The organism is Embleya sp. NPDC050493 (assembly GCF_044458105.1).
Lineage (GTDB): Bacteria > Actinomycetota > Actinomycetes > Streptomycetales > Streptomycetaceae > Embleya.
Genome location: NZ_JBITHP010000026.1, coordinates 52,159 through 109,829, shown reverse-complemented (window position 1 = coordinate 109,829; position 57,671 = coordinate 52,159). Strand labels below are relative to the sequence as shown.

Sequence of the window (57,671 nt, the reverse complement as noted above, 5' to 3'; positions counted from 1 at the left end):
CCTGAATGCCGAAGGCGGCCTACCGATCCACGGCAGCCGTGTGCACATCAACCCCGACGGCGTCTGCCACTTCCCGCGCGGCAAGCGGTCCGCCGCCTACGACTGACGCACACGGCAACCCCATGGGCTCAGGACACGATGTCCTTGCGGCCGAAGTGGCGGAAGGCCAGGGCCAGGAAGACGACCGCGTAGGAGACCGAGACCGCCGCGCCCTTGATCATGCCGTCCCATTGGGGGTCGGTCTGGAGGACGTCGACCCAGGCGAACTGCCAGTGGGTGGGCAGGTAGTTCCGCCACGAACCGAGCGCCGTGACCGCGTCGACGATGTTGGAGACCACCACCAGGCCGACCGCGCCGCCCACCGCGCCCAGTGGTGCGTCGGTGACCGTGGACAGCCAGAACGCCATGCCCATCACCACCAGTTGCGCCACCACGCCGTAGACGACCACGACCGACATGCGCCCGAGCGCCTCGCCGGTGGGCAGCGACGCCCCCACCGGCAGGTCCAACGGGCCCCAGCCGAACGCGATCGTGCCCGCGATCATCGCCATCAGCGGCAGCAGCACCAGGGCCAGCACGCTGTAGCCGAGCGCGACCACGAGCTTGACCCACAGCAGCCGCGCCCGCGGCACCGGCGCCGCCAGCAGATAGCGCAGCGAGGACCAACTCGCCTCGCCGGCAACGGTGTCGCCGCAGAACAGCGCCACCGCCACGACCAGCAGGAAGCCGGTCGAGACGAACAGCGTGAACGCGGTGAAGTTCAGCGCGCTCTTGGTCGCCACGTCCACCAGTGTCGGTACCGCGTCCGCCGACGGATCGCCGCCGATCTTGAACGCGGCGACCAGGATCCACGGCAGCGCGAGCAGCAGGCCGATCATGAACAGGGTGCGTCGGCGCCGGAATTGGCGCACGGTCTCGACCCACATCGGCAGCGTGTGCCGGGGCCGATAGCCGTGCGCGTGTGCCGCACCCGGGATCGGGTGCGCACCCTCGTCGGTCGGCAGATCGGGGAGCGTACGGGTCATCGGAACTCCCCAATGAGCGTGCGGGTCGTCCGGGACGTCCCCAAGAGCGTATGAGCCATCCCGGACTCCCCAGTGAGCGTGCGAGCCATCCCGGACTCCCCAATGAGCGTGCGGGTCATCAGGACTCCCCGATGAGCGTCAGGAACGCGTCTTCCAGGCGGCGGCGCGCGGTCACCCGGTCGACCGCGACGCCCGCGCCGACGAGTTCGGCCACCAGGGCGGAGGTCCGCGCACCCGCGAGGTGCACGAGTACGCCGCCCTCCTCGGGCTCCACCGAGCCCACGCCCGGCAGATCCTTCAGGGTTGCGATCGCCAGGTCCGGCACGGGAGTTCCGATCACCAGCGTGTTGCCGTTGCCGACGATCTCGGCGACCGGGCCGGAGGCGATCAGCCGGCCGCGGTGCATCACCACGACGTGCGTACAGGTCTGTTCGACCTCGGCCAGCAGGTGGCTGGAGACCACCACGGTGCGGCCGGTGGCCGCGTAGCCGATCAGCACATCGCGCATCGCCCGGATCTGCGGCGGGTCGAGCCCGTTGGTCGGCTCGTCCAGCACGAGCAGGTCCGGCAGGCCGAGCATCGCCTGCGCGATGGCGAGCCGCTGCCGCATGCCCTGCGAGTAGGTGCGCACGTTGCGGTCCAGCGCCTCGCCCAACCCGGCGATCTCCAACGCCTCGTCGAAGTGCGCGTCGGCGTGCGGGCGGCCGGTGGCGCGCCAGTACAGCGACAGGTTCTCCCGCCCGGACAGGTGCGGCAGGAAGCCGGGACCCTCGACGAACGAGCCGAGCCGGGACAACACCGGCGCACCGGGCCCGACCATCCGGCCGAAGATTCTTATCCCGCCGCCGTCCGGGTGGATCAGCCCCATCAGCATCCGCAGCGTCGTGGTCTTGCCCGCGCCGTTGGGGCCGAGCAGGCCGAGCACCTGGCCCGCCTCCACCTGGAAGGACAGGTCGTCGACGGCGAGCTTGCCGCCCTTGTAGCGCTTGGTCAGGTTCCGGATCTGCAGCGGCACCTCGGCCAGGGCCGGATCCGGTGCGGCCGCCGCCGCGCGGCGCCGCCCGGTGAGCAGCAGCGCGAGCGCGACGAGCACCGCGATCAGCGGCAGGCCCCACGTCCACCACGGGTAGCCGGTCGAGGCCACGTGCAACTGCGGCACCGACGGCACGGTCAACGGGCCGGCGAGCGCGACCCGATAGCTCGCGGGCACGTTCGGCGACGCGAAGCCCAGGTCGGTCGCGGTGAGCACGAGCCGCAGCCGGTGGCCCGAGTCGACCTGATGGTCGATCGCCGGCAACCGGATCTCCACGTCCCGCCCGGCCGCCGCACCGGTCACCCGGATCGGCGCCGCGAGCTGGTGCGGCAACACGGTGCCGCCACCCGGTGCGACGTCGTACAGCTTCGCGAACAGCACGACGTCGTCGGCGCCGGAGACCCGCACCCGTGCGGTCGGCGAGCCGGTGATCCAGGTGCTCTGGTCGAAGCGCTCGCTCTGGAAGAACGCGCTCTGCCCCGGCAGGTCGAACGCGATCCCGCCCAGGTCGCCCGCCCCCGACGCGAGCGCGCCCAGGCTGCCGGCGCCGGCCAGCAGGCCCAGCCCGGGCAGCCCGGACACCGAGGTCGGCGCACCCCCCGGCGGATTGGCCACCGTCTGCTCCGGCCCGGCCAGCGCGACCGCACGCTGCCGGGTGCCGTCGAGGCCGGGATAGCGGGCGGCGTCGGCGACCCGCAGCCGCTGCTCACGCGTGGCGCTGTCCACCCCGCCCGAGCGGGTCACCCGAAACTCCCCGGCGGCGGTCGGCGCGCCCGCCTTCGGCGCGGTCTCGACCGGCTTCAGCCACCGGTCGAACCACCCGGTGACCCGATCGCGCACCATCGCGCTCTGCGGCCGGCCGCCGTCGTGCCCGCCCGCCGTCCACACCACTTCCACCGGCGCGCCGTTGTGCGCGATCGCGGCGGCATTGCGGTCGGCTTGGTCGAGCGGGAACAGCGAGTCGTTCTGGCCCTGGATCAACAGCGTGGGCACCGCGATCCGGTCCGCGACCGACGCCGGACTGGCCCGCCGAAGCAGGTCGACCGCCTGTGGCGTGGACTTGCCCCCGACGGCCACCTCGCGGTAGATCGTGCACACCTGCTCGGCGAACCGGCCGCAGCCGGTGTTCGCGTCTATCGGGGCGAGCGCGCCCAGCGGAGCGGTGCCGGAGGAGAAGAACAGCCCGGCCCACATCTTCTTGAACACCCCGTCGGCGGGCCCGCCGCCCGCCGCGTTCGGCAGCAGCGCGCCGGCGAGGTCGTGCCAGGTGATCTGCGGAGCGATCGTGTCCACCCGCGGGTCGTAGGCCGCGGTCAGCAGCGCGAGCGCACCGCCGTAGGAGGCGCCCGCGACACCCACGCGCGGGTCGCCCGGCCCGTCCAGACGCACCTCGGGCCGGGCCGCCAGCCAGTCGATCAGCGCCCGCGCGTCGGCCACCTCGTAGTCCGGCTGGTCCAGCATGATCTGCCCGGCCGAGCCGCCGAAGCCGCGTGCCGAGTAGGTCAGCACCACATACCCCGAACGGGCCAGCGCCTCCGCGTCCCGGCGCAACTCGGCCTTGCTGCCGCCGAATCCGTGCGCGAGCAGTACGGCGGGCGCCCGCTCGCGCACTCCCGGCGGCAGGAACAGCGTGGTGTCGATGCCGATCCGGGCCGGATCGCCCGGCCCGGCGGCGACGTCGATGCGCTGCTCGGTGGCCGATACCGGCGGCGCCGGGTGGTCCCGAACCAGAGCGCCGATCCCCAGTACCGCGACGATCACCACCACGAGGGCCAGGACGGCGGCCAGGACACGTGATCGACGCGTGGTCAACCGCGAACGCGCAACGGCAAAGGGGCGGCCGAGTGCCGTCCGGAGGCTCATGGGCCGACCCTACGTGGTGCAAAGCCGCAGACACGCCCAGGCCCCCGCCGGGCCGTCCCGCCCGATCCCCCGCCGACCCGGCGTCACACGACCGGACGCGTGCGGCAGGTTTGGCCGGGCGCCCGCCGGAGGACATCCGTACAGTCGATCGAGGAGGTCAATTGTGCGCCTTGCCCTTTTCATCACGTGCTTCAACGACACGCTCTTCCCGGAGACCGGCAAGTCCGTGGTTCGGGTGTTGCGGCGCCTCGGACACGAGGTGGAGTTCCCGTACGGCCAGGTGTGCTGCGGGCAGATGCACTTCAACTCCGGCTACCGCGAGGACGCGGTGCCGCTGGTGCGCTCCTTCGTCGACGCCTTCGAGGGCTACGACGCGGTGGTCGTGCCGTCCGGGTCGTGCACCGCGATGGTGCGCGAGTACCACGCGAGCGTTGCCCGACAGGCGGGCGGCACGCTGCCGGCCGGCGTCGCCCGGGTCGCGCCGAAGGTGTTCGAGTTCGGCGAGTTCCTGGTCGACGTGCTCGGCGTCACCGACGTGGGCGCCTACTTCCCGCACAGCGTCGCCTACCACCCCACCTGCCACTCGCTGCGGCTGCTGCGGGTGGGCGATCGGCCGACCCGGCTGCTGCGCGCGGTCCGCGGCCTCACCCTGGTGGACCTGTCGCGCGCGGACGAATGTTGCGGATTCGGCGGCACGTTCGCGGTCAAGAACGTGGACACCTCGGTGGCGATGGGCGCCGACAAGGTGAGCGCCGCGCTGGAATCGGGCGCGCAGGTGTTGTGCGCGGGGGACAACTCGTGCCTGACCCACATCGGCGGACTGATCTCGCGACAACAGGCGGGCATCCGGGTGCTGCACCTCGCGGACATCCTGGCCTGCACCGAGGCGCTGCCGGACGTGCCGCCGTACGGGCCGGGCCCGGACACCGGCGCGGGGTTCCTCGCCGCGCAGACCCCGGGACCGGAGGTGGCGCGATGACCGCGTCCGTACGCAGGGAACCCACCTTCGTCGGCATGCCGCCGTTCCCGGAGGCCGCGCACGCGGAGCTGGCGAACGACGTACAGCGGGCCAACCTGCGCGCGGCCACGCACACCATCCGGGCCAGGCGCGACGAGGTGGTCGCCGAGCTGCCCGACTGGGAGCTGCTGCGGCGCGCAGGCGCGGCGATCAAGGACGACGTGCTGGCCCGACTGCCCGACCACCTCGAACGCCTGGAGGTCGCGGTGCGCGCGGCCGGCGGCGTCGTGCACTGGGCCCGGGACGCGGCCGAGGCGAACGCGATCGTGGTCGCGATCGCCCGGGCCGCGGGCGTGGACGAGGTGGTCAAGGTCAAGTCGATGGTCACCGAGGAGATCGAGCTGAACAACGCGCTGGCCGAGGCGGGCATCCACGCGTGGGAGACCGACCTGGCACAGCTGATCGTGCAGCTCGGCGAGGATCTGCCGTCGCACATCCTGGTGCCCGCGATCCACCGCAACCGGGCCGAGATCCGGGACATCTTCGTCCGCGAGATGGGCCGGGTCGGCCGACCGGCGCCCAAGCACCTGAGCGACGACCCGGCCGCACTGGCCGCCGCCGCCCGCCGGCATCTGCGGGAGAAGTTCCTGCGCGCCAGGGTCGCGGTCTCCGGCGGCAACTTCGCGATCGCCGACACCGGCACGGTGTGCGTGGTCGAGTCCGAGGGCAACGGGCGGATGTGCCTGACCCTGCCCGAGACGCTGATCACCGTGCTCGGCGTGGAGAAGCTGCTGCCCACGTGGGGCGATTTGGAGGTGTTCCTGCAACTGCTCCCGCGCAGTGCGACCGGCGAGCGGATGAACCCGTACACCTCGATGTGGACCGGAGTCACCCCCGGCGACGGCCCGCAGGAGTTCCACCTGATCCTGCTCGACAACGGCCGCTCGGACGTGTTGGCCGACCCGGTGGGCCGGCAGGCGCTGCGCTGCATCCGCTGCTCGGCCTGCCTGAACGTGTGTCCGGTGTACGAGCGCACCGGCGGCCACGCGTACGGGTCGGTGTATCCCGGGCCGATCGGCGCGATCCTCACCCCGCAGCTGCGCGGTATCGCGGCACACCGGGTGGACGCGCAGACCGCGTCGTTGCCGTTCGCGTCCTCGCTGTGCGGCGCGTGCTTCGACGCGTGCCCGGTGCGGATCGACATCCCCGAGGTGCTCCTCCACCTTCGTGCACAGGTTGTGGACGGCGGGCGGGGACCGCACGACCGGGCCGAGGAAGCCGGCATGACGGCCGTGCGGTGGGCCTTCGAGAAACCGTGGCGGATCGGCTTCGCGCAGCACGTGGCCGGGGTCGGCGCGCGGTTCGTCCGGCACGGGGTGATCGGCCGGGTCCCGCTGCCGAAGCGGTTCACCGGTCCGGTCGGCGCGTGGTTCGGCGACCGGGACGCGCCCGCGCCGCCGGCCGAGTCGTTCCGCTCCTGGTTCAAGCGCACCGACGGCGGTCTGGAGGAATGACGGTGGAGCGATACGAGGCGGACCGCGACGCTCGTACGGTGATCCTCGACCGGCTGCGCACGGCCCTGGACGACCGGCCCAAGCCGCCGCCGGTGCGTCGGACGTACCGGCGCGAACGCCCGGCGGGCCTGGACGTGGCCGGCCGGTTCGCCGAACGGGTCGCCGACTACGAGGCCACCGTGCTGCGCGTGCACGACACCCGGGATTTGCTGCCGGCCGCGAGCGACCTGCTGCGCGAAGCCGGCGTGACCCGCATGGTGGTGCCGTCCGGGAAGAAGCTCGCCTGGCTGGCCCGGCTCGGCGTCGAACTGGTGGCGGACTCGCCCGCGCTGGACCACGACACGCTCGGCGAGATCGACGCGGTGGCCACCGGATGTGCGCTGGCCATCGCCGAGACCGGCACGATCGTCCTGGACACCGGCCCGGACCAGGGTCGTCGGGTGCTCACCCTGCTGCCCGACTACCACCTGTGCGTGGTGCGCGCCGACCAGATCGTGGGCACCGTGCCGGAGGCGGTCGCCCTGCTGGATCCGCGCCGTCCGCAGACCTGGATCTCCGGCCCGTCGGCGACCAGCGACATCGAACTGGCGCGGGTGGAGGGCGTACACGGGCCGCGCACGTTGCACGTCCTGCTGATCGGGTAGCCGAGTGTGCGGGGCATCCCTCAGGAACAGGCCGGGCCGGCGGGCCGTTGTGGCCTTGGAACGCTCATCCAGGAGGCGACAGCGATGTCCGAGGCAGCACCGTCCGCAGATTCGACCGCCGAGTTCCGCATCGAGCACGACTCGATGGGCGAGGTGCGGGTGCCCGTCGCCGCCAAGTGGCGGGCGCAGACCCAGCGCGCCGTCGAGAACTTCCCGATCTCCGGGCAGCGCCTGGAGCCCGCGCACGTGGAGGCGCTGGCCCGGATCAAGGGCGCGGCAGCGCGGGTGAACGCCGAACTGGGCGTGCTGGACAAGGACACCGCGGAGGCGATCGAGCAGGCCGCGATGGAGGTCGTGACCGGCCGATGGGCCGACCAGTTCCCGGTGGACGTGTTCCAGACCGGCTCGGGCACCTCCTCGAACATGAACATGAACGAGGTGCTCGCCACCCTGGCCACCGAGCGCCTGGGCCGGGACGTGCACCCCAACGACCACGTCAACGCGTCCCAGTCGTCCAACGACGTGTTCCCGTCCTCGATCCACATCGCGGCGGCGCTCGCGGTCACCCACCGGCTGATCCCCTCGCTCGACCACCTCGCCTCCACCCTGGAATCGAAGGCGGTCGAGTTCGCCGACGTGGTCAAGTCCGGGCGCACCCACCTGATGGACGCCACGCCGGTGACCCTGGGTCAGGAGTTCGGCGGCTATGCGGCGCAGGTGCGTTACGGCGTCGAGCGGTTGCAGGCGAGCCTGCCCCGTGTGGTCGAACTGCCGCTGGGCGGCACCGCGGTGGGCACCGGCATCAATACCCCGCCGGGTTTCTCGGCGCGGGTGATCGCGGAGATCGCGGCCTCCACCGGGCTGGGCTTCACCGAGGCGCGCGACCACTTCGAGGCGCAGGGCGCGCGGGACGGACTGGTCGAGTTGTCCGGCCAGTTGCGCACCATCGCGGTCGGCCTGAACAAGATCGTCAACGACCTGCGCTGGATGGGCTCGGGGCCGCGCACCGGGCTGGCCGAGATCCGGCTGCCGGATCTGCAACCGGGTAGCTCGATCATGCCGGGCAAGGTCAATCCGGTGATCCCCGAGGCGGTCGGCCAGGTGGTCGCGCAGGTGATCGGCAACGACGCGGCGGTGGCCTTCGGCGGCGCGGCGGGCAACTTCGAACTCAACGTGATGTTGCCGGTGATCGCCCGCAACCTGCTCGAATCGATCCGGCTGCTCGGCAACGTGACGCGGGTGCTGGCCGACCGCACGGTGGCCGGCATCGAGGCGGACGTGGAACGCATGCGCGAGTACGCCGAATCGTCCCCCTCGGTGGTCACCCCGCTGAACCGCTTCCTGGGCTACGAGGAGGCGGCGAGGATCGCCAAGCAGTCGCTGGCCGAGCGCAAGACGATCCGGCAGGTGGTGATCGAGCGCGGACACGTGTCGGCGGGCCGGCTGACCGAGGCCGAACTCGACGCGGCGTTGGACGTGCTCGGGATGACCCACCCGTGACACGGCGCGTCGGCCGGCGGGCGGTGGGCGGTGGGCGCACTGCGGCGTGTGCGCGGCGGTGGGAGTGGGGCGGGTGCACGGCGGTCGGCGCGTACGCAGGGTCACGGGTGCGTACGCACACACCCGTGATGTTCTTCGCATGATGACCCACCCGTAACATGACTCACGGTCAGGTGTTACGGGCGCTGGGTAAATCAACGTCATGTCTAACATCCTGCGCATGCACGAGCACTTCGAGGATCCCCGCTCCGCGCCCGGCGCCTGGTCTCCCGGCGACCAGGTGTTGTGGCGCTATCTGCGCGGCGACCAGGTCCTGGACTGCCGTCCGGTGACCGTCGTTCGCGACGACCCGGACCAACTCGCGGTCTGGCTGGCCGGGGGCACGTCCCGGGTCAAGCCGATGTTGCCGGACGGGTCCGACATCCGAACGGCGCCGATCGAACGCAGATTTCGGCTCGGCCGGATCCCCTCGATCGTCGAGTGGACCGGGACCGGGGTGCTGATGCTGGCCCGACCCGGCGAACCGTGGTCGGTCTGGCTGTTCTGGCAGGCCGACTGGCGCTTCTCCGGCTGGTACGTCAACCTCGAACGCCCGCGCACCCGGTGGTCCGGCGGTGTGGACACCGAGGACCACGTGCTGGACGTGTGGGTCACCCCGGACCGGCGCTGGGAGTACAAGGACCAGGACGAACTGGCCGCCTCCCGGGAGGCGGGCCGGCTCACCGACGAGCAGGTCGAGGCGATCGAGGCCGAGGGGCGGGCCGCGGTCGAGGCCATCCGGGCCTGGGGCGCGCCGTTCGACCAGGGCTGGGAGAACTGGCGCCCGGACCCGGCCTGGCCGCTGCCGCAACTCCCGGACGACTGGGCGGACAACGTCCGGATCGCGTAGCCGCTTCCGCGGGAACTCGGGCCCGACCTCGGTCGGGCCCGACGTGTTTTCGCGCTCCGCCGGAACTCGGGTGCAACCCTTTCGACTCTCGGTCGCTCTGAACGGGGTGACAACGAGGGGGTCGAGATGCCGACAACCGGCCGGCGAGATTTCGAGGAGTACGCGCGGGCACGCCAACATCAGCTCTATCGCACCGCGTACCTGCTGTGCGGGGACGCCGATCGGGCCCAGGACCTGGCTCAGACCACGCTGGCCAAGCTGTTCCGGCATTGGAAGCGGGCGAGCCGCGCGGAGAACCTGGACGCGTATGCCAAGACCGTGCTCAGCCGCACCTTCCTGAGCGAGCAGCGCGGCCGGCGACGCGAACACGCGGCGCACGAACTCGGTTCGAGAGCACCCGAGTCGGGACAACACCCGGACCTGCGGCTGACCCTGCTCGCCGCGCTGGACATGCTGCCGCCCAAGCCGCGCGTGATGGTCATCCTGCGCTACTGGGAGGACCTGAGCGTGGAGAGCGTCGCCACCCTGTTGCGCTGCAGCACCGGCAACGTCAAGAGCCAGTGCGCTCGTTCGATGGCCAAGCTGCGGGCCGAACTCGGAGACCTCCACCTGTACTCGACGGAAAGCTGAGGGGTCGTCATGCTGCGCGAAGACAGTGGTGATCGGGAGTTTCGGATGGTGTTGGATCGGGCCACGGCCGAACTGCCCCCGCTGCCCGACCTGGTCCCCGGCGCGGTGCGCCAGGGGCGTCGGCGGCGGCTTCGGTCCCGGGCGATGATCGGTGTGGTGGGCGCCGCTTCGGTCGCGGCGATCGCCGCGCCGACCCTGCTGCTCGCGCCATGGGCGGGCGGCGACACGGGCCGGGCGGGCAGTTCACGGCCCGGCGAGCTGCCGCTGAATCCGGCGAACTGGCCGACCGACCAGCCGCTCGCCGCGCCGACGACGGCATATCCGACGGTGCACGTGACGCCGACCAGGGAGGGCAGGACCGGGGAGCCGACCCGAGCCGAGGTCGAACTGCGGTACGCCTTCAAGCAGAAGGTCGCGGATGTGATCACGAAGCTGTTGCCCCCGGACGCGGGCCGCATCGTGATTCCGGACAACAGCGTGAACGCGTTCCGCCTGGTCGCCGGTGACAGGACGTACAACTTCACGGTCCGGGTCGACCCGCCGACGCCTGCCGCCGACGAAACCGGTCTCGCGAACGGCCCGGCGGGCAGCAACGCGGTAGCGGGGAACAAGCCCTGTTCCGCGCGGCTGCCCCAGAACCCGCCGGTGCCGTGCGCCGACGGGCGGTTGCCGGACGGGAGTGCGATCTCGGTCGGCCACATCTCGGCGGCGAAGGGCGCCGGGCCGAGCGGCATCAAGGAGGGTCCGCCGCCCCCGTCCACGCCGATCGCGCATTTCGCCTATCACGGGGCCGAGGTGATGTTCACCCTGTTCCGGGACGAGCGGACCGACTCGGCGCCGCCGGTGAGCAACGAGCAGGTGCTCCGGGTGGTCACCGACCCGACCTTCCTGGAGGTCGTCGACTTCTGGCGCACGCAGCCGATCAACGGCTGACCGTTCGGGCCCGTTCGGCTCTCCCGGACGGGGTGGAGGGCGACCGGAAGCCGGCGAGAAAGCGGTCGGGGCGCGGGTGTGACCCGCGCCCGACGCCGGGGCGGGGCCGGGGCGGTTGCTCCGACCGGGTCGGTCGTTCCGGTCCGGCAGGAGGCCGGGGTGGCGCGGTCCCCAGGATCCGCCGGACACGGCCTAACGCACCACTCGCACCGGCAGGGCGTCGACCGCGCGGCGCAGGGCTATCGCCAGGTCGGCGAACTCCTCGCTTCGTCCCGTGCTGGAGCGCATCACCAGGCCGATGCGCCGGTACGGGGCGGGTGCGGCGAAGCGGGACACCGCCAGTTGTGAGCCCGGTCGGGTCTCCACGTCGATCGCGGTCTGCGGCAGCAGGGTGACGCCCAGGCCGCCCGCGACCAGTTGCACCAGGGTGGGCAGGCTCGCCGCGCGGGTCGCCCCCGCCTCGCCCGCACCCACCTCGCGGCACACGTCCAGGGCCTGGTCGCGCAGGCAGTGGCCCTCGTCCAGGAGTAGTACGTCCAGGCCGCGCAGCGCGGAGCGCGGCACGTCGGAGCGGTCCGCCAGCTCGTGTCCCTCGGGCACGACCAGGGTGAAGTCCTCCTCGTAGAGCGGGATCTCCTCGACGCCCGAGATGCCGGAGGGCAGCGCGAGCAGCAGCAGGTCCAGCCGACCGCTGGTGAGACCGTCCAGCAGCGAGCCGGTCTGCTCCTCGTGCACGTACAGCCGCAGCTCCGGATACTCCTCGCGGACCAGCCGCAGCAGCGCCGGCAGCACGTACGGGGCGACCGTGGGGATCACCCCCAGGTGCAGCGGGCCGGTGAACGGGCGGCGGGCGGATTCCGCCTCGTCGACCAGGTCGGCGAGCGCGTCGAGCACGCGGCGCGCGTGCCGGGCGACCCGCTCGCCGGCCGGGGTGAGCAGGACCCGGCGCGTGGTGCGCTCCACCAACCGGGTGCCCAGCGCCTCCTCCAGCGCGGCGATCGCTCCGGAGAGTGCGGGCTGGCTGGTGCCCACCGCGGCGGCCGCGTCGCGGAAATGCAGGTGGTCGGCGACCGCGGAAAAGGCCCTGAGCTGCGACAACGTCGGCGTGCGAGTGCTGATGTACATCACCTGTCGAATGCGTGCGGACGGTCCATCCCACCGTTCTTCCACGATAGGGCAACCGGTTCGATCGGTTCGGATGCGCGCTCGCGTCCTGTCGGTGCGGCCAGGGTTGTCGGGTAAATGCCTTCATTTCCCGTCTACCCACCGGTAGCTTTCATTCGCTTCACAGTGCCCAAGTCCCCTTTGGGCGGCTCGTGCGTGTTCCTTCCATGCCACGAAGGCGAGGGTGCATGTCCACATTCGAGCGTGTGCGCGACAAGGTCCTACCGGTGGCGCTGATGGCGACCCTGATCGGCCTCACCGGCGGCCTGCCGGGCCGGGCGGCGGGCACCACCGCGGCCGGCTCCGCGGCCACCGCGCTGTCCCCGCAACTGGAGGCGATCCGGCAGAGCGAGGCCCAGGCGCTGTACGGGAGCACCGGGGTCAAGCCGTTGGCCGAGCGCAAGACCTCGCTGATCTCGCTCGGCGACAGCGAGATCGCCGGTGAGGGCGTCGGCGTGTACGAACCCGGCACGGACGGCCCGGACAACTGGTGTCACCGGTCGCCCGACGCGGCCATCCACCGGACCGGGATCCCGGCCGACGTGACGTACAACGTCGCGTGCTCCGGGGCGTCCACCGTGAACATCCGGATCGGCGGCAGCAAGCAGTACGCCGACGAACTCGTGCAATCGGACAACCTGGCGATCAAGGCGCGCAACACGCGCGTGCAACTGATCCTGCTGGTGGCGGGCGCCAACGACGACATCCGGTTCGGCCCGACCATGACCGACTGCGTGACCAGGCGGGTGCTCTTCCAGGGCGAGTGCTACGGCACCTACCAGCCCGGCTGGCAGGCGCGCGCGGACGCGATGCGACCCAAGGTCGAGCAGACCGTTCGCGATCTGAAGACCACGATGGCGGACGCGGGCTACCGAAGCGGCGACTACAAGCTCGTGGTGATGGGCTACCCGTCGCCGATCGCCCCGGACGTCGAGGACAACCCCGACTTCCCCGGCTGGTACGCGGGCGGGTGCCTCGGCTACCTGCGTGACGCGGCGTGGGGACGCAACGAGGCGGTGCCGATCTTCGAGCGGGCGGAGCGGCAGGCCGCGGCGAACACCGGCGCGATCTACCTGGACAACTCGCGGCTGTTCCACGGCCACGAGGTCTGTACCGACAACACCTGGGCGCGCGGGTTGTGGTTCGCCGGGCCGGACATCCTCGACCCGAACACCACCCGGCAGAGCTTCCACCCCAACGCCCGCGGCCACCTGGCCTTCGCGTCCTGCCTGACCCAGCTGTACAACTCCGGCTGGAACCAAGCCGGTTGTGCGGACTCGGCAAGCACGGGAGCGGTCACGCTGTACCGCGGCGTGCCCAGCGCCGACTTCAGGCAACTGCGCAACGAGGGCACCGGGTTGTGCGCCGACGCGTACGGCTTCTCCTCGCGCAACCGAACCCCGGTGGACCTGTGGCCCTGCCACGGCGGACGCAACCAGGGCTTCTGGTACGACGCCGCGAACCAGTCGCTGCACACCGAGCTGAGCCAGGATCGATGTGTGGATCCGCAGGGCGGCGGGCGCGGTCCGGGCACCGCGCTGGTGTTGTGGAACTGCGACGGCGGCGGCAACCAGCGCTTCGTCGAGGTCGCGGGCACGCTGCGACCGGCCGACACGCAGTCCCTGTGCGTCGCGCCGGCGGCGGTGGATTCGACCCTGGGGGCCAGGCTCGTGCTCGCCGGATGCGACGGATCGACGGCGCAGCGCTGGGTGAAGGAGACCGGGCAGGCGGTGCGGTTCGCCGAGCTGAAGTCCGGGGGCACCGCCAAGTGCCTGGACGTGGACGGCGGCACGATGACCTCCGGGCGCGGCGTGCTGGCCTGGGACTGCACCGGCAACGACAACCAGAAGTGGTGGCGCAACGCCGCCACGGGCCAGGTGCACAGCCTCAGGGACCCGGCGTTCTGCCTCGACAACCGCGGTGCCACGGCGGCGGGCAGCGCCATGGGCATCTGGCGCTGTGACGACGCGCACGGCGCGTACCTGAACAACCTGCGCTTCGACGTGGGCGCGGACGGCCGACTGATCAGCCGGGTCTCCGGGCTGGTCGCGACCGCGCCGACCGCGGGCAACGGGGCGATCACCCAGCAGCCGGCCGGAGCCTCGGCCACGCAGCAGTGGACGGCGGGCGCCTCGGTGCCGCTGCCGTACTCGGTGATTCCGTACGACGCCTACTGATCCGCAGGTCGCATACCCGGCCCCCGCCCCGAGCACGGGCGGGGGCCGCGGTGCGCCGGGTTCGGTCCGAGGGAGCCCCCGTCATCGCGGCGCACATCGCGAACGGGCAGGAACGGGCCGCCGGTTCGGGCCGCAGGAGTGCGGAAGCCGCCGCGTACGGGTCAGTCCGAGTCCTTGCGGAAGCGGTCGTACTCCGGCTGCTCCGGGGCCTTGCGGAAGCGGTCGCCCTCCGGTCGGTCCGCGCCCGAGCGGAAGCGGGGATCGTCGCCGAACTCGCGGCGGCGCTGCTCCTTGCGGCGCTTCGCCTTGACCACCACGCCACCCATGATCGCCAGACCCTTGACCACCACGACGGGTGCGCGCGGATCGTCGGTGTACTGCTCGTGCACCTCGAAGCCGCCCATGAAGCCGAACCCGTGATCGCGGACGGTGACCCCCTCCGGGATCCGGATGTCGATGCCACCCCAGATCGTGAACACGTTGATCACCAACTCGGGTTCGTCGAACACCGCGTCGGTGAGGTCGATCTCCACGCCGCCCATCACCGCGACCGCGTTCAGCTTCGAACCCGCACGCCAGCGACCCTTGCGGACGGAACTGCTCCAGAACGCGAACATGTTCGACCGGGCGGGGCGGGGCGGCACCGCGTTGGCCGCCGCGGGCTCGTAGCCGATCGGCCCCGGCGCCGGGAGGTCGGCGATCAGCGGTTCGAGTTGGCGGAGCGTCTTCGCGGCCAGCGCCGCGTCCACCCGCTCCGCGTGTTCGTCGGCGGTCAGCCGGCCCTCCGCGAGCGCGTCCCGCAGCACGTTCACGTAGCGGTCGCGGTCGGCGTCGGAGGCGCGCAGCTCGGGGGTGGGCGGCTGGGCTCGACGCTCTGGGCTGTTGTCCACGAGGTAAATCTAGTGCCGGGGTGCAACGGCCGGGAGTACGGACCGGGCGAGCAGCCGGACCGCTTCGCGCAGCCGGTCGGGCGAGAGTCCGGCGTAACCGATGATCACCGCGGGCGGGCCGGTCGCGAACGCGCGCATCCCGGCCATCGGCTCGACCCGTACGCCGTGCTCGCGGGCCCGTCGCACGGTGGCCGATTCGTCGGAGCCGGGCGGGAGTTCGACGTAGAGGTGGATGCCCGCGGCGATGCCGTGCACGCGGGCCGCCGGCAGGTGCTCGGCGAGGGCCTCGGCCACCGCGTCGCGGCGGGTCCGGTAGTGCGCGCGCATGGTGCGCAGGTGGCGCTCGTACGCCCCGGTGGCCAGCATCCGCACCAGGGTCAGTTGGGGGAGGGTGGCCGAGCCGAGGTCGGCGTTGGTCTTGAGATCGTGGATTCGCTCGATCAGTTCGGCGGGCAGCACGGCCCAGCCCAGCCGCATCCCCGGTGCCAGCGCCTTGCTGGTCGAACCCAGGTGCACCACCCGGTCCGGGGCCAGACCCTGGAGGCAGCCGACCGGGTCGCGGTCGTAGCGGAACTCGGCGTCGTAGTCGTCCTCCACGATCAGCCCGTCGTGCGTGCGGGCCCAGTCGACCAGGGCCGCGCGGCGGCGGGGCGACAGGACCACGCCGGTGGGGTACTGGTGGGCCGGGGTGACCAGCACGGCGCGGGCGCCGGTGCGGGCGAGGGCATCGACGTCGATGCCCTCGGCGTCGGTGGGGGCGTAGGCGACGGTGAGGCCGTGGGTGGTGAAGATGCCGCGTTGGCGATCGCTGGAGGGGTCCTCCACCGCGAGTACGTCCAGGCCGAGTCGGCGCAGCGCCTGGGAGACCAGGGACAGGCCCTGGGCCACGCCGTTGACCACCACGATGTGTTCGGGGCGGGCCTGCGCGGCGCGGACCCGGCCCAGGTAGTCGGTCAGTGCGACGCGCAGTTCGCTCGTGCCGGACGGGCCGGGGTAGTCGAACGCGGCGTGCGGGGCGGTGCGCAGCACGTACCGGGTCGCGGTCGACCACGCGGCGCGGGGGAACGCGGACAGGTCGGGCACGCCGGGCTTGAGGTCGTGGGTGATCGGGATCGTCGGATCGCAGCCGGCCGGGTCGGCGGGCCGCGGCGCCGTGCACGCCGCGGTGACCCGGGTGCCGGAGCCGTGCCGGGAGGACAGATACCCCTCGGCGACCAGTTGCTCGTACGCGTCGACGACCATGCCGCGGGAGACGCCCAGGTCTTCCGCGAGCGCCCGGGTGGACGGCATCCGGAAGCCGGCCGGGAGTCGGCCGGAGCGGATCGCGGCACGCAGGCCGGCCTGCACCTGGGCGCCGAGCCGGCCCGCCGATCGGTCGAGGTGGACGAGGAGTTCGCGCACTCGGGACACCTGCCTTCGGGCTTCGTCGGGGCCGGGTGGGTCGTCGGCGGTCGGGCCGTGATCGTTCGGTGGCCGTCGGCGATCCGTCGGCGATCCGGAATTGGTCCGGTTTTTCGGCCCGGAAGTGGCTCTGCCGGGGACTCCACCGGCTTCCTAACGTTACGTCACATGAAGTCCTCCTCGATGTCTCCCCGCTCGATCGGCCTGGTGTGTGCGGCGTCCGCGCAGGGGCTGATCGGTGCCGCCGCCGGGGTCTCCGCGGTGTTGTCGGACTATCCGGTGACCGGTGGCCAGATGCTGCGCTACGCGGTGGCCGCGCTCGTGCTGTTCGGGGTGCTGCGGCTGCGCCGGATCCCGTTGCTGCGGCCGACCCGGCGGGAACTGGTCCGGTTGGGGTTGCTCGCGTTGTGCGGCCAGACCCTGTTCAACCTGTTCCTGTTCGCCGCGCTGGACCGGGCGGATCCGGCCACGGTGGGCAGCATCCTGGGTGCCACGCCGCTGCTGCTGGTGCTGGCCGCGCCGGTGCTGGGCGGGCGGCGGCCGAGCCGGTCGGTGCTGCTCGCCTCGCTCGTGGTGGTCGCGGGGGCGGCGGTGGTGCAGGGGCTCGGTGGCGGTACGGCGCTCGGGTTGCTCTTCGCATGCGGGGTGGCGCTGTGCGAGATGGGCTTCACGCTGATCGCGGTGCCGCTGCTGCCGCGGCTGGGGGCCTGGCGGATCGCCGCGTACGCGACCGCGATGGCGATCCCGCAGATGTTGGTGGTCGGGGCGTTCACCGACGGCACCGAGCTGATCCGGATGCCGTCCGGGACGGAGCTCGCCGCGCTGCTCTACCTGGCGTTGCCGCTCACCGCCGGGGCGTTCCTGCTGTGGTACTCGGCGCTGGCCCGGATCGAGCCGGAGCGGGCCGGGCTGTTCATGGGCCTGGTGCCGGTGACCGCGGCGCTGTCCGGTCTGGTCCTGGGCACCGGTGCGCCGACCGCGGGGCAGTTCGGCGGCGCGCTCCTGGTCGGCGTGGGCGTCGTCCTGGGCATGCGGGCCGAGCGGGAGGACCCGGCGGAGCCGGTGGCACCGGCGGCATCCGCGGGATCGGTGATCCCGCCGGTACCGCTGCCACCGGGAACGGAGCGATTGCGGGGGTCGGCCGAGGAAATCTCCGCGCGGCCCGCGACAATCGTGGGCCCGCCGCCCACGAACCGCTACTCGCCGACCCCGCCGGCGACCTCGGCGCGGTGATCGGTTCGGGCCGCTCTACCCTGGACCAGGCCCCGTTACCGCATGAATGAGGATCACGATGCCCGCCCCTGAGAACACCTTCAGCGCCTACACGGATCTGCTGCCGCTGGGGGAGGACACCACGCCGTACCGGCTGCTGACCGCCGACGGCGTGTCCACGTTCGAGGCGGGCGGGCGCCGGTTCCTCAACGTCGAACCCGAGGCGATGACGCTGCTCGCGCGGACCGCGATGCGCGACATCTCGCACCTGCTGCGGCCCGGCCACCTGGCCCAGGTGGCGCGGATCCTGGAGGACCCCGAGGCCTCGGCCAACGACCGCTTCGTCGCGCTCGACCTGCTCAAGAACGCCAACATCGCGGCCGGCGGCGTGCTGCCGATGTGCCAGGACACCGGCACCGCGATCGTGATGGGCAAGCGCGGCCAGCACGTGCTCACCGACGGGCGGGACGAGGAGCACCTGTCCCGCGGCATCTCCAACGCGTACACCGAGCTGAACCTGCGCTACTCGCAGATGGCCCCGCTGACCATGTGGGACGAGAAGAACACCGGCAACAACCTGCCCGCCCAGATCGAGCTGTACGCGACCCCCGGCGAGGCGTACAAGTTCCTGTTCATGGCCAAGGGCGGCGGCAGCGCCAACAAGTCGTACCTGTACCAGGAGACCAAGGCCGTCCTGAACCCGCAGAGCATGCTGCGCTTCCTGGACGAGAAGATCCGCTCGCTGGGCACCGCGGCCTGTCCGCCGTACCACCTGGCCATCGTGGTCGGCGGCACCAGCGCCGAGCACGCGCTCAAGACCGCGAAGTACGCCTCCACCCGTTACCTGGACACGCTGCCCGGCCAGGGCTCGCCGCTGGGCCACGGCTTCCGCGACGTCGAGTTCGAGGCCGAGGTGCTGGCGCTGACCCAGCAGATGGGCATCGGCGCGCAGTTCGGCGGCAAGTACTTCTGCCACGACGTGCGGGTGATCCGACTGCCCCGGCACGGCGCGTCCTGCCCGGTGGCGATCGCGGTGTCCTGCTCGGCCGACCGCCAGGCGCTGGCCAAGATCACCGCCGAGGGCGTGTTCCTGGAGGAGCTGGAGACCGACCCGGCCACGTACCTCCCGGACACCACCCACGAGGACCTGGACGACTCCGTCGTGCAGATCGACCTCAACCGGCCGATGAGCGAGATCCGCGCCGAGTTGTCCAAGTACCCGGTGAAGACCCGGCTGTCGCTGACCGGACCGGTCGTCGTCGCCCGCGACATCGCGCACGCGAAGATCAAGGAACTGCTCGACGCGGGTCGGCCGATGCCGCAATACCTGCGCGACCACGCGGTCTACTACGCGGGCCCGGCCAAGACCCCCGAGGGCTACGCGTCCGGCTCGTTCGGCCCGACCACCGCGGGCAGGATGGACTCCTACGTCGAGCAGTTCCAGGCCGCGGGCGGCTCGTTCGTGATGCTGGCCAAGGGCAACCGCAGCAAGCAGGTCACCGACGCGTGCAAGACGCACGGCGGCTTCTACCTCGGCTCGATCGGCGGCCCGGCGGCGCGGCTGGCCCAGGACTGCATCAAGAAGGTCGAGGTGCTGGAGTACCCGGAGCTGGGCATGGAGGCGGTCTGGAAGATCGAGGTCGAGGACTTCCCGGCCTTCATCGTGGTCGACGACAAGGGCCAGGACTTCTTCGCCGACGTGACCACGCCGACGTTGCGGATCAACCGGCGCGCGTGAGCCCGACCGGCTCGGGGATCCCCTCTCTCCGGGCCGGCACCCGGCTCGGATCGCCCGGCTGTCGGCGGCGTCCCGGGCGCGCTCGATCACGCCCGCGCTCTCCGGGCGCCGGGCCGGCTTGGTGCCGGGTGCGTCACTCGATCGTGCGGGCCGCGCGGATCGCCTCGTCGCGGGTCAAAGCCGTGCCTCGGTGGTAGTGCTCGGTGAACTCGGGTCCGGCCACCGCGGCCCGGATCGCGGACTCGGTCGCGGTGACGTCCGTGTCGACCCGGTTGCCGCCGCGCAGTACGGCGGCGGCGCCGAGCAGCAGCGCGGCCCGCCGTTCGTCCCCGGCGTGTGCGGCCGACTCGGCCAGGCCCAGGACGGCCGCCGCGGCGCCCACCGCGCTGACCGGCGGGGTGAGCGCGGCGTCCAGGGCCGCGCCGTAGTGCTCGTGCGCGGTCGTGCGGTCGCCCTCCGCGGCGGCGATCCGGCCCAGGCCGACCCGGGCGAGCGCCCGCGTCTCCAGGTACCACAACGCGACTTCCGGGTCGCTGTGGATCGCCTGGCGGTACAGCCGGTTCGCCGTGACCGGGTCGCCCGTCAGCCGGGCCACGTCGCCCAGGCCGCGCAGCGCCACGCGGACCTTCATGGGCGCGCCGGTGCGGCGGGCGAGCTCCTCGGCCCGGGCGAATCCGAATCGGGCGGGCGCGGTCCGACCGGCCCGCAGATCCAGGTCGGCGCGGCAGTTGAGGAAGTCGACCAGGTCCTCGATCGAGCCGAGTTCCGAGGCCAGGGCGATCGCCTCGTCGATCAGTTCGGCCGATCCGGCGGAGTCGCCGCGCCAGTCGGCGAGTTGCGCGAGCGGTTCGAGCACGTTGGCCAGCCCCCAGCGGTCGCCCAGCGTCCGGAACCCGTCGGCCGCCGTCGACAGCGGGCCGGCCGCGGCCTCGGTGTTGCCGGTGAACAGGGCGAGATAGCCGGTCCCGAGCAGTCCGACCGCACGCGCCCACGGGTCGTCGGCGGCCTGCGCGGCGTGCGTTTGCAAATCGGTTCGGTCGGGGCCGCCGACCAGGGCCCACTGCACCATCAGCGCGGGATGCCGCAGCGGACGGCGGATGCCGCCCATGATCGCCGCGGCCCGATCCAGCGCCGCGTCCAGCAGCCGGCCACCCGCCCCGGGAGCGGCGGCAGCGTTCACCACGCACAACACGTACTCCTCGGCCAGCTCGCTGTCCGCCGAGAAGTCTCCGTCCGCCGCGCTGCCGTCCGCCGCGCTGCCGCCTGTCACCGCCGTGAAGAGTTCGGCCGAGCGGGCCGAGTTGGCGCCCCGGGTGCCGCCGAGCCACCACGACCAGGTCAGGACGGCATGCAGGCGCAGGGCGAGTTCGGGGTCCGCGCCGATGGCCCAGCGCAGCGCGGCGTCGGTATTGCCGTGTTCGGCGGTGAGCCGGCGCAGCAGGGTGAGTTGGTTCGGGCCGCGCAGGCCCGCGTCCGCCTCGCCGGCCAGAGTCAGGAAGTATTCGGCGTGCGCGCGCCGTAGCCGCTCCTCCTCGCCGGCCTCGGCGAGCCGGGCCACGCCGAAGGCACGTATCGTCTCCAGCATCCGGAACCGGCCGCCGTCCCCGTCCGCCACGGTGACCAGCGACTTCTCGGCCAGCCCGGCGAGCAGGTCGTCGGCCTCGTCCGCGGAGAAACCGCACACCGCGGCGATCGCGGCCAACGTCGCACCGCCGGCGAACACGGTGAGCCGGCGGGCGAGCGCGCGTTCGTCGCGATCGAGCAGGTCCCAGCTCCACTCGACGACCGCGTGCAGCGTGCGATGCCGAGGGGCCGCGGTCCGGCTCCCGCGCGAGAGCAGTCGGAACCGGTCGTCCAACCGCGCGGCGACCTCCGCCAACGGCAGTGTGCGCAGCCGCGCGGCGGCGAGTTCGATGGCCAGCGGCAGTCCGTCGAGCGCGGCGCAGATCCGCGCCACGTCCGGCGCGTTGTCGGCGGTGACCACGAAGTCGGGCCGCACCGCCGCGGCGCGTGCGGCGAACAGCTCGACCGCGGGCGCCGCACGCAGCATGTCCAGGTCGGCGTCGGCGGCGGGCAGCGCCAGTTGCGGCACCGGGCACAACACCTCGCCGGTGATGCCCAGCGGTTCGCGGCTCGTGGCCAGGATCCGCACTCCCGGGCAGCCGTCCAGGACCCGGTGCGCGAGCACGGCCGCACCCTCCACCACGTGCTCGCAGTTGTCCAGGATCAGCAGCAGTCGATGCTCGGCGAGCACCGCGACGATCCGCGCACCGGGATCGCTCTCCGCGGTCCGCGCACTCACGCCGCCCGGCTCGCGGATGCCCAGCGCCGCCGCCACCACATGCGGCAGCGCCGCGTCGTCGGCGGCCCGGGTGAGGTCGACGAAGCACACCTGCTCGACGGTGCGCGCGGCGGTCTCCACGGCGAGCCGGGTCTTCCCGGTGCCGCCGGGCCCGGTCAGCGTGACCAGCCGCGCGCCGGCCGACGCGGTCAGCCGGGCCAGTTCGTGTTCGCGGCCGACGAAGCCGGTGAGCCGACCGGGCGGCGCGGCGAATTCGGGGACCGGCAGCGGAGCCTCGGCCAGCGGCGCGCGCGGCGTCGGCAGCATCGGCGCAGGCGGCCCGCCGAGTTCGCCGCGCAGCACCGCGACGTGCACGGCGGCCAGTTCGGGGGAGGGGTCGGCGCCGAGTTCCTCGGCCAGCACCCGGCGCAGGTCCTCGTACACCTCCAGCGCCTCGGCCTGCCGGCCGCTGCCGCTCAGCGCCCGCATCAGCAGCCCGCGCGCACGCTCGCGCAGCGGGTGCGCGTCGACCAGGACGCGCAGCTCCGGGATCGCCGCGCGCAGTCCGCCGAGCGCGATCTCGGCCTCGATCCGGTCCTCGGCCGCGGTCACCCGCAGCTCCTCCAGGCGGGTGGCCCGTGCCCGCGCGTACGGCACGTCCGCCAGCGCAGGCCCGCGCCACAACGCGACCGCCTCGCCGAGCAACGCGGCGGCGTCCGCCTGTTCGCCCGCCGCGAGCGCCTGCCGACCGGTTTGGACCAGTCGCTCGAACCGATGCGCGTCCACCGCCTCCGGATCCACCGCGAGCCGGTAGCCGGTCGTGTGGAACTCGATCGGCTCGACATCGCCGGTATGCGGTCGGAGTCCGCGGCGCAGCCGGGACACGTGCGACTGCAACGCGTTCGCCGCGCCTGCCGGCGGGTCCTCGCCGTACAGCCCGTCGATCAGTCGCTCGGTGGGCACGACGTGTCCCGCGTCCAGCAACAACAGCGCGAGCAGCGCCCGCGCTCCGGGTCCGCCGACGGCAACCGGGCTGCCGTCGGGCAGTCGAACGTCCACCGGTCCCAGGATGCCGAAGATCATTGGGCGATTATCCCGGTTCCGAGCGGAAATCGACCGAGCGTCGGTGCGGCGGGTGCGGCGGGTGTCGGTCACCCGGGCACGCCGAGTGTCGGCGGAACAGGTACGCCGGAGCATCCGCGGACCGCGCGCGGTGTGCCGGCGAAGGGCGGGCGGCCGACCTTGGCGTGTGCCGGATGTCCACCACATTTCCTTGGGGTTACTTGTCGTCGCCTTGTCGTGATGTGCGCATGTGTCGGTTCGACCCGGGTAGGCGACTGGCACAGCCGACCCGAGGAGAGCAGCGTGACGGAACCGATCGACATAGTCCGCGGAACCCGCACCGCGACCTGGACGCCCCCGGTGGCCGGCGCGTGTGCGACCGCGGATCGGCAGTTGTTTCTCGGTTATCCCGGTGAACCCGTCGTCGCCCGTCTCGCGCGTGAGGAGGACGCCAAGCGCGTCTGCGCGCGCTGTTCCGTCCTGCTCGAATGCCGTGCGAGCGCCCTGGCCGAGACCACCCCGGTTGGCGTCCGCGGCGGCCTGACCCCGAACGAGCGGGGCGCCGTGCGTCGACGCCGCGCCCACCACTGAGTCGGGGTCGAATCGCCTGCCGGTCACCGAGCCGGCGTCAACCCGCGTGCCGGTCGGCCTCGCCGACGATGTGGTCGCGCGGGGTGTCCGTGGTCAGCCGGGCCAGCTTGCGCAACAGCGCGGTCAGTTCCTCGGATTGCTCCGGTGACCAGTCCGCCATCACCTCGGTGAGGATCTGCCGACGGGCCTCGACCAGCGCCTCCAGCGCCACGTGACCCTTGGCGGTGAGCTGCATCGTGCCCTCGCCGAGGCGCTCGATGTAGCCGGCGAAGGTCAGCTCGTCGGCGTATCGGCGCACCCGGTCCTCCGACTCGTGGAGCCGGGCCGCGAGGTCGGGGATCGAGATCGGGCTCAACCGGTCGAGCTGCACGAGCCCGTACGCGCACGGGACCGACAGGTCCACGCCGGAGCGCTGGATCATGCGTTCGTAGCGGGACCAGCCGTTCTCCCGGCGCACCATCTGCGACATCGCGCGCTCGATCTCGTCCACCGAACTGCGCGCGGTCGGCGACATCGGCGGGGTGCGCTCGGTCTCGCGGGTGGCCTCGCGCAGCGGGACCTCCTTGAGCAGGAAGGACAGTACGAACGCGACCAGCACGATGCAGGAGGCGGCCAGGAACACCGTCTGCAACGACTGGGCGTAGGCGTGGATGAAGCCGGACTTGGACGCGGGCGGCAGCTTGTTCAGGTCGGCCGGGTTGATCGCGGACGACGACCCGGCGGTCGTGCCGGGCGGCATGCCCTCGCCGCGCGCCGCGGCCTCCCGCAGGTGCACCGTGAGCCGGTTGTTGAAGATCGTGCCGAAGATCGCCGCGCCGAACGAGCCGCCGATGGACCGGAAGAAGGTCGCGCCCGCGGTGGCCACACCCAGGTCCGCGTAGGGCACCGAGTTCTGCACGGCGAGCACGATCACCTGCATGACCAGACCCAGGCCGATGCCGAAGACCAGCATGTACAGCGAGGACGCGGCCGTGGTGGTGAACTCGTCCATCCGCGACATGAGGAACATGCCGACGGCCATCACGGCGGTGCCCAGGATCGGGTAGATCTTGTACCTGCCGGTCCGGGTGATCAGTTGCCCGCTGAGGATCGAGGTGATCAGCAGGCCGCCCATCATCGGCAGCAGGCGCAGGCCCGATTCGGTGGGCGTGGTGCCGTTGACGACCTGCATGAACAGCGGCAGGAAGCTCAGCCCGCCCATCATCGCGAAGCCGACGATGAAGCCGATGCCCGCGGTCACCGAGAAGATCCGGTTGTGGAACAGCTTCAGCGGCAGCACCGGCTCCGGCGCGCGCCGCTCGACCGCGACGAACCCGGCGAGCAACACCACCGCGGCGACGCCCAGTCCGACGATCTGTGCGGAGGCCCACGGGTAGGTGGTGCCGCCGAAGGTGCTGAGCAGGACCAGGCAGGTGGTGCCGCCGGCGAGCAGCGTGATGCCGAGATAGTCGATGCTCGGCCGGGTGTGCATCTCCTTGGTGTGCAGCGCGGCGGCGATCACCACCAGTGCGATCACGCCGATCGGCAGGTTGATGTAGAAGACCCAGCGCCAGCTGAGATGGTCCACGAAGAACCCGCCGAGCAGCGGCCCGGCCACCGAGGTGACCCCGAACACCGCGCCGAACAGGCCCTGGTAGCGCCCGCGCTCCCGTGGCGGCACCACGTCGCCGATGATCGCCTGGGACAACACCATCAGGCCGCCGCCACCGAGCCCCTGGATCGCCCGGAACGCGATCAGCTCGAACATGCCCTGGGCGATGCCGCACAACACCGAGCCGATCAGGAAGATCACGATCGACGCCTGGTAGAGCTTCTTGCGCCCGAACAGGTCGCCGAGCTTGCCCCACAGCGGCGTGCTCACGGTCGACGCGAGCAGGTACGCGGTGACCACCCAGGACAGGTGGTTGAGCCCGCCGAGGTCGCCGACGATGGTCGGCAACGCGGTGGAGACGATGGTCTGGTCGAGCGCGGCCACCAGCAACCCGAGCATCAGCCCGGTCAGGATCAGCCCGAGCCGGGGCGCCGGCTCGGCCTTCGCCGGGCTGCTGCCAGGTCTGCCGTGCCGCGCGGTCATCCGGTGGCCTCCTTGATCGATGCTCAAGGAGGGTCCCCACAAACAGGTACAAAATCCGCGCCTATTAGTGGGACACGCACCGCAGGCAGCCTGGGGACCGACCACCGGCCGAGCCGAAATCGGCCCGGCCGGCGGTCACGGTCGGCTCGGCCGAAGGCCGGGTCGGCTCACCCCCGGCCGCACGGCCGACACGCACGCCCGACGTGCACGGTCAACGAGCGTGGTCGAAGTCGATCGCGCTGTACGCCCGCAGCTTCGCGAGCCGGTGCTGGCTGTCGATCTGCCGGATCGTGCCGCTCTTGGAGCGCATCACCAGCGACGAGGTGAGCGCCGTGCTGGAGCGGTACCGCACCCCGCGCAGGAGTTCGCCGTCGGTGATGCCGGTCGCGACGAAGAAGACGTTGTCGCCGCGGACCAGGTCGTCGGTCAGCAGCACCCGGGACAGGTCGTGCCCGGCGTCGATCGCCTTCGCCCGCTCGGCCTCGTCCTTGGGCCACAGCCGGCCCTGGATCACGCCGCCCATGCACTTGATCGCGGCGGCGGCGATGATGCCCTCCGGTGTGCCGCCGATGCCGAGCAGCAGGTCGACGCCGGTGCCGTCCTTGGCCGCCATGATCGCGCCGGCCACGTCGCCGTCGGTGATGAACTTGATGCGGGCGCCTGCCTCGCGGATCTCCTTGACCATCGAGTCGTGCCGGGGCCGGTCCAGGATGCAGACCGTGACGTCCTCGACGGCACTGTGCTTGGCCTTGGCCACCCGGCGGATGTTCTCCGCGATCGGCGCGGTCAGGTCCACCACGTCGGCCGCCTCGGGGCCGGTGACCAGCTTCTCCATGTAGAACACGGCCGAGGGGTCGTACATGCTGCCGCGCTCGGACACGGCCATCACCGCGACCGCGTTGTTCATCCCCTTGGCGGTCAGCGTGGTGCCGTCCACCGGGTCGACCGCGACGTCGCACTCGGGTCCGGAGCCGTCGCCGACCCGTTCGCCGTTGAACAACATCGGGGCGTCGTCCTTCTCGCCCTCGCCGATCACGACGACACCGTTCATCGACACGGTGTGGATCAGGCTGCGCATCGCCTTCACGGCGGCGCCGTCCGCGCCGTTCTTGTCACCTCGACCGACCCAGCGGCCGGCCGCCATCGCGGCGGCCTCGGTGACCCGGACGAGTTCGAGTGCGAGGTTGCGGTCCGGGGCTTCCGGCGCGACTTCGAGCTGCGGAGGTACAGATTGGTCCGTCATCTGGGCGGGCCTTCCTGTAGGGGAACCGGTCCGTAACCGCGAGGGGTGCCCTGATCCCCCGGAGCCGTGCGTCATCGCTGCGGGTGGCACGGCGATTGCGCGGCCCCGAGTCCGGACTGGTTCCAACGGGATTGCCCCGATGTTATCGGTGAGCGGTGGTATCGGTGCAGGTAGCCCGTGCACAACGAGACAGCGTGCAATGCGACCATGTACGGGTGGCGAGGAAGTCGGGTCGAGAGACCGTTCGGGACATGGTTCTTTCCCTGGGAGCGTGCGGCCTGGTGGTCGGTGCGCTGTTTCTGGTGGCACCGCACAGCGGCGGGGATCCGGTGAAGCGGGTGCCCTACGAACTCTCCTTCCGGCAGGCGGCCCGGGTCTCGCCGTATCCGCTGCTCGCCCCGCAGGGGCTGAGCGAGCGGTGGCGGGCCACGTCGGTGAACTTCGAGGGGGCCGACCGCAACCGGACCACGTGGCACATCGGCTTCATCAACCCGAACGACACCTACGCCGCGGTCGAGCAGACCAACGGCTTCACCGACGAACTCGTCCGGGACAAGGGCAAGCGCGGGCAGCCGATCGGCAACCGGGACGTGGCCGGCGAGCAGTGGAAGGCGTACGACGGCCCCAAGTACCGCTCGCTGGTCCGGGTCCGCGACGGCGTGACCACGATGGTCACCGGCAATGCGACTTTCGAGGATTTGACCGTTCTCGCCGCATCCCTGCGAACTGCCGTCGGCTGAGCCGAAAGCCGGCGGATCCGCCGGACCTATCCGGGTGATTCGGGCACCCGGCTGCACAGGATGTACAGGGGCTTGTAAAGACTCTGTAAAGACCACACGCCTTCCTCTGCCCCGCGCGTTACTCCCGCCCCTAGGGTCCGGAAGCCCGGTCGAACGTGTGTCGGCATCGTCGTGACCCGATGGTTGCCGCCATGTGTCCGTCGGGCTTTCCGAGTCGGCCCGACGTCGTGTGCGCTTGATCAGATCCCACGCGACGTCGCTTTGCGTCCGGGGATCGTTCCCCGGTCGGAAAGGGGAGCACGTTGAGTCCAGCGATACCCGGGAGGGGCCCGACGCCTGCGAACGGCGTCCGGCGGGTGAAACGCCGTGTGGCACTGCTGTCCGTATCCGCGCTAGCGATCACCGGACTTGCCGCCACGACCGCCCCCTCGACCTCGGCCGCGCCTACGCGCGTCGACACGACCCGCGCGGTGTGGAATCCGGGCCCCGAGGACCACTACGTCAACTCCGTCGACGCGGCGATCGACACCAGTGCGCTGCCCGGCGACCCGGCCGTGGCCGCGTCGCTGAAGGCGAAGAACGCCGCGGCCGACCGCAAGAACTCCGACGGCAACCCCCGCGCCGCCGCGCAGATCAAGGCACTGGAGGCCGAGGCCGGACGTACCGGCAAGAGCCCGGCCGAGATCAAGGCCGAGCGCAGCGGCAAGCCCGTCGACGCCAAGCAGACCGCGAAGTTGCTGACCGTCCTGGTCGAGTTCAACGACCAGGCCAACGACGACTTCTCCGGCTTCAAGCGCCCGACCAGCGTTTCGGACCCGACCTGTGTCACCGAGCCCCCCGGCACCATCAAGAACGGGCCGCTGCACAACCGGATCCCGAACCCGGCGCTGAACCCGAACGACAACAACTCGCAGTGGGTGCCGAACTTCGACCAGACCCACTTCAACAAGATGCTCTACTCCAAGGAGGGCATCACCGAGCGCATGCGCACCGACCTCACGGGGCCGGACGGCAAGCCGGGCATCAGCCTCGCGGGCCAGACCATGCGCAACATGTACGAGGAGATGTCCGCCGGAAAGTACTCGGTTTCCGGTGAGGCGACGCCGTGGGTCAAGGCGCCGCACTCCGAGGCCTGGTACGGCGCGGGCGCCTGCGGCAACGCGCGCCAGGACAACAGCGGCAGCCCGGACAACCCGCTCGGCGCGCAGAAGCTGGCCATCGACGCGGTCGACGAGCTGGCCAAGCAGCAGCCGAACTTCCCGTGGGCCGACTACGACAAGGAAGACCCGGGCGACGCCGACCACGACGGCAACACCCAGGAGCCCGACGGCGTGGTGGACCACCTGGTCCTGGTGCACGCGGGCAAGGACAAGTCCGCCGGCGGCGGCGCCGAGGGCACCTATGCGATCTGGGCGCACGCGAGCACCGTGCTCTTCGGCCACCAGGTGCCCGGCAGCAACATCAAGATCGCGAACTACATCGTGCAGCCCGAGGACTCCGGAGTGGGCGTGTTCGCCCACGAGTTCGGCCACGACCTGGGCCTGCCCGACCTGTACGACAACTTCAGCGCCGGCGAGACGGACCTGAACTTCTGGGACCTGATGTCCTCCGGTTCGCACTCCGGGCCGCTGTTCCAGTCGCAGCCCGCGCACATGGGCATCTGGGACAAGTACGCGCTCGGTTGGCTGACCCCGGACCTGGTCAAGGTCGGTGACCGCGCCAAGGTCGCCACCCTGGGCCAGGCCGCCAAGACGCCCAAGGGCACCTCGCGGGGCATCCGGGTGAACCTGCCGAACAAGCAGGTCCAGGTCGGTACGCCGCACGGCGGCCAGAACATGTGGTACTCCGGCCAGGACCAGGCCTGGTCCGACATCCGGATCGAGCGGAACATCGCGGTGCCCGCCGGCTCGGACGTGAAGTTCTGGATGTGGAACGACTACGTCATCGAGCAGGACTGGGACTTCGGCTTCGTCGAGGTGTCCACCGACAACGGTGCCACCTGGAAGCAGCTGGCGGTCAAGGACGAGTCCGGCAAGCTGGTCAGCACGCCGCCGGACTACCCGGACCCGACGAAGAACCTGGCCACGTTCCGCAAGACCAGCGGTCTGACCGGTGACAGCGGCGGATGGCGGCACGACAACGTCGACCTCACCCCGTACGCGGGTCAGAACATCAAGCTGCGGCTGGACCTGAACACCGACGCCGCGTTCATGGAGAAGGGTTGGTTCGCCGACGACTTCTCGCTCACCAACGGCACCACCACGGTGTGGTCGGACGACGTGGAGAGCGGCGACAACGGCTGGACCGCGATCAAGGGCACCAACGCGATCACCAGCGGCGCGGGCTGGGGCCGGACCAGCGGCACCTTCGAGCGGGAGCAGTACTACCTGCTGGAGTGGCGCAACCTGTCCGGCTTCGACGAGGGCCTGAAGTACGCGTACACCTCCGGTCCCAACGGCAAGACCAACCGGGTCCCGTACAACGCCCCGGGCATGCTGGTCTGGCTGCGCGACAACCAGTACCAGAACAACGGCGTCAACTTCAACATCGACAACGGGCCCTCGTGGGGCCCCAAGGGCGAGCTGTTGATCGTCGACTCGCACCCGGACCCGCTGCGCTACACCGGCGATGCCAAGGCGCAGTTCCCGCAGCCCGACCCGAACGTGCCGAACATCGAGAAGCGGAACGTCTTCGCCAACATCCCGACCCGGCCGCAGGCCGCGAACGCGGCGTTCGGCTTCGTCAAGACGTCGCCGTTCACGGACTGCATCCCCGGCACGGCCTACTGCACCTCGTTCCAGGCGCAGGCGCCGGTGACGCTGTTCACCGACACCCTCGGCTGGGCACCGGGTACCGAGGTCTACAAGGGCCGGGTCCTGCCGAAGGACCGCTACGGCTCGACCGTGGTGCCGGCGAAGGGGCCGTACACCACCAAGATCACCAAGGCGGACGGTTCGCTGGACCGGGACAACTTCGGCAAGTTGTTCCACGGTTCCGAACTGGGCACGGGCAACCCGGGCTTCGACAAGGGCTACGGCGTGACCGTGCTGCCGGTGCTCCCGCTGCCGGGCAACACCGGTGCGGTCGTCTGGATCCTGCCGGCTCAGAAGTAGGTGCCCCACCCCCGACCACCCGGTGACGGTGTGGTCGGGGCCGGGTGAAACGCGAGGGGCGCTCCCGAACCGGGAGCGCCCCTTTCGTCGTTCGCCGAACCGCCGTGCTCGGGTCAGTCGTCCTCGCCGGGCTCGTCCGACCCGGCACCGGCCCGCTCGGCGCGGACCGCCGCGTCCAGCCTGGCCCGGGCGCCGTCGAGCCACTGCTCGCACACCACGGCGAGCTGCTCGCCGCGCTCCCACAGGGCCAACGACTCCTCCAGGGTGATGCCACCGGTCTCCAGGCGACGCACGACCTCGATCAGCTCGTCGCGGGCCTGCTCGTAGGCCGGTGCCTCGTCCGGCGCGGGTGCGGTCTGCTCGCTCATGCCGCCAGCTTAGGCCGTGTCCGGCGGCCGGGATCCCGCGCGGCCGGGGTCCCCGAACCGGCCCGACCCGAACCGGACCCGGGCACGGATCACGGCCGGGCCGCGGTGACCCGCACGGCGGCCCCGTGCTCCGGATTCGCCCGCGACAGCGGTCCGACCAGGGTGGCCGAGGCGCCGTAGGCGAGGTCGGGGCCGGGATCGCCGGTGCCGAGCACGGAGCCCTTGTACGGCACGCCGTGGTGCGCCGGATCGGGCGCACCGTCCGGCGTGACGACCCTGGTGCTGTACGGGCCGCGCGCGGGCACCACGGTGGACCCGTCGGTGAAGCGGTCCACCGGCGCGCCGTCGACGTACTCGACGCCCGGGGCCCAGCCGCGGTCGTCGCCGAACGCGCGGACCGGTTCGCGGGCCGCGAAGTCCTGACACCACGCGCCGTTGCCGTGGCACGCACCGAACGCCGGCGTGGGCAGGAAGCCGAACGCGGCGTCCGCGGACTGCGCCCGGCTGTCCAGATTCTTCCGGGGGTTGCTCTCGACCCGGTAGTGCTCACCGGCCTCGCCGGTCCACCGACGCGGATCCGGATGCGCGTCCACGAGCAGCGTCTGACCCTTGGCGCCGTAGCTGGGCGGCGCGCTCAGATTGAAGTTCACGCCGTTGTTCTGATACTCGGCATCGCGCAACCACACCAGCATGCCGGGCACGTCGTAACCCAACCGGCGCACCCGCACGCCGCGCCGGTCGCTGTGCTCCGGGGTGTACGCGAAGTTCAGGCCCCGATCGAAGCCGACCGGTGCCCGCCACTCCATCAGGTAGTACTGCTCGCGCTCGACCTCGCCGGAGCTGCGGCCCCAACCGGCCCCGCGGGTCACCGTGCTCGTGCCCTTGATCGCGGTCCAGCCGTTGTCGCCGCTCTCCACGTCGTCCGACCACACCGTGCCGCCGTCGGCGCCGCCGGTGAGGGTGAAGTCGTCGGCGAACCAGCCCTTCTCCATGAGCGCGGCATCGGTGTTCAGGTCCAGCCGCAGCTTGATGTTCCGGCCCGCGTACGGGGTCAGGTCCACGTTGTCGTGCCGCCATCCTCCGGTGCCGCCGGTGAGTCCGTTGACCTTGCGCAGTTCGGAGAGGTTGCGGTTGGGGTCGGGATAGTCGGGCGGGGTGCTGACCAGGGTGCCCGCGTCGTCGTGCACGGCGAGCTGGGTCCAGGTCGCACCGTCGTCGGCGGACACCTCGACGAAGCCGAAGTCCCAGTCCTGTTCGATGGTGTAGTCGTTCCACATCGAGAAGGTCGCGGGTCCGCCGGCGGGCACCGCGACGTCCCGGACGATCCGGCCGTCGGACCATTCCTGGTCGCGTTCCGAGTACCACATGCTCGTCCCGCTGTGCGGGGTGCCGATCCGGATGCGCTCGTTCGGCAGGTTCACCCGGACCGCGTCCCGGGTGCCGGCTCGCGGGTCGGCGGCGGCGCCGAGCAGTACGGTGCGCGCGTTCCCGCCGACCGGGACCACCGGCGGATCGATCCAGCCCAGCACGTACTTCGACCACGCGCCCATGTGGGTGGGCATGGTCTGGAACAGCGGCCCGGCGTGCGAGCCGGAGGACATCAGGTCCCAGAAGTCGACGTCCGTCTCGCCGCCGCTGAAGTTGTCGTACAGGTCGGGCAGGCCCAGGTCGTGCCCGAACTCGTGGGCGAACACGCCCACTCCGGAGTCCTCGGGCTGCACGATGTAGTTCGCGACCCTGAGGTCGGTGCCCGGGACGGGGTGCCCGCCCAGCACGGTGCTCGCGTGCGCCCAGATCGCGTAGGTGCCCTCGGCGCCGCCGCCGGCCGACTTGTCCTTGCCCGCGTGCACCAGCACGAGGTGGTCGATCACCCCGTCCGGCTCCCGGGTGTCGCCGTCGTTGTCGGCGTCGCCCGGGTCCTCCCGGTCGTAGTCGGACCACGGGAAGTCCGGCCGGGCGGCGGCCAGCGCGTCCACCGCGTCGGTGACGAACTGCCTTACGCCGCGCGGGTTGTCCGGGCTGCCGCTGTTGTCCTGGCGGATGGCGCCGCAGTGGCCGGCGGCGTACCAGGCCTCGGAGTGCGGGACGCTCACCCAGCCGGCCGCCTCGCCGCCGATCGTGTACGCGCCGTGCGACATCTCCCGGTACATGTTGCGCATGGTCAGACCCGCGAGGTCGACACCGGGCCTGCCGTCCGGGCCGGTCAGGTCGGGCCGGACCCGCTCGGTGAGGCCCTCCTCGGAGTAGAGCATGCGCGCGTAGTGGGTCGGGTCGAAGTCCTTGACCCACAGCGTGTTGTTGTCCTGCCCGCCGATCGCCGGATCGGGCAGCAGGTTGTGCCGCGGGCCGTTCTTGACCGTGCCGGGCGGCTCGGTCACGCAGGTCGGGTCGGCGACACTGGTCGGTCGCCGGAAGCCGGAGAAGTCGTCGTCGGCCCGGTCGTCGAACTCGACCAGGATGGTCAGCAGCCGCGCGTCCCGCTTCGCCGCGCCGTCCTGCGCGCGCGGGCTCGTGCCGGTCCTGGCCGCGGTCGCCTCGGCGCGGGCGAGTCGGCGGGCGGGGGCCGGGTTGCCCGCGGCGAACTTGCGATCGTAGTGCCGGGCCCGCCGCTCGGCCGCGAGCGCGTGCTCACGCACCTCGGGCGAGACGCCCGGCGGCCCGTCGGGTGGCAACGGGTCCCGGGGTGCGACGTAGTTGACGTAGGAGTCGGCGGCTGACGGATTCCACCGCGCGGGCGAGTCCTCGGCGGCGGCCACGGAGGACGTGGCGACGCCGGTGAGCAACAACGCGGACGCGGCGAGCAGATGACGCAACACACGCGCAAACTAAGCCGTTTTCGCCGCCGATCGGGTGAGACGTCACTGCTTGTCATACGAACGGGTCAAATAATCCATCCTTCGACCGGTGCGCCGATCGTTCCCGCCGTCCCGCCGTCCTTCGTTGCTTCATTCCTTCGGGACGACCACGTCGAAGCGTCCGGCCGCCACGCGGGCGGTCAGCCGGTCGCCGGCCGCCACCTCCGCGGGGTCGCGGACCGCGTGCCCGTCCGCCCGCTGCAACACCGCGTAGCCGCGCTCCAGGGTGGCCGCGGGGGAGAGCGCGACGACCCGCGCGCGCGTGTGCACGAGGTCGCTCGCGGCGCGGTCCAGGAGGTGCCGCAGGGTGCGCCGGGACCGGTCCACGAGCCCGGTCACCTCCTCCGCGCGCAGGTCCACCATGCGCTGCGGATCGGCCAGTACCGGCCGCGAACGGGCGGCCCGCAGGCCCTGGTACTCCCGATCGAGCCGGGCCCCCAGCGCGAGCCGTCCACGATCGCGCACCTGGTGCACCCGATGCAGCTCCTCGCGGATGTCCGGCACGATCCGTTTCGCGGCGTCGGTGGGCGTGGACGCCCGAAAGTCGGCCACCAGGTCCAGCAGCGGCGAGTCCGGCTCGTGCCCGATCGCGCTCACCACCGGTGTCGTACACGCGAAGACGACCCGCACCAACTCCTCGCTGGAGAACGGCAACAGATCCTCCACGCTGCCGCCGCCCCGGGCCACCACGATCAGGTCGACGTCCGGGTCGGCGTCCAACTCGCGGATCGCCGCGACCACCTGGGACACCGCACTGACCCCCTGCACCGCGACGTTGCGCACCGCGAACCGCACGGCCGGCCACCGCCGTTTGGCGTTCTCCAACACGTCCCGCTCGGCGGCCGAGGCACGCCCGCAGACCAGCCCGACCCGGTGCGGCAGAAACGGCAGCGGCTGCTTGTGCCGCGGATCGAACAACCCCTCGGCGGTGAGCGCCCGCTTGAGCTGCTCCAACCGCGCCAACAACTCGCCGATCCCCACCGGCCGAATCTCCGCGGCCCGCAACGACAACGTCCCGCGCGCCCGGTACCAATCCGCCTTCGCGTGCACGACCACCCGCGAGCCCTCGGTCACGATGTCCCCGACCGCGTCGAACACCTTCCGATAGCAGGTCACCGAGATCGACACGTCCTGCTCGGCATCACGCAGCGTCATGAACACCACCCCGGCCCCCGGCCGCCGACTGAGCTGGGTGATCTGCCCCTCGACCCACACATCCCCGAGCCGATCGATCCACCCCCCGATCAACCGAGAAATCTCGGCCACGGGCAGGGGCGCATCCGCAGAAGTCGTAAGAGCCATCCCCAGAGGCTAACCGCCCCGGCTCCCGCCCCGGCGCCCCGACCACCGCCGCCCCCGGACGGATCAGCGTCCCCGAACCACGAATCCCACACAGCGGCGTGGTCGCGGTGGTCGGTCAGGCGGGCCGGCCGGAAATCGTCGGCCCGCCCGGGGCCGTGCCCAGGGCGGCGCGCAACGCGTCGGCCAACGCGTCCATGTGCTCCGCCGGGACCCGCTCGCCCTCCGGCCGCCCGAGCATCGCGAACGCACGCGGCCCCCGCAGCTCCGCCGCCAGGTCGGGGGGTCGCGGCACGATGTGGAAGTGCACGTGCGCGAACCCCTCCCGCTCGGCGAACTGCGCCACGTAGGTCTTCGCACACCCGGTCACCTCGCGCAGCGCCCGCGCGAGCGCGACCTGCCAGGTCCCGAGCGCGCCCGCCTCGTCATCGGTCAACTCCGCAACGGACACGACATGCCGCCGCGGAACCAGCACCAGCCACCCCGGCAACGCACTGTCGAAGGCATGCGCCACCCGCCACCACGCATCGAACGCGACCCGCTCCCGCGACGGCAACCCGCCGAACCGCGCCTCCTGCTCGCAGGAGTGACACCCGATCTCGACCGACCCCACGCGACCACCCTCCCCGCTCGTGGACCCGTCGAACTCTCACCGTCGCACACCGTTGCCAAGGCCCGAGACCGAACCTTTGCAGGTACCGGAGCACGGCAGACGAGGCCGTCCCCGTCATGGGCTCGTGGGGGCGTCGTCAATAACGTGGCATGTTCGGGATCGCCTTCACCGCAAGCCGGCTGGTCGCGCGCAGCCCCTGGTTCTGCAATACCGCGGCCAACGCCCTGCGAGCGGCGTCATAGGCCAAGGTGTACGCACCTTCCGGGTCCGTCGCCGTCAACTGCCGCGCGGAGCCGACATGCGTGCGGGCCCGGACCAGTTCCGCCTCTGCGGCCTGCCGGGAAGCGGGGACACGTTCGAGCCCACCACCGTCGATGAGCGCGTCGACCGTCGACCGCCCCTGATTCCAGCGCGTCATCATGCCCCCGGTTCGAGGTTCAGCCCCACCAACGGACGTTCCCGCACGCTGGTGAGGAACGGATCGTCCGTATGGGTCTCCCACGCCTCGACGGAGACCCGATGGACGTTGACCACACGACGCACTCGTCGTGAGACCTCCTCGGCGAGGTCGAAGAGCGCATCGGCGTCGGGGGCACCGACGACGAGGACATCCACATCGTGGGGCGGCGGCCCCTGCTCACCGTTGTACCGAGCGGCCCAGGAACCGTAGATGTAGGCCTGCTGTACGCCTTCGAGGCCCGCGAGTGCGTCGGTGAGTACCGGCAAGGGGCCGAAGGAAACGGACATGAGTTCGCTCAGCGGGCGGTAGAGCGGGGTATCCGTGCGCGCCTTGACGAGGCGACTGCGCCCCACCTTCCGATCGGTCAGGATGCCGGCGTCGGTCAGCCGATCCACCTCGCGGAGAACAGCCGTGGGTGTCACACCGACGTCGGTGGCGAGTTCGGTGATGCTGTACTCGCGTTCCGGGTGCAGGAGCACGAGAGCGAGAAGCTCGCCCTGCATGCGGGATCGCAGGATGGGGAGCAAGCCGGGCGATACTTTCATCGGGCGCAGGATATCAAACGTCCAATGAAAGTAACCATTAGCAGTTGATCATCACCAGAATGTCACTTGGCGCCTGCTCGGCGCGGGAACGGCGAAAGGGCCGGGCTCGTCCGAGCCCGACCCTTTCGATCCGCGCGCGCGACCGCAGCAACGAGGGCCTGTCCACCGCCACGACTCCGTTGTGTACACATGGAACACTCGGTACGCTTGAGCGCATGACGCAGCCACTGCCCGTAGAGTCCATCCGCGACGTGCGCGCGCACTTGGCGGACGTCGTGGAGCGCGCAGACCGCGACGACGTGCCCACAGTGATCACACGCCGAGGCAAGGAAGTCGCCGCCGTCGTCTCCATCGAGGTGCTGCGCAAGTATCAGGAGTGGGAAGAGCGCGAGATCAATCGGATCATCGACGAGCGTATGGCCAACCCCGCGTCCGGCATCCCGATCGAGGACATCATGAGGGAGACGCTGGCGCGCGGTGACTGAGTACCGAACCGTCTTCCGGCCCGAGGCGCAGGCCGAACTCCGCAAGATCCCCCGCGATATGGCACTGCGCATCCTGACCAAGCTGACCGAACTGGAGACCGATCCGCTCGGTTTCAACACCACCGCACTCGTGTCCCAACCCGAGCGTCGTCGCCTGCGAGTCGGCGACTATCGCGTCGTCTACACGATCGACAGCGGGGAACTCGTGGTGTGGGTCGTTCACGTCGGACACCGCTCCACCGTCTACGGGACGTGATCACCGCCGGCCCCGCGTGGGCTTTCCGGCACCTGTTCGAGACGGGAACGGCGAAAGGGTCGGGCTCGTCCGAGCCCGACCCTTTCGATCCGCGCGCCCGACACCATGCGTAATGCCTGGCGGCGGGTCGGTCACACGTTGAAGCGGAACTCCACCACGTCGCCGTCCTGCATGATGTAGTCCTTGCCCTCCATGCGGGCCTTGCCCTTGGTGCGGGCCTCGGCGCGGCTGCCGGTTTCGACCAGGTCGTCGAAGCCGATCACCTCGGCCTTGATGAAGCCGCGCTGGAAGTCGGTGTGGATCACGCCGGCGGCCTCGGGGGCGGTGGCGCCCTTGGCGACCGTCCAGGCGCGGGCCTCCTTGGGGCCGGCCGTGAGGTAGGTCTGCAGGCCCAGGGTGTCGAAGCCGACCCGGGCCAGGATCGACAGGCCGGATTCCTCCTGGCCCAGGCTCTGGAGCAGTTCCAGGGCCTCGGCCTCGTCCAGCTCGATCAGCTCGGACTCGATCTTGGCGTCCAGGAAGATCGCCTCGGCCGGTGCGACCAGCTCGCGCAGTTCGTTCTTGAGCTCCTCGTTGACCAGCTCGTCCTCGTCGACGTTGAAGACGTACAGGAACGGCTTGGCGGTGAGCAGGTGCAGCTCGCGCAGCGGCTCCGGGTCGAGGCCGGCGGCGAAGACCGTGGTGCCCGCCTCCAGCACCTCCTTGGCCTTCTCCACGGCGGCGGCCACCGCGACCTTGTCCTTCTGCAGGCGCGAGTCCTTCTGCAGGCGCGGCAGGACCTTCTCGATCGTCTGCAGGTCGGCCAGGATCAGCTCGGTCTCGATGATCTCCTTGTCGTCGGCCGGCGAGATCTTGCCGTCGACGTGCACCACGTCCGGGTCGGTGAAGACCCGGATGACCTGGCAGATCGCGTCCGACTCGCGAATGTTGGCGAGGAACTTGTTGCCCAGGCCCTCACCCTCGGAGGCGCCGCGCACGATGCCCGCGATGTCCACGAAGTCGACGGTCGCCGGGACCTTCTTGGCCGATCCGAAGATCTCGGCCAGCGTGTCCAGACGCGGGTCCGGTACGCCCACCACGCCCACGTTCGGCTCGATGGTCGCGAACGGGTAGTTCGCCGCGAGCACGTCGTTCTTGGTCAGGGCGTTGAAGAGCGTCGACTTGCCGACGTTGGGCAGGCCGACGATTCCGATGGTGAGCGACAACTGGATTCCCTGGCTTCTCGGCGATCGATGTGGCGCACTGCGGACATACAAGCGCCTGCGGAAAGTGTAGGTGGTGGCCTGTGGCCAGTAGCATCCCTGGTTTCGTACGACGGCCACTCAACGACGGGGACATCGATGAGCCGCACCTCGAACACCAGCCACAACCGCAGGCAGCTGATGGACGGCGTCCTGTGGGAGTCCAAACCGATGCGGATCCTGTTGCTCACCGCGTTCGTCCCGGTCGCGCTCGGCCTGTTCGACGTGGCCGGCCTCGGGCTGCCGACCGTCGTGGCCTTCGCGCTCTACGGCGGGCTCGGCCTCTTCGTCCTGCTCGGCTTCGCGCTCTACCAGTATCGCAAGTTGTCGATCGGGCCCAACGGTCTGGTTTTCCACGGCCTGTTCCGTACCCGCGGCCTGCGTTGGGAGGAGATCTCCGCGGTCGAGGTCAAGCTCAAGGGTAACGGTGGGGATACGCACTGCTACGCCGTCGTGCGCTGCGAGATGCGTGCCGGTGGCCGGAAGCAGCACACGATCAACTTCCTGGACAAGGGGATGTTGCCCTATCTGGCCGTGGACCTGCGTCGGTACGCGGCGTCCCGCGGCATCCCGGTCCAGGTCAAGAGCTCCGACGAGGTGGTCCGTGCGGTGGAGCTGGTGGAAAGCGGCGCCCAGGTGTGACCTCCGGCCCTCGGACCGGACCCGGGCCCTCGACCCGGCCTCGGCCCCTGACCCGGCTCCGGCCGCCGCCCGAGACCCACCCAATCCGAACCCCCACGGCCGCCGTGCCCGCCCCGCCCCCGGCGGCCCCGCGCGACCGTGGGCCGGAATTGCTCGCCCGAAACCGCCACCAATCCCGCCCGAACAAGCGTCCTCCCTGGTGAACCCCGAGGAATCGGGGCAGGAACGGATCGGTCGAGGACGAGGTGAGCGGCGACCGGGCGGACGGTTCGACACAGACGGGGTGAGGTTTTTCGTGTTCTTGGGCGGGTTTGACCGTGATGCGGCAATACCGTGTGTGGATGGAACAGCGCAGCCGAGCGGGAGCGCGTCCCGTACCGACCCGGAACCCACCGAAACGGCCTCCCGTGCCGGCACCGGGACGAGGTGAGGCCGTGCGCCGTCGACCCGACCCGTCCGCCCCGCCGCCCGCGACGCCGGCGGGCGGCCGCGAGATGCCCCCGGGCCGGAACGGGAGCCACCCGGCCCGGGCACAGGCCCGACCGCGTCGGCCCGCCCCACCGCGCCGGGCGAACGGTGCCCCGGGCGGCTCGCGGATGTCCGGCAGCAGCCTGACCGCCGCGGGCGCGGCCGTGTTCGGATTCGGCGGCACACTGCTCGGCGGCCTCGTCGATCACCTGGCGACCGACGAACTCGGCTTCGTGTTCGGCTTCGCGTTCCTGCTCAGCTCGGTGTTCGTGGCCTGGAAGGTACGCACCCAGGACTGGATCGCCGCGATCATCACGCCCCCGATCGCGTTCGCCGCGACCGTCGTGCTCGTGAGCACGTTCCTGGGCGCCGACACCCAGGAGACCTATCTCTCCCGGGTGGGCCTGGACCTGATCACCGCGCTGTCCTTCAAGGCCGGCCTGCTGTGGGGCGGTACCGCCCTGGCCGGCGTCGTCGTCCTGGTCAAACGCCGAGCGGCCGACCACCACTGATCCGAGTGCGCCCCGGCCCACGACGGCGCGGGGCCCGTCCGATCGCTCGGACCGGCCCACAGCACGACTCTTCGGTTCTTCGATCCCGCGACGATCCCGCGACGCTCCATCCGACTCCGGGTCCGGGTTCGGTTCCTGAGCCGACCCGACTCCGGTTCGCCCGCCCCTCAGGTGTTGCGCAGATCCCGGCGCAGCTCCTGCGGCAGCGCGAACTGCAGCCGTTCCTCGACCGACCGGTGGATGTGCACGTCGGCGAAGCCGCGCTCGGCCAGCCACGCGAGCACGCCGTCCACGAGCACCTCGGGCACCGACGCGCCGGAGGTGACGCCGACCGTGCCGACCCCCTCCAGCCACTCGTCCTTCAGCTCTTCCGCGTAGTCGACCAGGTACGACGCCCGGGCGCCCGCCTCCAGTGCGACCTCGACCAGGCGCACCGAGTTGGACGAGTTGGTCGAGCCGACCACGATCACCAGGTCGGACTCGGCGGCGATCTGCTTCACCGCGACCTGGCGGTTCTGCGTCGCGTAGCAGATGTCGTCGCTCGGCGGGTCCATCAGCAGCGGGAGCTTCTTGCGCAGCTCCTTGACCGTGGCGACGGTCTCGTCCACGGACAGCGTGGTCTGGGAGAGCCAGGCCACCTTCGACGGGTCGCGCACCTCGACGTTCGCGACGCCCTCGGGGCCGTCCACCAGGTGGATGTGATCGGGCGCCTCACCGGCGGTGCCGATCACCTCCTCGTGACCCTCGTGGCCGATCAGGAGGATGTCGTAGCCCTCCTCGGCGAAGCGCACGGCCTCCTTGTGCACCTTGGTCACGAGCGGACACGTGGCGTCGATCGTGCGCAGCGAGCGGGCCGCCGCCTCCTCGTGCACCACGGGAGCCACACCGTGGGCGGAGAAGACGACCGTGGCGCCCTCGGGCACCTCCGCCGTCTCGTCCACGAAGATCGCCCCGCGCTTCTCCAGCGTCTCGACGACGTATTTGTTGTGCACGATCTGCTTGCGCACGTACACCGGCGCACCGTACAGATCGAGGGCCTTCTCGACGGTCTCGACGGCTCGGTCGACGCCCGCGCAGTACCCCCGGGGGGCGGCGAGCAGGACGCGGCTGGTTGACGACATGGATCCATCGTACGGGCGCTCCCGGGTGATCCACCCGGCTCCGCGCGGCATAGCGCACGTAATAGGGTCCTTTGTCGGAGCCGGCCTTCGAAGCGTCGCGCCTCCCGGGTCCCGATCCGTCAAGCCACCGAGACGTCCCGGACCGGACCCGGCCCGCCCACGCCGTCCACGGGAAGACGTCGGATGCCCTTCAGCTCAGCGGAACGGCCCGGAAACGACACCTCCCGCCGATCGGAGCCCGCGAAGCGGCGCCGGGTCAGCTGGGACCTCCTGCGGGTGGCGTTCGTGGCGCTGGTGCTGCTGTTCCACGGCACCTACCTGGCCCGGCAGTGGCACCCCGAACTGGTCGCCCGCCCGTTCGTCTTTCCGTACCAGTTGGGCGCGAGCCTGCTCCTGGTGGTCTCCGGCTACTTCGCCGCGGTCTCGCTGCGCAGGGGCGACGTGGTCCGCTGGTGGGTCGGCCGGATGGCGCGCATGTTGCCCGCCTTCTTCGTCGGCGTACTGGGTACCTCGCTGTTCCTGCGGTTGTGCGCACCCCCGGGGTGGTACGCGCCGAGCCTGCCCGACGTGCTCGCCAATCTGGCCATGTTGTGGAACTGGAAACCGCAGTCGTACACCTATGTGGACGCGGCCTATTGGACGATTCCGCTGCAACTGTTGTGGTTCACCGCGATCTTCGCGCTGTGGCGCGCACGGCGGGTGCACGGCGACGCGACGGTGCGCACGCTGTGGCTGGTGGTGTGCCTCGAACTGGTCCTGTTACCGCCCCGGTTGCACCTGCAGTCGGAGGCGTTCCGCACCCTCTACGACGGGTTCGGGCTGTACCGCGTGCACCTGTTCGTGGCGGGCATCGCCGTGCAGTTGTGGTCGCGGCGCCGGATCCGCGGCCCGCACGCGGTGTTCCTGCTCGGCGCGTGCGCGTTCGTCCACCTGTGCCAGACCCGGCACCCGTCCTGGACGGTCGGGCTGGTGCTGGGCATCGGCGCGATCTGCGTCGCGGCCCTGGGCCCGGACTGGGACCGGTTCCTGCCCGCGTGGGTGGCCCGGCTCGCACAGTGGACGGCCGGCATCACGTACGCGATGTATCTGGTGCACCAGTCGATCGGCTATGTGGTGATGCGCCGGCTCCAGGACCACGGCGTGGGCGCGACGGGTCAGCTGCTCGCGCTGGGTGTACTGGCCGTGCTGCTCGGCTGGCTGCTCACGGTGCTGGTGGAGCGCCCCGCGCATCGCGCGATCATGCGCGGCTTCGACCGGTTGCGGCCGACCCCCTGAGCGGCGACGGGCCGGCGCTCGGCGGCGGTGTGTGCGTCGGAGCGAGGGTCAGAGCCGGTACCTGGAGAAGAACGCCCACATCAGTTCATTGGCCGAGATCTCCTGGTTGATCCGGCCGAACCCGCGCACCTCGGTGCCCGCCGCGCCCGGCCAGGTGTGTCCCGCGTCGGACTGGGTGTACAGGACCACCGTCGCGCCGCCCGCACAGCCGGTGTACGCGGTGCGCTCGACGTGGCGGGACACGCGCGTACGCACCGGCGTGCCCGGGCAGTCGTCGATCGCGGCCCAGCGCCGCACCGCGTCGGTCACCGGGTAGGTCCAGCGCGACGCGATCCCGCCCTCGTAGGGGTTGGCCTGGTCGGCCAGGCCGTGCAGGGTCAGCACCGGGACCGGTCGGATCGGTCGGCACGGCGCCGGCCGGGCGCCGTCGGTGCCGTCCGCACGCAGACCCGCGACCGGGGCGATGGCCGCTATCCGCCGACTGAGCGTGCAGCCCAGCAGCGAGGTCATCCGGGCGCCGCCGGAGAACCCGGTCGCGTACACACGCCGATCGTCCAGGCACAACGAGCGGTCCAGCGCGTCCAGCGTGGCGCCGACGAAGCCGACCTCGTCCCGGCCGCCGACCGCGGCCGGGTGTCCGCCGTACAGCGGCACGCCGGGGATGTTCCAGGCCCGCCCGCCGGTCGAGCCCGGATAGCCCAGACCGCCCTCCGGGACCGCGACCACGAAACCGTAGCGCTCGGCGGACGCGCCCATGCCGGTGATCGCCATCTGCGCCGTGCCGGTGCTGTTGCTGCCGTGCAGGTTGAGCACCAGCGGTCGCGGATCCGCGCCGTCGTAACTCTGCGGGACGTACGCCTGGACCCGGTAGGTCTCGCCGGAGAAGGACACCGGGACGCTCACCCAGCCCTGTCGGTCCCGCCCGTTGCACCCGGTGTCCGCGGCGGCCGATCCGGTGAAGCCGGCCGGGTCGGCCTGGCGGGCGGTCAGCCGGGCCGGCGCGAACACCGCGAGCACCGCGGCGACCGCGGCGAACACCGCGAGCATCCGGGCCACCCGCAGGCCCGCGCACCGGGATCCCGCCACAGCCACCCCACCTCGTTCGGCGATCCGGGTCCGGATCCGGTTCGTTTCGGGAACCCATGCATTTCGGAAAACACATGTGTTTCGCAAGCATGTCCCCGAACTCAGACGTTCGCGAACCGTCAAAGGTTGCCGCATGCGACGACCGCTCGGCACGTAGAGTTGTCCGCCATGACCGGGACCCGCATCGTCGTCGGCGCCGCGATCCTCCACCGAGGGCGCGTACTGGCCGCGTGCCGCAGCGCGCCGGCCGAGTTGGCGGGTGGTTGGGAGTTCCCCGGCGGCAAGGTCGAACCGGGCGAGAGCGAGTCCGCCGCGCTGGTGCGCGAGTGCCGCGAGGAGCTCGGCGCGACCGTGCGACCGGTTCGCCGACTGCCCGGGGCGTGGCCGCTCGCCCGGGGGTATGTACTGCACGTGTGGCTCGCCGACCTGGTCGCGGGCGAGCCCCGGGCGCTCCAGGATCACTCGGCGCTGCGCTGGCTGGGCCCGGACGAGATGTCCGACCTGGCCTGGCTGGCACCGGATCGCCCGGCGGCGGAACTGGTCGCCGTCGAGTTGGGCGGGCACGACGCACGGGAGCCGACAGCGCGTTCGGGGGCGGTGCGGCCGCACCCGGGGGCCGGGCTTGAGAACGTGATCAACCGGGAAAACGGTCCGGAGTAGCAGCGACAAAGGGATCCGCCGTCCATGGAGCAGCGCCGACAAGCCGACCGGAATCCGGGGGACCCTGCCCGGCGATCCTCGGCGCCCGGATCCCTCTTCGACCTCGTCCCGTCGGCCACGTGGGTGCTCGACGCCGACGGCCGGATCGTGATGTGGAGCGCCGCCGCCGAGCAGCTGTTCGGCTACCGGCGCGAGGACATCCTCGGCGCCCGCGCGGTCGACCTGGTGCATCCGCCGCTCACCGCCGCGCAGGAGGCGGCCACCCAGCAGGCGGTCGCGGGCGCGGACGTCTTCGCCGGCCTGTACACGATGCGCCGCGGCGACGGCACGCTGTGCACGGTCGAGTCGCGCGCGGCCTTCGCCGAGGACCTGGCCGGGAACCGCTACGTCCTGATCACCTCGATGGACTCGACGGTGGTGCGCAAGGTCGAGGCGGACCTGGCGATCCGCGAGGCGCTGTTCGACCAGTCGCCGATCGGGGTGGGCATCTTCGACGCCGACCTGCGCTACGTCGCGGTCAACGACGCGCTCGCCGCGATCAACCGGACTCCCGCCGAGGAGCACATCGGGCGCCGGCTCGAAGAGGTCCGTCCGGGGATGGACACCGAGCGGGTGCGCACGATCCAACAGCGCGTCCTGGAGACCGGCGAGCCCGTGGTCGACTCGCGGATCTTCGGTCCGATCCCCACCGACGGCAGCCCGCGCACCGTGTGGTCGATGTCGTACAACCGCCTGGAGGCGCCCGGCGGCCGGATCCTGGGCATCAGTTGCTCGCTGATCGACGTGACCGAGCGGCACTACGCGATGGTCAAGGTGGACGCCGCGCGCAAGCGCCTCGCGCTGCTGAACGAGGCCGGCACCCGGCTCGGCGCCACGTTGGACATCCCCCGGATCGCCGAGGAGCTGACCGCGTCGGTGGTGCCCGGCTTCGCCGATCTGGCCGCCGTGGACCTGCTGGAGGCGATCGTCCGGGGCGAGGAGATCCCGCCCGGCGCGCACGCCGAGAAGGCCCGGCTGCAACGGGTCGCCTCGCGCGGCGCGCGCCCGGGGCGGTACACCGACGAACTGCTCCGCCAGGGCAGCACGCTGGTCTACGCGGCCGACTCGACGTTCGGTCGCTGTCTGCGCACGGGCGGCTCGTACCTGATGCGCAACGTGCAGGACGACATGTACGACGAGCTGATCCACGACCCGGGCCGGGCCGAGGCCGCCCGCGCGCTGGGCCTGCACACCATGATCGTGGTCCCGCTCAGCGCCCGCGGGGTGGTGCTCGGCACGATGTTGCTCGGGCGCGGCGAGGGCCGGCCGGCGTTCGACCCGGACGACCTCACGCTCGCCACCGAACTGGGCGCGCGAGCGGCCGTGTCGGTGGACAACGCGCGGCTGTACCACCACCAGCGGGAGACCGCGGTGATGCTCCAGCGGAGCCTGTTGCCGCAGAACCTGCCGGAGTTGCCGGGCATCTCGGTCGCGCACCGCTACCTGCCGGGCAGTTCGGTGACCGAGGTGGGCGGCGACTGGTACGACGTGATCCCGCTGTCGGGCGGGCGGATCGGGCTCGTGGTCGGCGACGTGATGGGGCACGGTGTGCACGCGGCGGCGGTGATGGGCCAGCTGCGCACCGCGGTGCGCACGCTCGCGGGCCTGGAACTGCCGCCGGCCGAGGTGCTCGGGCACTTGGACGACATCGTGGTGGGGCTCGGCGAGTTGCACTACGCGACGTGTGTCTACGTGGTCTACGACCCGGTGGCGCGCACCTGCGAGTTCGCCAGCGCGGGCCACATGCCGCCGGTGCTGGTGCCGACGGGCGGGCGACCGCGCGTGATCGACAACCCGCCCGGCACGGTCCTGGGCGTGGGCGGCATCGGCTTCGAGCAGGGCGATTTCGCGGTCGAGTCGGGCAGCACGCTGGTGCTGTACACCGACGGCCTGGTGGAGACCCGGGACCGCTCCCTCGACGTGGGCATCAACCTGCTGTGCGATGCGATGGCGGGGCCGCCGGGCACACTGGAGCAGGTCGCCGACAAGATCCTGGCCGACGTGCACGAGGAGCCCGGCTTCGACGACGTGGCCCTGCTCGTGGCCCGCCTGGACGCGCTCGCCGAGGACTCGGTGGCGTCCTGGTGGCTGCCGGCCGAACCCGCCGTGGTCTCCCGCGCCCGGGAGCTCGGCCGCAAGACCCTCTCCGAGTGGGGCCTGGACGCCCTGATCGACATCACCGAGCTGCTGGTCAGCGAACTGGTCACGAACGCACTCCGGTACGGCGCCGGCCCGATCCGACTCCGCCTGCTGCGCGGTCGGGCGCTCCTGTGCGAGGTCGCCGACGCGGGCACCACGCTGCCACGGATGCGCGAGGCGGAGGACACCGACGAGGGCGGCCGCGGCCTCCAACTGGTCAACCAACTCGCGGAACGCTGGGGCAGCCGAAAATCCGGCCACGGCAAGACGGTCTGGTTCGAACTCCCGCTGCCGGAGTAGCCGTTGCCGGCGGGCGAGGAGCCTTCGCGCGACCGAGGCGGGCCGGCGAAGCGAGGACGTGTCGCGCGGGTGCCGTGCGTCGGTCCGGGCCGACCGGCTGTTTCCGGCCGGCCCGGGTGACGACGCTCGACCCGGAGCGGAGGGCTCGTCAGTCCCCCGACCCCCGCCGCCGGATCTTGTTGCCCAGCCACACCAGCGGGTCGTACTTGCGGTCCGCCACCCGCTCCTTCATCGGAATCAGCGCGTTGTCGGTGATGTGGATGTTCTCGGGACACACGTCCGTACAACACTTGGTGATGTTGCACAGCCCCAGGCCGTGCTCCTCCTGGGCGGCCTTCTGTCGGTCCGCGACGTCCAGGGGGTGCATGTCCAACTCGGCGATCCGCATCAGGAAGCGCGGGCCGGAGAAGGCCGGCTTGTTGTCCTCGAAGTCACGGATGACGTGGCAGGTGTTCTGGCACAGGAAGCACTCGATGCACTTGCGGAACTCCTGCGAACGCTCGACGTCGACCTGCTGCATCCGGTACTCGCCCGGCTTCAGGTCCGCCGGCGGGGTGAACGAGGGCACCTGCCGGGCCTTGGCGTAGTTGAACGACACGTCGGTGACCAGGTCGCGGATCACCGGGAACGTGCGCATCGGGGTGACCGTGACCACCTCCTCCGGCGTGAACGTGCTCATCCGGGTCATGCACAGCAGCCGGGGGCGGCCGTTGATCTCCGCGCTGCACGAACCGCACTTGCCCGCCTTGCAGTTCCAGCGCACCGCGAGATCCGGGGCCTGGGTGGCCTGGAGGCGGTGGATGATGTCGAGGACGACCTCGCCCTCGTTCACCTCGACCTTGAAGTCGCGCAGCTCGCCGCCGTCGACGTCGCCGCGCCAGATGCGAAAGTCCGCCTTGTAGGACATCAGCCGTCCTCCCCGGGAAGTTCTGCGTCGGTCAGATACTTCTTCAGCTCGTCGCGCTCGAAGAGTTCGAGCAGGTCGGCGCGCATCGGCACGGCCTCGCTCCGGGTCAGGGCCACGGACAGGTGTTCCGCGTCCGGGTCGACGATCGAGCACGCGAGCACCACCCGACGCCACTCGGCCGACATCGCCGGGAAGTCGTCGCGGGTGTGCCCGCCCCGGCTCTCCCGGCGTTCCAGTGCCGAGCGCGCCACGCACTCGCAGACCAGCAACATGTTCCGCAGGTCCAGGGCCAGGTGCCAGCCCGGGTTGTACTGCCGATGGCCCTCCACGCCGGCCTTGGCCGCGCGCGCCTTGAGCTCCTCCAGGCGGGTCAGCGCCTCGGTCATCTCGCCCTCTCGGCGGATGATGCCGACCAGGTCGTTCATGGTCTGCTGGAGCTCCTGGTGGACCGTGTACGGGTTCTCCGCGCTCTCCACCGCGAACGGGGCCAGAGCCTCGGCGGCGGCCGCGTCGATCTGCGCCTCGGCGGGCTCGCGCCGCTCCTCGCCGATTCCCTCGGCGTAGCGCGCCGCGTGCTCGCCCGCGCGCCGGCCGAACACCAGCAGGTCGGACAGTGAGTTGCCGCCGAGCCGATTGCTGCCGTGCATGCCGCCGGCGACCTCACCGGCCGCGTACAGGCCGAGCACGCCCGGCGTCGCCGCGGTGTCCGGATCCACCGCGATCCCGCCCATCACGTAGTGGCAGGTGGGCCCGACCTCCATCGCCTCGGCGGTGATGTCCACGTCGGCCAGTTCCTTGAACTGGTGGTACATCGACGGCAGTTTGCGGCGGATCTCCTCGGTGCCGCCCGCCATCCGGCCCACCACGGTCAGGAACACCCCGCCGTGCGGCGAGCCGCGGCCCGCCTTGACCTCGGAGTTGATCGCGCGCGCCACCTCGTCCCGGGGCAGCAGCTCGGGCGGGCGCTTGTTGTTCTCCTGGTCGGTGTACCAACGGTCGCCCTCGGCCTCGGACTTGGCGTACTTCTCCTTGAACACGTCCGGGATGTAGTCGAACATGAACCGCTTGCCCTCGGAGTTGAGCAGGACCCCGCCGTCGCCGCGCACCGACTCGGTGACCAGGATGCCCTTCACCGACGGCGGCCAGACCATGCCGGTCGGGTGGAACTGGACGAACTCCATGTTGATCAGCGGCGCCCCCGCGAGCAGCGCGAGGGCCTGCCCGTCGCCGGTGTACTCCCACGAGTTCGAGGTCACCTTGAAGCCCTTGCCGATCCCGCCGGTGGCGAGCACGACGGCCGGTGCGTCGAAGACGGTGAAGCGGCCCGACTCGCGCCAGTAGCCGAATGCGCCGGTGATCCGGTTGCCGGTGTCGGAACCGGCGTCCGGGACGGTCAACAGACGGGTGATGGTGCACTCCTGGAAGACCTTCAGCCGCGCCTCGGGGTCGCCGAACTCGCGCTCGTCCTGCTGTTGCAGGGCGACGATCTGCTGCTGCAGGGTGCGGATCAGTTCCAACCCGGTGCGGTCGCCGACGTGCGCCAGTCGCGGGTACTCGTGGCCGCCGAAGTTGCGCTGGCTGATCCGGCCGTCCGCGGTGCGGTCGAACAGCGCGCCCCAGGACTCCAACTCCCAGACCCGGTCGGGTGCTTCCTTGGCATGCAGTTCGGCCATCCGCCAGTGGTTGAGGAACTTGCCGCCACGCATCGTGTCGCGGAAGTGCACCTTCCAGCTGTCCTGCGAGTTCACGTTGCCCATCGAGGCGGCGATGCCGCCCTCGGCCATCACCGTATGGGCCTTGCCGAACAGCGACTTGCAGACGACGGCGGTACGCATGCCGCGCATGCGGGCCTCGATCGCGGCCCGCAACCCGGCGCCGCCCGCGCCGATCACGACCACGTCGTACGAATGACGTTCCACTTCGGACACGAGGGCAACTCCTGTACTGGGCTGGGCAGATGTACGGGGTCGGGCAGGTGCGGAGGGTTTCGCGGCCCGAGGGCGAGCCGGTCGCTCAGAAGAAGCGGGGGTCGTCGAAGACGTTGCTCGCGACCAGGTACACGTACAGGTCGGCCAGCGCGACGCTGAACAGCGAGGCCCAGGCCAGTTCCATGTGTCGGCCGTTGAGCCTGCTGACGTAGCCCCACAAGCGGTAGCGCACCGGGTGCTTGGAGAAGTGCTTGAGCTTGCCGCCGACGATGTGTCGGCACGAGTGGCAGGAGAGCGTGTACGCCCAGATCAGCAGGACGTTCGCGAGCAGCACCAGGGTGCCGAGCCCCATGTGCCCCCAGGCGCCGTGCTCGTCGCGGAAGGCGATCAGTACGTCCCAGGACAGGATCACCGCCACCACGCCGGCGAAGTAGAAGAAGTAGCGGTGGATGTTCTGCATGATCAGCGGGAACCGGGTCTCGCCCGAGTACCTGCCGCGCGGCTCGGGGACCGCGCACGCCGACGGCGACGCCCAGAACCCCCGGTAGTACGCCTTGCGGTAGTAGTAGCAGGTCAGCCGGAAGCCCAGCGGGAAGATCAGGATCAGCAGCGCCGGGGACAACCCCCACCAGTCGCCGAACAGCGGCGCGTTGGCGCTCATCGGCATGCTGTCGCACTTGGATGCCAGACACGGCGAGTAGAACGGCGACACGTACGGCTCGGCGAAGTAGTCGTCGTTCGCGAACGCGCGCCAGGTCGAGTAGACGATGAACGCGGACAGGATGGCCACCGTCACCGCCGGCGAGAGCCACCAGCGGTCCGTGCGCAGATGCCGGGCCTGGATTTGGGCCCGGCCGGGCGCGTTGGTGCCGGTGCTGCCGGCGGGTCCCGTCGTCCCTGTAGCCAAGACGTCACCTTCCTGTTCGGTGGGGCGGACGCATGCCGCCCACACCTTCGTCGTCCGCGTCCGCGAAGAGGACCGGGTCGTAAGGCAGGTCGGACATCACTTCGACCGGCGTCGGGACGGGAGCGTCCGCCGGTTCGCTCTCGGCGACCGTCTCGGCCAGGAAAGCGAGACTGGTTCGGGCCCGTTCCACGTCGTCGCAGAGTCTGCGAACGCCGTATGTGTCGCCGAGCGTGCGGCGCAGCGCGCGCGCCGCGCGTGCCAGATCGTCGAGCCTGCGCCTGGCCTGGGCCAGGTCCTCGTGCGCCCGAGTCGTCAAGATCGCGCTCACCTCCTGCTTTTCCGGCGCCACGTCGTCGGGGGGCCGGCGGATGGGGATGGTGTTGCGGACTTGCCATTGATTCCCGAGGTGGGAACGTCGGCAGTCTGGCGCGAACGATCAATCAAAGGAAAGTGTTTCGTGGATCTGATGGGTCACAGATCGGAAAAACGTGATCACCGAAACAAAGATCACCGGAATTCGATCTTCGATAAACAAGATCGAATTCCGGTGATCAGGTCGAACGGGGTTCGAATCTCTCGGCGAGGCTCGGGAAAGTCGAGGTTTAACGATCTTCCGAGCGCAATGTGGCGGCCGGGCTGGATTCCACCCGGGCGCGGGTCGCGGCGATGCGCGGACGGCCCGGAAGAATCCCCTCCGCTTCGACGAGCGCCGCGCGGGCGGCGGTGATGTCGCCCGCGGCGCAGACACACAGGGCGAACGTGCACAAGGCGTCGGCGTGACCGGCACGAGACGACCGCTTTTCCGTCCCGACGAGGCGTTTGGCGGCTCGTACCGCCTTCGTCGCATTTCCGTGCAGCACCATCAGCAGCGGCTCCTCGTCCTCGGACTCGAAGCGGATGGTCGCGCCCGACGGGTGCCGGTAGGAGTCCTCGGGCTTGCGCAGGGCCTCCTCGGCGGCGGCCAGATTGTCCGCGAGCGGCACCGTGCCCATGATCAGCGCCTGCACCATCACCTCGCCGAACAACGCGCGACCGGTGTCCCAGGCGGGATGGCTCGGACCGATGCGGTCCAGATAGGCCCGCGCGACCGCCGCCGCGGCGGCGTCGTCCGCGTGCGCCTCCAGCGCCTGGACCCGCGCGAAAGTGCGATAGGGCTCACTTTCGGGGCCCTCGGGGATGAGATCGGCCAATTGTTCGACCATGGCGACATCGCCGTCGCGATAGGCCTCGGTGGCCCGCTCGTAGAGCAGTCGGGCTCGCCCCGCCGGGGTGCCCTGGTCGGACGGTGGAGGCGTCGCGTCGGCCCCCATATCGGCCGGAACAGGTCCAAAGGTCCCGTCCGGCCGGTCCGCGGCCCGCCTGGACCACCGTTTGCGGATGCGCTCGTTGAAAGATTCGCCAGACTCGCTCACACCTACGGATTCTGCCCTGTGGGGGCCTCGAACGGCGGCCGGGCGGGCTCCGGGACCGAGCGCAGGACGCTCCTCCCCGTACGATTGACCTTGGCGCCGAGGAGGCAGGCCGGTTCGCGCGATGCTCATCGCGCGGCTGAGGAGGCTCGCGGTCGCCGGCCCGTCCGTAGCATCCCCGACTGAAGCCGAGAGACACGCAGCCGTGCCCACGCGCCATGACATCCGCAACGTCGCCATCGTCGCCCACGTCGACCACGGCAAGACCACCCTCGTCGACGCCATGCTGAAGCAGGCGGGCACGTTCAGTGCCCACCACCAGATGGACGATCGGGTGATGGACTCCAACGACTTGGAGCGCGAGAAGGGCATCACCATTCTCGCGAAGAACACCGCCGTCGCCTATCACCCCAAGGACGGTGGCCCCACGGTCACCATCAACATCATCGACACGCCCGGCCACGCCGACTTCGGCGGAGAGGTGGAGCGCGGCCTGTCGATGGTGGACGGTGTCGTGCTGCTCGTCGACGCTTCGGAAGGCCCGCTCCCGCAGACCCGTTTCGTGCTCCGCAAGGCGCTCGCGGCGAAGATGCCGGTCATCCTGTGCATCAACAAGGTCGACCGTCCCGACTCGCGCATCTCCGAGGTCGTCGACGAGACCTACGAGCTGTTCATGGACCTGGACGCGACCGAGGAGCAGATCGAGTTCCCGATCGTCTACGCGTGCGCGCGGGACGGTGTGGCCACCCTCGTACGCCCCGCAGACGGCTCCGTGCCGACCGACAGCGACAGCCTGGAGCCGTTCTTCCAGGCCATCCTGGACTCCATCCCCGCCCCGGAGTACGAGGAGGGCGCGCCGCTCCAGGCGCACGTGACCAACCTGGACGCGTCCAACTTCCTCGGCCGGATCGCGCTGTGCCGCGTGCACCAGGGCACCATCCGCAAGGGCCAGCAGGCCTCGTGGTGCCGGCACGACGGCACCATCGAGCGGGTCAAGATCACCGAGCTGCTGATGACCGACCAGCTCGAGCGCAAGCCCGCCGAGTCGGCCGGCCCCGGTGACATCATCGCCATCGCCGGCATCCCGGACATCATGATCGGCGACACCATCGCCGACCCCGAGGACCCGCGTCCGCTGCCGCTGATCACGGTGGACGAGCCCGCGATCTCGATGACCATCGGCACCAACACCTCGCCGCTGGTCGGCAAGGGCGGCAAGGGCCACAAGGTCACCGCCCGCCTGGTGAAGGACCGCCTGGAGCGCGAACTGGTCGGCAACGTGTCGCTGCGCGTGCTGCCCACCGAGCGTCCCGACACGTGGGAGGTCCAGGGCCGCGGCGAGCTCGCGCTGGCGATCCTGGTCGAGACCATGCGCCGGGAGGGCTTCGAGCTCACCGTCGGCAAGCCGCAGGTGGTCACCCGTGAGGTCAACGGCAAGATCCACGAGCCGGTGGAGCGCCTGACCATCGACTCGCCCGAGGAGTACCTCGGCGGGATCACCCAGCTCCTGGCGTCCCGCAAGGGCCGCATGGAGACCATGACCAACCACGGCACCGGCTGGATCCGGATGGAGTTCGTGGTGCCCGCGCGCGGCCTGATCGGCTTCCGTACCGAGTTCCTCACGGACACCCGGGGCACCGGCATCGCGCACAGCGTGCACGAGGGCTACGAGCCGTGGTTCGGCGAGATCCGGACCCGCAACAACGGCTCCCTGGTCGCCGACCGGGCGGGTGTCGCGACGCCGTTCGCGATGATGAACCTGCAGGAGCGCGGCCAGATGTTCGTCGAGCCGACGACCGAGGTGTACGAGGGCATGATCGTCGGCGAGAACTCGCGCGCCGACGACATGGACGTCAACATCACCAAGGAGAAGAAGCTCACCAACATGCGCTCGTCGACCTCCGACGAGACCGAGAAGCTGATCCCGCCGCGCAGGCTCTCGCTGGAGCAGGCGCTGGAGTTCTGCCGCGAGGACGAGTGCATCGAGGTGACCCCGGAGACCGTGCGCATCCGCAAGGTCGTTCTCGATCAGAAGGAGCGTGGCCGCACGGCCTCGCGCGCCAAGCGCTGATCGGTTGACGGTCGCCGTCGAGCGACCCGAAACGAGCCGGTGACCTGCGGTCGAACCCGCAGGTCACCGGCTTTTCGCATGCTGAGACCAAGTCGATATCTTTGCCCGGTTATATTCGTTATGTTGGCTATGTGAGCGAAATAATCGGTCAATAATCGATCAACTTCGAAGTTTCAAAGAAACGTAAATGTTAATTACTTTTCGTTTCAAGGTTTACTCTGACTGCCTCTTGACGTCCGGGTAATTGGGTTGCGAGAGTCCGTGCGGCCACCAAACCAAACGGCACTCGGTCGAACCCGACCTCACCTCGGGGGTATTTGCGGCAATGACCATGCAACCCCAGCTGGTCCCGGAAGCGGGCGGACCCCCGGCTTCAGGGGAACCCGGCGCGATGCTCGACAAAACGGGCGTCGGCGCCGTACCGAAAGAGATAGTGGGGCGCTCGCCGAGCCAACTGGCCTGGCGGCGCTTTCGCAAGGATCGTATCGGTATGGTCTCGACGGCCATAGTGATTTTCTTTTTCGTGATCGCTTTTGCCGCGCCCTTGATCTCCAAGCTGTACGGCAAGGACCCTTACACGCGTTACGGCCAGACCGAGCCCGGGCTGCTCAACTCTCGCGGCTTCCCGATCGCGCCCAACGGTGGCATGTCCGGGGACTACTGGTTCGGCATCGAGCCGACGCTGGGTCGGGACGTGCTGACCCAACTCGTCTACGGCATCCGGACGTCCCTGCTGCTCGCGATCATCGTGGTCCTGATCGTCACGATCACCGGCACCATCCTCGGGATCACGGCCGGCTACCTCGGCGGCCGGACCGACTACGTGATCAGCCGCGTCATCGACACCCTCCTGGCGATGCCCTCGCAGCTCTTCTTCATCGCCTTCACGCCGATCGCCCTCGCGCTGTTCGTGAGCGATCGCGAGACCACGCCGACCTGGCTCAGGGCCACCGCGCTGATCATCGTGCTGTCGCTCTTCGGCTGGACCCGGATCGCCCGGATCCTGCGCGGGCAGGTGTTGTCGATGCGTGAACGCGAGTTCATCGAAGCCGCCAAGATCAGCGGCGCGAGCTCCAGGCGGATCATCTTCCGCGAGCTCCTGCCCAACCTGTGGACCCCGATCCTGATCGTCGCGACGATCGAGGTGCCGACCTACGTCACCACCGAGGCCGCGCTCTCCTTCCTCGGCGTCGGCATGACGGAGCCGACCCCGGACTGGGGCCGGATGATCCACAAGGGCTTCGAGAACATGCAGAGCGATGTCACCTACATGGCCTTCCCGGCCGCCGCGATGGTGATCTTCGTGCTCGCCTTCAACCTCTTCGGCGACTCGGTTCGCGACGCACTGGACCCCAAGGCCAACCGGTGACCGAGCACGGTCGCCTCCCGGGTCGACGCGCATAAACCGCATCCCGTCGCGGCCTTCAAGTCTGCTTCTGGCACTTCCTGCATGTCGTAAAGCACAGCCGGGTGAACCCGGATTTTCTGATGAGGGGATTACATGAAAACGTCGGGGAAGCACCGGTTCGCCGCGTTGCTCGCAGTGGGGGCCCTCGCGGCCTCGGCATCCGCGTGCAGCAGCGGTGGCGGGGACGAGAAGGAAGAGCAGGGCAAGCCGCAGGCCAAGACCGCGGCGGTCTCCGTGGGTACGGCCGCGGACTCGAAGGGGCCCGCTCCCGAGATCCCCGGGGCCAAGAAGGGCGGGGTCGCCGGCGTCCTCAACCGCAGCGGCTTCTCCCACCTCGACCCGCAGCGCGCGTACGTCAGCAACCTGATGACCATCTCCGAACTGGTCTCCCGGCGCCTGACCTTCTACAAGAAGGAGGGCGACAAGACCACGCTCGTGGGTGACCTGGCCACCGACCCGGGCACCACCACCGACGGTGGCAAGACCTGGAAGTTCACCCTGAAGGACAACCTCAAGTACGAGGACGGTTCGCCGATCGTCGCGGCGGACGTCAAGTACGGCGTGGAGCGCTCCTTCCACAAGGCCTACAACCAGGGCCCCAAGTGGGTGCAGCAGTGGCTGACGGGCAGTGAGAACTACTTCGAGGTCTACGAGGGCCCGTTCAACGGCAAGGAGTTGGGCCCGGACAAGATCGAGGTGCCCGACGCGAAGACGATCATCTTCAAGTTGACCGAACCGCACCCCGACTTCCCCTTCGCGGTCGCCATGGGCACCTCTTCGCCGATGCCCAAGGCCAAGGAGACCAAGGACGACAACGACCGCAAGCCGTTCGCGAGCGGTCCGTACAAGGTCACCACGCACGAGCCGGACAAGGCTCTGGTCCTGGACAAGAACACGAACTGGGATCCGGCCACCGACGCGATCCGGCACCAGTACGTGGACCAGTTCAAGTTCGAGCTCGGGGTCACGGCTCCGCAGCAGTTCCAGCGGCTGACCGCCGCGGCCGGCAGTGACGCCGCCGCGTTCACCCTGAACGAGCGCCCCGACGCCAACTTCGCGCAGCAGATCGCGACCGACCCGGCACTGAAGAACCGGGTCACCGACGCCGTGGGCCCGTACACGAACCGCTGGGACATCAACAACAAGCGGATCACCGACGTCAACGTCCGCAAGGCGATGCTGACCGCGTTCCCGCGCAACTCGGCCCGACTGGCCGAGGGCGGCCCGACCGCCGGCGACTTTGCGAACTCGCTCGCGTCGGTCACCCAGCTCGGCTTCGCGCCGTACAAGAGCCTGTTCGACGGTCTGCCGCCGGACGGTGACCAGGCCAAGGCCAAGCAGATGCTGGAAGCGGCGGGCAAGGTCGGCCAGAAGGTCGTCTTCTGCTTCACCACCTCGAAGACCCAGCAGGAGCGCGCGCTGCCCATCATCGACTCGCTGAACAAGGCGGGCTTCCAGATGGAGCGCAAGGAGATCTCCGACAAGGAGTACTACGACGTCATCGGCAAGCTGGACACCCCCTGCGACCTGTACTGGGCCGGCTGGGGCGCGGACTGGCCGACCGGCGCCACCGTCTACACCCCGGTCTTCGACGGCCGCAAGATCGTCGACGACGGTGAGAACTACTCGCAGTACAACAACCCGAGCGTGAACACGGAGATCGACCGGATCCTCAAGATCACGGACGTGAACCAGCAGGCCGTCGAGTGGATGAAGCTGGACCAGAAGATCATGGAAGACGTGCCGACGATCCCGTACCTGTACCAGCGGCACCGTCTCGTCTACGGCCCGCAGATCGGTGGGGCCGGACTGAACATCCACGGTGCGATCGACCTGCACAACGTCTTCGTCAAGTAGTAGCCGTCAGCCCCTCTTCCGGTTGATCCGACGGTGAAGCGTTGGGGGGGGGGCGCCCCCCCCCGGGGGGCGCCCCCCAACCGCCAGGGCCGGGGGAACGAGCGGGCGAAAAACGGCTGAAACACCCCCGCAGGATTTGTTGGAG

The 57,671-nt window shown here is 70.7% G+C and carries 45 protein-coding genes; 23 read left to right on the top strand and 22 right to left on the bottom strand.

What is annotated here, in order from left to right:
* Nucleotides 1–128 precede the first annotated feature (128 nt).
* Together ACIBM5_RS36285 and ACIBM5_RS36280 are read right to left on the bottom strand one after the other, a co-directional pair.
* Nucleotides 129–1,025, bottom strand: a complete 897-nt coding sequence (locus ACIBM5_RS36285; protein ID WP_396010972.1) for an ABC transporter permease — start codon at nt 1,023–1,025, stop codon at nt 129–131.
* 118 nt (nt 1,026–1,143) lie between these two features.
* Nucleotides 1,144–3,921 carry an alpha/beta fold hydrolase gene (locus ACIBM5_RS36280; protein ID WP_396010971.1) on the bottom strand — a complete coding sequence of 926 codons (2,778 nt, stop codon included), beginning with the start codon at nt 3,919–3,921 and terminating at the stop codon, nt 1,144–1,146.
* A gap of 163 nt (nt 3,922–4,084) precedes the next feature.
* Between ACIBM5_RS36280 and ACIBM5_RS36275 the strand changes: the two genes are divergently transcribed.
* From ACIBM5_RS36275 to ACIBM5_RS36245, 7 genes are all read left to right on the top strand, one after another.
* The gene (locus tag ACIBM5_RS36275; RefSeq protein WP_396010970.1) at nt 4,085–4,900 is read left to right on the top strand and encodes a (Fe-S)-binding protein; all 816 of its coding nucleotides are present in this window, start codon (nt 4,085–4,087) and stop codon (nt 4,898–4,900) included.
* The gene (locus tag ACIBM5_RS36270; protein WP_396010969.1) at nt 4,897–6,393 is read left to right on the top strand and encodes a lactate utilization protein B; all 1,497 of its coding nucleotides are present in this window, start codon (nt 4,897–4,899) and stop codon (nt 6,391–6,393) included. The genes ACIBM5_RS36275 and ACIBM5_RS36270 overlap by 4 nt, the downstream gene beginning before the upstream one ends.
* Nucleotides 6,390–7,037, top strand: a complete 648-nt coding sequence (locus ACIBM5_RS36265; protein ID WP_396010968.1) for a lactate utilization protein C — start codon at nt 6,390–6,392, stop codon at nt 7,035–7,037. The genes ACIBM5_RS36270 and ACIBM5_RS36265 overlap by 4 nt, the downstream gene beginning before the upstream one ends.
* A gap of 84 nt (nt 7,038–7,121) precedes the next feature.
* Entirely contained in the window at nt 7,122–8,537 is a 1,416-nt protein-coding gene (locus ACIBM5_RS36260) for a class II fumarate hydratase (protein ID WP_396010966.1), read from the top strand.
* Between the two features lie 220 nt (nt 8,538–8,757).
* A complete protein-coding gene (locus tag ACIBM5_RS36255; RefSeq protein WP_396010964.1) occupies nt 8,758–9,426 on the top strand; it encodes a DUF402 domain-containing protein in 669 nt (222 codons plus the stop codon).
* Between the two features lie 126 nt (nt 9,427–9,552).
* Nucleotides 9,553–10,056 carry a SigE family RNA polymerase sigma factor gene (locus tag ACIBM5_RS36250; RefSeq protein WP_396010963.1) on the top strand — a complete coding sequence of 168 codons (504 nt, stop codon included), beginning with the start codon at nt 9,553–9,555 and terminating at the stop codon, nt 10,054–10,056.
* A gap of 9 nt (nt 10,057–10,065) precedes the next feature.
* Nucleotides 10,066–10,989: a hypothetical protein gene (locus tag ACIBM5_RS36245; protein WP_396010962.1), complete on the top strand. Its 924-nt coding sequence runs from the start codon at nt 10,066–10,068 to the stop codon at nt 10,987–10,989.
* A 192-nt stretch (nt 10,990–11,181) separates the two neighbouring features.
* Here the strand turns inward: ACIBM5_RS36245 and ACIBM5_RS36240 are convergent, their stop codons facing one another.
* Entirely contained in the window at nt 11,182–12,114 is a 933-nt protein-coding gene (locus ACIBM5_RS36240) for a LysR substrate-binding domain-containing protein (RefSeq protein ID WP_396010961.1), read from the bottom strand.
* Between the two features lie 227 nt (nt 12,115–12,341).
* Between ACIBM5_RS36240 and ACIBM5_RS36235 the strand changes: the two genes are divergently transcribed.
* A complete protein-coding gene (locus ACIBM5_RS36235; RefSeq protein ID WP_396010960.1) occupies nt 12,342–14,330 on the top strand; it encodes a ricin-type beta-trefoil lectin domain protein in 1,989 nt (662 codons plus the stop codon).
* Nucleotides 14,331–14,491: 161 nt separating this feature from the next.
* Here ACIBM5_RS36235 and ACIBM5_RS36230 read toward each other — a convergent pair whose 3' ends face one another.
* Both ACIBM5_RS36230 and ACIBM5_RS36225 read right to left on the bottom strand, forming a co-directional pair.
* Nucleotides 14,492–15,220: a DUF1707 domain-containing protein gene (locus tag ACIBM5_RS36230; protein WP_396010959.1), complete on the bottom strand. Its 729-nt coding sequence runs from the start codon at nt 15,218–15,220 to the stop codon at nt 14,492–14,494.
* Nucleotides 15,221–15,229: 9 nt separating this feature from the next.
* Nucleotides 15,230–16,621 (bottom strand): PLP-dependent aminotransferase family protein, encoded by a 1,392-nt coding sequence (locus ACIBM5_RS36225; RefSeq protein WP_396010958.1) that lies wholly within the window; start codon nt 16,619–16,621, stop codon nt 15,230–15,232.
* Between the two features lie 168 nt (nt 16,622–16,789).
* Here ACIBM5_RS36225 and ACIBM5_RS36220 point away from each other — a divergent pair, with 168 nt between their 5' ends.
* Together ACIBM5_RS36220 and ACIBM5_RS36215 are read left to right on the top strand one after the other, a co-directional pair.
* Nucleotides 16,790–17,854: a DMT family transporter gene (locus ACIBM5_RS36220; RefSeq protein ID WP_396010956.1), complete on the top strand. Its 1,065-nt coding sequence runs from the start codon at nt 16,790–16,792 to the stop codon at nt 17,852–17,854.
* 58 nt (nt 17,855–17,912) lie between these two features.
* Complete coding sequence (locus tag ACIBM5_RS36215) at nt 17,913–19,571, top strand: fumarate hydratase (RefSeq protein ID WP_396010955.1); 1,659 nt, start codon at nt 17,913–17,915, stop codon at nt 19,569–19,571.
* Between the two features lie 133 nt (nt 19,572–19,704).
* On the opposite strand, the gene ACIBM5_RS36210 is transcribed toward ACIBM5_RS36215, so the two are convergent.
* Nucleotides 19,705–22,935 carry an AfsR/SARP family transcriptional regulator gene (locus ACIBM5_RS36210; protein ID WP_396010954.1) on the bottom strand — a complete coding sequence of 1,077 codons (3,231 nt, stop codon included), beginning with the start codon at nt 22,933–22,935 and terminating at the stop codon, nt 19,705–19,707.
* A gap of 282 nt (nt 22,936–23,217) precedes the next feature.
* Between ACIBM5_RS36210 and ACIBM5_RS36205 the strand changes: the two genes are divergently transcribed.
* Nucleotides 23,218–23,505 carry a WhiB family transcriptional regulator gene (locus ACIBM5_RS36205; protein WP_391586724.1) on the top strand — a complete coding sequence of 96 codons (288 nt, stop codon included), beginning with the start codon at nt 23,218–23,220 and terminating at the stop codon, nt 23,503–23,505.
* Between the two features lie 37 nt (nt 23,506–23,542).
* Here the strand turns inward: ACIBM5_RS36205 and ACIBM5_RS36200 are convergent, their stop codons facing one another.
* Both ACIBM5_RS36200 and glpX read right to left on the bottom strand, forming a co-directional pair.
* On the bottom strand, nt 23,543–25,579 hold the full coding sequence (locus ACIBM5_RS36200; RefSeq protein ID WP_396010953.1) for an MFS transporter: 2,037 nt from the start codon (nt 25,577–25,579) through the stop codon (nt 23,543–23,545).
* A gap of 211 nt (nt 25,580–25,790) precedes the next feature.
* Nucleotides 25,791–26,822 carry a class II fructose-bisphosphatase gene (gene glpX, locus ACIBM5_RS36195; protein ID WP_020556582.1) on the bottom strand — a complete coding sequence of 344 codons (1,032 nt, stop codon included), beginning with the start codon at nt 26,820–26,822 and terminating at the stop codon, nt 25,791–25,793.
* A gap of 194 nt (nt 26,823–27,016) precedes the next feature.
* Here glpX and ACIBM5_RS36190 point away from each other — a divergent pair, with 194 nt between their 5' ends.
* Nucleotides 27,017–27,562 (top strand): DUF4245 domain-containing protein, encoded by a 546-nt coding sequence (locus ACIBM5_RS36190; protein ID WP_396010952.1) that lies wholly within the window; start codon nt 27,017–27,019, stop codon nt 27,560–27,562.
* A gap of 356 nt (nt 27,563–27,918) precedes the next feature.
* On the top strand, nt 27,919–30,675 hold the full coding sequence (locus ACIBM5_RS36185) for an immune inhibitor A domain-containing protein (protein ID WP_396010951.1): 2,757 nt from the start codon (nt 27,919–27,921) through the stop codon (nt 30,673–30,675).
* 113 nt (nt 30,676–30,788) lie between these two features.
* Here the strand turns inward: ACIBM5_RS36185 and ACIBM5_RS36180 are convergent, their stop codons facing one another.
* The 6 genes from ACIBM5_RS36180 to ACIBM5_RS36155 all read right to left on the bottom strand — a co-directional run bounded on the left by ACIBM5_RS36180 (nt 30,789) and on the right by ACIBM5_RS36155 (nt 36,815).
* Nucleotides 30,789–31,043, bottom strand: a complete 255-nt coding sequence (locus tag ACIBM5_RS36180; RefSeq protein ID WP_391586728.1) for an exodeoxyribonuclease VII small subunit — start codon at nt 31,041–31,043, stop codon at nt 30,789–30,791.
* An 89-nt stretch (nt 31,044–31,132) separates the two neighbouring features.
* Complete coding sequence (locus tag ACIBM5_RS36175) at nt 31,133–33,859, bottom strand: immune inhibitor A domain-containing protein (protein ID WP_396010950.1); 2,727 nt, start codon at nt 33,857–33,859, stop codon at nt 31,133–31,135.
* Nucleotides 33,860–33,988: 129 nt separating this feature from the next.
* On the bottom strand, nt 33,989–35,200 hold the full coding sequence (xseA, locus tag ACIBM5_RS36170) for an exodeoxyribonuclease VII large subunit (RefSeq protein ID WP_396010948.1): 1,212 nt from the start codon (nt 35,198–35,200) through the stop codon (nt 33,989–33,991).
* A 115-nt stretch (nt 35,201–35,315) separates the two neighbouring features.
* Complete coding sequence (locus ACIBM5_RS36165; protein WP_396010947.1) at nt 35,316–35,810, bottom strand: HIT family protein; 495 nt, start codon at nt 35,808–35,810, stop codon at nt 35,316–35,318.
* Between the two features lie 136 nt (nt 35,811–35,946).
* Nucleotides 35,947–36,231: a hypothetical protein gene (locus ACIBM5_RS36160; RefSeq protein ID WP_396010946.1), complete on the bottom strand. Its 285-nt coding sequence runs from the start codon at nt 36,229–36,231 to the stop codon at nt 35,947–35,949.
* Nucleotides 36,228–36,815 carry a winged helix-turn-helix domain-containing protein gene (locus ACIBM5_RS36155; RefSeq protein ID WP_396010945.1) on the bottom strand — a complete coding sequence of 196 codons (588 nt, stop codon included), beginning with the start codon at nt 36,813–36,815 and terminating at the stop codon, nt 36,228–36,230. Before ACIBM5_RS36155 ends, ACIBM5_RS36160 begins: the two co-directional genes overlap by 4 nt.
* Before the next feature lie 215 nt (nt 36,816–37,030).
* On the opposite strand from ACIBM5_RS36155, the gene ACIBM5_RS36150 reads away from it, so the two are divergent.
* Both ACIBM5_RS36150 and ACIBM5_RS36145 read left to right on the top strand, forming a co-directional pair.
* Entirely contained in the window at nt 37,031–37,300 is a 270-nt protein-coding gene (locus ACIBM5_RS36150) for a type II toxin-antitoxin system Phd/YefM family antitoxin (protein ID WP_396010944.1), read from the top strand.
* Nucleotides 37,293–37,556 carry a type II toxin-antitoxin system RelE/ParE family toxin gene (locus ACIBM5_RS36145; protein WP_396010943.1) on the top strand — a complete coding sequence of 88 codons (264 nt, stop codon included), beginning with the start codon at nt 37,293–37,295 and terminating at the stop codon, nt 37,554–37,556. Before ACIBM5_RS36150 ends, ACIBM5_RS36145 begins: the two co-directional genes overlap by 8 nt.
* 131 nt (nt 37,557–37,687) lie before the next feature.
* Here the strand turns inward: ACIBM5_RS36145 and ychF are convergent, their stop codons facing one another.
* Nucleotides 37,688–38,761 (bottom strand): redox-regulated ATPase YchF, encoded by a 1,074-nt coding sequence (ychF, locus tag ACIBM5_RS36140; RefSeq protein WP_391586741.1) that lies wholly within the window; start codon nt 38,759–38,761, stop codon nt 37,688–37,690.
* Between the two features lie 135 nt (nt 38,762–38,896).
* Here ychF and ACIBM5_RS36135 point away from each other — a divergent pair, with 135 nt between their 5' ends.
* Nucleotides 38,897–39,439 (top strand): hypothetical protein, encoded by a 543-nt coding sequence (locus tag ACIBM5_RS36135; protein ID WP_396010942.1) that lies wholly within the window; start codon nt 38,897–38,899, stop codon nt 39,437–39,439.
* Between the two features lie 596 nt (nt 39,440–40,035).
* Nucleotides 40,036–40,419: a DUF6542 domain-containing protein gene (locus ACIBM5_RS36130; RefSeq protein ID WP_396010941.1), complete on the top strand. Its 384-nt coding sequence runs from the start codon at nt 40,036–40,038 to the stop codon at nt 40,417–40,419.
* Nucleotides 40,420–40,586: 167 nt separating this feature from the next.
* Here ACIBM5_RS36130 and ACIBM5_RS36125 read toward each other — a convergent pair whose 3' ends face one another.
* Nucleotides 40,587–41,540 carry a 4-hydroxy-3-methylbut-2-enyl diphosphate reductase gene (locus ACIBM5_RS36125; protein WP_391586738.1) on the bottom strand — a complete coding sequence of 318 codons (954 nt, stop codon included), beginning with the start codon at nt 41,538–41,540 and terminating at the stop codon, nt 40,587–40,589.
* Nucleotides 41,541–41,723: 183 nt separating this feature from the next.
* On the opposite strand from ACIBM5_RS36125, the gene ACIBM5_RS36120 reads away from it, so the two are divergent.
* Nucleotides 41,724–42,815 (top strand): acyltransferase, encoded by a 1,092-nt coding sequence (locus ACIBM5_RS36120; RefSeq protein WP_396010940.1) that lies wholly within the window; start codon nt 41,724–41,726, stop codon nt 42,813–42,815.
* Between the two features lie 48 nt (nt 42,816–42,863).
* Here ACIBM5_RS36120 and ACIBM5_RS36115 read toward each other — a convergent pair whose 3' ends face one another.
* A complete protein-coding gene (locus tag ACIBM5_RS36115) occupies nt 42,864–43,901 on the bottom strand; it encodes an alpha/beta hydrolase family esterase (RefSeq protein ID WP_396010938.1) in 1,038 nt (345 codons plus the stop codon).
* A 168-nt stretch (nt 43,902–44,069) separates the two neighbouring features.
* On the opposite strand from ACIBM5_RS36115, the gene ACIBM5_RS36110 reads away from it, so the two are divergent.
* Together ACIBM5_RS36110 and ACIBM5_RS36105 are read left to right on the top strand one after the other, a co-directional pair.
* Nucleotides 44,070–44,561 carry a (deoxy)nucleoside triphosphate pyrophosphohydrolase gene (locus ACIBM5_RS36110; protein WP_396010937.1) on the top strand — a complete coding sequence of 164 codons (492 nt, stop codon included), beginning with the start codon at nt 44,070–44,072 and terminating at the stop codon, nt 44,559–44,561.
* 24 nt (nt 44,562–44,585) lie between these two features.
* On the top strand, nt 44,586–47,039 hold the full coding sequence (locus tag ACIBM5_RS36105) for a SpoIIE family protein phosphatase (protein WP_396010936.1): 2,454 nt from the start codon (nt 44,586–44,588) through the stop codon (nt 47,037–47,039).
* A gap of 148 nt (nt 47,040–47,187) precedes the next feature.
* On the opposite strand, the gene ACIBM5_RS36100 is transcribed toward ACIBM5_RS36105, so the two are convergent.
* The 5 genes from ACIBM5_RS36100 to ACIBM5_RS36080 form a co-directional block, all read right to left on the bottom strand.
* A complete protein-coding gene (locus tag ACIBM5_RS36100; RefSeq protein WP_396010935.1) occupies nt 47,188–47,946 on the bottom strand; it encodes a succinate dehydrogenase/fumarate reductase iron-sulfur subunit in 759 nt (252 codons plus the stop codon).
* Nucleotides 47,946–49,874 carry a fumarate reductase/succinate dehydrogenase flavoprotein subunit gene (locus tag ACIBM5_RS36095; protein WP_396010933.1) on the bottom strand — a complete coding sequence of 643 codons (1,929 nt, stop codon included), beginning with the start codon at nt 49,872–49,874 and terminating at the stop codon, nt 47,946–47,948. Before ACIBM5_RS36095 ends, ACIBM5_RS36100 begins: the two co-directional genes overlap by 1 nt.
* 85 nt (nt 49,875–49,959) lie before the next feature.
* Nucleotides 49,960–50,781 carry a hypothetical protein gene (locus tag ACIBM5_RS36090; protein WP_391586744.1) on the bottom strand — a complete coding sequence of 274 codons (822 nt, stop codon included), beginning with the start codon at nt 50,779–50,781 and terminating at the stop codon, nt 49,960–49,962.
* Between the two features lie 4 nt (nt 50,782–50,785).
* On the bottom strand, nt 50,786–51,109 hold the full coding sequence (locus ACIBM5_RS36085; protein WP_396010932.1) for a hypothetical protein: 324 nt from the start codon (nt 51,107–51,109) through the stop codon (nt 50,786–50,788).
* A 274-nt stretch (nt 51,110–51,383) separates the two neighbouring features.
* On the bottom strand, nt 51,384–52,193 hold the full coding sequence (locus ACIBM5_RS36080) for a hypothetical protein (protein ID WP_396010931.1): 810 nt from the start codon (nt 52,191–52,193) through the stop codon (nt 51,384–51,386).
* A gap of 202 nt (nt 52,194–52,395) precedes the next feature.
* On the opposite strand from ACIBM5_RS36080, the gene typA reads away from it, so the two are divergent.
* From typA to ACIBM5_RS36065, 3 genes are all read left to right on the top strand, one after another.
* Nucleotides 52,396–54,261: a translational GTPase TypA gene (gene typA, locus ACIBM5_RS36075; protein ID WP_396010930.1), complete on the top strand. Its 1,866-nt coding sequence runs from the start codon at nt 52,396–52,398 to the stop codon at nt 54,259–54,261.
* Between the two features lie 325 nt (nt 54,262–54,586).
* Nucleotides 54,587–55,630, top strand: a complete 1,044-nt coding sequence (locus ACIBM5_RS36070; protein ID WP_391586748.1) for an ABC transporter permease — start codon at nt 54,587–54,589, stop codon at nt 55,628–55,630.
* 132 nt (nt 55,631–55,762) lie between these two features.
* Nucleotides 55,763–57,526: an ABC transporter substrate-binding protein gene (locus ACIBM5_RS36065; RefSeq protein WP_396010929.1), complete on the top strand. Its 1,764-nt coding sequence runs from the start codon at nt 55,763–55,765 to the stop codon at nt 57,524–57,526.
* The last annotated feature ends 145 nt before the right edge of the window (nt 57,527–57,671 follow it).

What these genes read in the sequence shown, in the direction of transcription:
- ACIBM5_RS36285 (WP_396010972.1), bottom strand. Translation starts at nt 1,025, where the DNA reads ATGACCCGTACGCTCCCCGATCTGCCGACCGACGAGGGTGCGCACCCG.
- ACIBM5_RS36280 (WP_396010971.1), bottom strand. Translation starts at nt 3,921, where the DNA reads ATGAGCCTCCGGACGGCACTCGGCCGCCCCTTTGCCGTTGCGCGTTCG.
- ACIBM5_RS36270 (WP_396010969.1), top strand. Translation starts at nt 4,897, where the DNA reads ATGACCGCGTCCGTACGCAGGGAACCCACCTTCGTCGGCATGCCGCCG.
- ACIBM5_RS36265 (WP_396010968.1), top strand. Translation starts at nt 6,390, where the DNA reads ATGACGGTGGAGCGATACGAGGCGGACCGCGACGCTCGTACGGTGATC.
- ACIBM5_RS36260 (WP_396010966.1), top strand. Translation starts at nt 7,122, where the DNA reads ATGTCCGAGGCAGCACCGTCCGCAGATTCGACCGCCGAGTTCCGCATC.
- ACIBM5_RS36255 (WP_396010964.1), top strand. Translation starts at nt 8,758, where the DNA reads ATGCACGAGCACTTCGAGGATCCCCGCTCCGCGCCCGGCGCCTGGTCT.
- ACIBM5_RS36250 (WP_396010963.1), top strand. Translation starts at nt 9,553, where the DNA reads ATGCCGACAACCGGCCGGCGAGATTTCGAGGAGTACGCGCGGGCACGC.
- ACIBM5_RS36245 (WP_396010962.1), top strand. Translation starts at nt 10,066, where the DNA reads ATGCTGCGCGAAGACAGTGGTGATCGGGAGTTTCGGATGGTGTTGGAT.
- ACIBM5_RS36240 (WP_396010961.1), bottom strand. Translation starts at nt 12,114, where the DNA reads ATGTACATCAGCACTCGCACGCCGACGTTGTCGCAGCTCAGGGCCTTT.
- ACIBM5_RS36235 (WP_396010960.1), top strand. Translation starts at nt 12,342, where the DNA reads ATGTCCACATTCGAGCGTGTGCGCGACAAGGTCCTACCGGTGGCGCTG.
- ACIBM5_RS36220 (WP_396010956.1), top strand. Translation starts at nt 16,790, where the DNA reads ATGAAGTCCTCCTCGATGTCTCCCCGCTCGATCGGCCTGGTGTGTGCG.
- ACIBM5_RS36215 (WP_396010955.1), top strand. Translation starts at nt 17,913, where the DNA reads ATGCCCGCCCCTGAGAACACCTTCAGCGCCTACACGGATCTGCTGCCG.
- ACIBM5_RS36210 (WP_396010954.1), bottom strand. Translation starts at nt 22,935, where the DNA reads ATGATCTTCGGCATCCTGGGACCGGTGGACGTTCGACTGCCCGACGGC.
- ACIBM5_RS36200 (WP_396010953.1), bottom strand. Translation starts at nt 25,579, where the DNA reads ATGACCGCGCGGCACGGCAGACCTGGCAGCAGCCCGGCGAAGGCCGAG.
- glpX (WP_020556582.1), bottom strand. Translation starts at nt 26,822, where the DNA reads ATGACGGACCAATCTGTACCTCCGCAGCTCGAAGTCGCGCCGGAAGCC.
- ACIBM5_RS36180 (WP_391586728.1), bottom strand. Translation starts at nt 31,043, where the DNA reads ATGAGCGAGCAGACCGCACCCGCGCCGGACGAGGCACCGGCCTACGAG.
- xseA (WP_396010948.1), bottom strand. Translation starts at nt 35,200, where the DNA reads ATGGCTCTTACGACTTCTGCGGATGCGCCCCTGCCCGTGGCCGAGATT.
- ACIBM5_RS36160 (WP_396010946.1), bottom strand. Translation starts at nt 36,231, where the DNA reads ATGATGACGCGCTGGAATCAGGGGCGGTCGACGGTCGACGCGCTCATC.
- ACIBM5_RS36155 (WP_396010945.1), bottom strand. Translation starts at nt 36,815, where the DNA reads ATGAAAGTATCGCCCGGCTTGCTCCCCATCCTGCGATCCCGCATGCAG.
- ACIBM5_RS36150 (WP_396010944.1), top strand. Translation starts at nt 37,031, where the DNA reads ATGACGCAGCCACTGCCCGTAGAGTCCATCCGCGACGTGCGCGCGCAC.
- ACIBM5_RS36135 (WP_396010942.1), top strand. Translation starts at nt 38,897, where the DNA reads ATGAGCCGCACCTCGAACACCAGCCACAACCGCAGGCAGCTGATGGAC.
- ACIBM5_RS36130 (WP_396010941.1), top strand. Translation starts at nt 40,036, where the DNA reads ATGTCCGGCAGCAGCCTGACCGCCGCGGGCGCGGCCGTGTTCGGATTC.
- ACIBM5_RS36125 (WP_391586738.1), bottom strand. Translation starts at nt 41,540, where the DNA reads ATGTCGTCAACCAGCCGCGTCCTGCTCGCCGCCCCCCGGGGGTACTGC.
- ACIBM5_RS36120 (WP_396010940.1), top strand. Translation starts at nt 41,724, where the DNA reads ATGCCCTTCAGCTCAGCGGAACGGCCCGGAAACGACACCTCCCGCCGA.
- ACIBM5_RS36110 (WP_396010937.1), top strand. Translation starts at nt 44,070, where the DNA reads ATGACCGGGACCCGCATCGTCGTCGGCGCCGCGATCCTCCACCGAGGG.
- ACIBM5_RS36105 (WP_396010936.1), top strand. Translation starts at nt 44,586, where the DNA reads ATGGAGCAGCGCCGACAAGCCGACCGGAATCCGGGGGACCCTGCCCGG.
- ACIBM5_RS36100 (WP_396010935.1), bottom strand. Translation starts at nt 47,946, where the DNA reads ATGTCCTACAAGGCGGACTTTCGCATCTGGCGCGGCGACGTCGACGGC.
- ACIBM5_RS36070 (WP_391586748.1), top strand. Translation starts at nt 54,587, where the DNA reads ATGACCATGCAACCCCAGCTGGTCCCGGAAGCGGGCGGACCCCCGGCT.
- ACIBM5_RS36065 (WP_396010929.1), top strand. Translation starts at nt 55,763, where the DNA reads ATGAAAACGTCGGGGAAGCACCGGTTCGCCGCGTTGCTCGCAGTGGGG.